The following is a 46,215-nucleotide window of genomic DNA, read 5'->3' on the forward strand; positions in this document are numbered from 1 at the left end:
AGCTGCACCTTCGATTGTTGAGATAGTGCGGCAAGGAAGCCGCTGAACTATATATCGTTTACAAAGTGATAAATTACGCGGTTTTTTATGAAAATAAACGGGAATACCGTTTCCTGCGCGGGGAACTTCGCACTCCGTGCTCGTTGCAAGTGGCGCGGGGAACTTCGCACTCCGTGCTCGTTGCAAGTGGCGCGGGGAACTTCGCGCTCCGCGCTCGTTGCAAGGTTGCGCGGGGGTGTCGCCCTGCCCCTACACTTGATTTTCCAGTATCGATGTAAAAATTCAGTAAAATTTCAATAAATCGTGTTGCCGAAAAACAGCTTCTTTGATATACTAAAAATTATGTCGGCGATAACGAATTTCGGTACGCTTCTCCGGTCGTATGCGAATAAACAAAATTCCGCATTTGTTAATCTGCGCGATTTTTGCGATTATATAAAAAAATATGCGGAACACTATATCGAAGAAGAGCCCGGCTTGTCCGTCTACCTCGGCAATACGGAAGATACGGTTATCGCGGAATTGCAAACGCTTGAAGCAAAACATCTCGTGTCCATGTTGGAGCGGGACGGCGACAAACAGATCGTCATCGTCATCATGTACTATACGGTCAGGTTTGCGCAGCGCTATAAAGAGCTTGCGTTTAATCCTGCCGTACCGTTTCCGACGCTGAGCGATTTGCCGAAACAGCTTTCGTCGGACGCGCTGGAAAAAAAGCCGGCGTCGGATTTGCTTGCCGCTCTGTTTGCAAAGCAGGATTTGAAATCGCCGAAGTTATACATCGTGCAGCTTCCCCGCAACGTGCCTTCCATTTTGTTTCCCGAATGCGTGCCCGTACAGATGCTCACCGATGCGGCACTGTCGAAGATCCGTGCGATGCTCAAAAAAGAAGAATATCACGATTATTTTTTTAAAAAACTGCGCAACGCAAATCCCGGAAAAGAGATTTCGATAAAGACGTTTTTTGAACAGTTTGTAACGAGACAGGACAGCGCGGCGCAGCTGCTGGAATCGTCTGCGAGTTCGTTTTATTCGTGGAGCCAATTGTGCTATTTTATCAGACAGGATTTTGAAAAAGTAAAGGATACGACGCTGGAAGATACGAATCTTCTGCAGGCGGTTTCCATCGCGGAATTGCACCTTTTGCTGCTGAAAAACAAAGTGCAGGAACAGCAGCAAAAAAACGAAGCGCTCGAATTGCTCGAAGCGGCTCTCGATAAACCGCCGTATTTTTATCCGATGAGCGCGATCGTCAAGATAACCGATACGAGGGGCGTGCCGCTCAGCAATCGCTATAGCGACGACGATTTGAAAAAATTTCTTGAGCGGCTTACGACCGAAAGCAAAGACGGAGATCTGCCGCGCCTGCTTGTATTTAAGGTCGATTCCGGTACGAGATACTTTGTCTATAAGTCGAAAGTGTTTCCGCTTATCATACGGCTGTGCAACGAAGCGCACAGCGTTATCAAACAGAATCTCACGAACAAATGGTATAAGGCGCTTAAAAATTTTGAAAAGCTTCCCGAAATGCACGACAAGCAGCGTTTCGAGTCGGTACTTAAAACGCAGGTTGAAAAAACGTCTCCCGTTTTGTATGCGTTGCTCAACACTAACTTTTTGACGCTGCTCGACGTCGAACTGCAAAACGGGAGCGGAGGCGGAAACTTCCGTCTCTTTTCAAACGGACGGCTTTTGCCGTACGCCGAATTGCTCATGATCGGCAATGCAACGGTGCTCGCAAACGCAAAGATATTGCTGCCGTTTTGGTATTCCATTCCGGTCGTTTCGCAGATTATCGGATTTTTTATGCGCGGTCCGAAAAAGAAAAAAAGCGAAGAAGCGGTTGAAGAAGTAAAAGATACGCATTCGACAAACAAAAACATTCGCCCCGCGACCAAGCGTGAAGCGATCATCCAGGCCGCAAAAACGGTCGAAAACGATCTCGTCCCCGAAGGCTCAACGGTTGACCGCGAACTCGATTCATACTGCAAACAGTGGAATAAACTGATATCGCCGGATGCGCACCGCCAGCTCACCGAAGACGTCAATTCCCTAATCCGCGGTTATATGCGCAGAGTTATCCATACGATTTCGGCTCAAACGTTTACGGTCGAGCGCGTGCGGAGCCTTGCGGAATCGCTGATTAAAACGCCGAATATGCAAAAGATCACGGAACAGGAATCACTGTTTATGTACGTGCAGTTGTATATTCTGCGCCTCATCAGCAACGGTTAGCCGATATCGCGGCGCGATCCGTCGGCAGCCGGCAATTCGTTTGTCATTGAACCGACGAATATATATTTCAAAAAGCGATTGCTTATCTATTTCTATTACAAAAACGAGCATAATAAAATAGTCATCCTCTTATGCGGCGGTGATAAATCGACGCAAAAAGACGACATCGTAAAAGCTCATAAAATAGCAAAGGGGATATAAATGAAAATTACAAAATGGGATATGGCCGAAAATATTATAACACCGGAAGACGTAACGGCATATTTATCTGCCGCTCTTGAAGCAGGAGAAGCCGCCGACGTTATCAACGTTATCGGCGCGATTGCCCGCGCGAAAGGTATGACAAAACTTGCCAGAGAAGCAGGCGTAACTCGTGAAGCACTGTATACTTCATTGTCTCCAAACGGCAATCCGTCTTTTATTACGGTTCTGAATATTCTGCGATCAATGGGGATCGTTCTGCAAGCGCAAAAAACACCCGCAGAAAAACTTCCGGTAATGGCTTAAATTCCAGATGGCGCAGGGAACTTCGCGTTGCATGTTTTCATAAGGTGATTGCACAGGTTCTATCTTTATCTTGTAATTTTTGGCAGTAAGAACGTTACCATTATTTATTACCAATGTATAAGAAATTGAAAGTCAAACCGATGTCGCCTTTCTTCGATTCAGAAAAAAGTGTTGCAGACTTTCCTCCTTCGCAGTCAAACGAAAAACTTGCAGTGTCCGCACCTTAAATTTCCTGTATAAAACCATTATACAAAAAAAGCGGTTGTGCAAGATTTCATTTTTGAAGTGCTGCGGGCGGACAGGGCGGATATGTTTACAAAAATTTATCGTTTTGCGCGTAAAAAACTCCGAAAATGAAAAAATTCCGCGATATATACTATGCACGCCTTGTGCAAAAAGCGTTTGCCGGCCGGCAGTATACGCTTGGGAACTTCTAAAAATCCGACCGAGTTTTTAGAGGAACCTGTTTGATTCTGACACGGGAGATACGGTTTAAAACCGGCAGTACAGGAGTTTTTATGAATCAATTAAATTCGATTATCCTCGAAGGGAACATCACACGCGATGTGTTATTTAAAGAGACGCCGCACGGCTGCAAAGTATGTACCATTCCGATCGCGGTAAACCGCTGGTACAAAAACGACGGCGGACGGGGCATCGAAGAAGTGTCGTACTTCGATGTGGAAGCGTTCGGCAAGATGGCCGAATACTGTGAAAAACGCGTTACAAAAGGAAGGGGCTTGCGCGTCGTCGGAAGATTGAAACAAAGCCGCTGGAAAGGAGCGGACGGAAAAAATGCAAGCCGCGTTACGATCATAGCGGAACACATCGAATTCAAACCGCAAGTCGGAAAGAGAGCCGATTCCGATGCGGAACTTGCAGGCATAGCGGAGGCGACGGCGGCATCCGCGGAAGAATTCGAAGATATGGAAGAAGCGGCGGTATTTTAAAAAAGACGAGACGGCCGTTCGGTAGGGTGCCGGACGGCATTCCCTCATTTTTTTATACGGGGACGGGTTCTCGTTCCCTGCGATTTTTGCTCCTCGACGCGTTTCGGCGAATTAGAGCCTCCGCACGAATAAAATCCCTCTTTCCAATTAAAGCGGTACGCGCCGTCGAGCGGGATTTTTTTAATAACCGAATTCATCACTTCACGCAATTCCGGCTTTGTCACCTTCGTTTTCGAAAAATCGAGCAAAATGCGTTTGATGCCGTCGCCGTAGAGGATGTCGCATTTATCCGTCACCGAAAACGCCGTTTCAGGCATGACGAACGAACCGTCCGGCGTCGAATTGACTTTAAATGCCGTGCCCTCTTTATCGGTAAAATACGTAAAGTCGTATGAGGGCGGCAGTTTAAAGCGCAGGCGAAAGAGCGCGGGATACGCGAACACGGACACGAGGATACGGGAACGGACGGACGGCGGAAAAGTTGCCAAAAGATTTTTCCGCGAATTTTCATACGGCATGACAAAGGCACCGATATTTTGATTTTCGAGCCACGAAACCGCCCAACGGTTGAAAGTGTAGAGGTAGGGGCCGGCTATAACGTTCGCGCCTTTTTTCCCTTTCAGCATCGCGATATGGGCGATATTGTTTGCGATAAACGTCGTAAAGCCGTCGCCGATGAGCGCGTCGAGCGTTTGCCGCAATGAGTTTTCGGTTTCGGGCGGACAAAAGGGATCGAGAGAAATGATGAGCTGCTTTTTGGAAAGCGGCAGCACGGTTTTGTGATTTACAAGATCGTACAACGTTTCGCCGTTCAGTTCGATGATGACGCGCACGGGATGAGAGGATTGGACGACGAACACGTCCGCTACGGATGACACTTGCACGTATAAACCTTCGGGAAAAAATTGCAGTTCGTTTTTGCCGACGCTCGTCAAATCGAGGACGGGAAGCTTTTCGTCTCTCGGCTGCCTCCGATACTGCGACACATCGCGCGCGAGGACGCGAGCGTAACGCTTCGATGCGGCTTTCATCTGCAAGAGGTATACGCTGTCGCCGACTTGAAAACCGCCGGGTACGTCTATCCATCGAGTCCCGTCTGCATCCGTTTCCGCACTGCGCACTTTACGGCTTACGCGGCCGGAATCGTCCCTGCGGTGCAGTCGGATCGAATCTCCGGGATCGGGATCGTAAGAGCCGCCTTTTAAGCGCGCCATCTGCACGCGAAGCTGTTCCGGCGGAGTGCCGGGCGCAGCGTTTTTCTTTTCCGCTTCGACGAGAGAGGCGGGAGCGGGTTTCAGCGCAACGATTTTTCCGAGGTAGATACCCGTACCGCCCGCCTGATCGGGGTTCAATATCTCCTCCCCCGCCTTTTCGATGCCCTCCGCCTGCGTTTTAAAATTATACCAATACGACGATTTCGAACGCGCAAAATCGGATGCGAGCATGCGTTTCGCCGTTATGATCGCGCCTTTTTTATCTTCCTTCCAGTGATCCATAACATAGCGGTAAGCGGCGACGACGGTGCCGACATATTCCGCGCTTTTCATGCGCCCTTCGATTTTAAATGAAGCGACGCCCGCCTCTTCGAGATCGGGAACCTCGGAGACGAGTTCGAGATCACAGGGTGAAAAATAATACCCTTCCGAAATGCCGCCGCGCTGTTCCGCCGCATAATAGCGGCGGCAGGCCTGCGTACACATGCCGCGGTTTGCCGACTTACCGCCGAGAAAACTCGAAAACAGGCACAGTCCCGATTCGCTCACGCACAGTGCACCGTGCACGAACACTTCGAGTTCCGCCGTCGTCGCAGCTTTTATCGATTTGATTTCTTCGAGGCCGAGTTCACGCGCAAGAACGACGCGCTTGACGCCTTCCCTGCTCAAAAGATTTACGCCCGCCGCGCTTTCGACGTTCATCTGGGTCGACGCATGCAGTTCCATCGACGGAAAAAATTCTTGTGCCATGCGGATGACGGCAAAATCCTGCACGATGAGCCCGTCGGGCTTTACCCTGTCGAGGTAGCACAAGAGCCGATACAGCTTTTCCGTCTCGTGCTCTTCGCACACCGTGTTGACCGTAACGTATATTTTTTTGCCGAGTCGATGAACGGCATCGACCGCCGCTTCGAATTGATTCCACGCAAAATTCGTCGTGCGAAGCCGCGCGTTAAAACTTTTGAGTCCGAGATATACCGCATCGGCACCTTCGCCGATAGCCGCATCGAGCGATTCGATATTACCCGCCGGCGCCAATAATTCTGCCATACGCGCAACTATAGCAGAAATCGAAACGAAGCGCCACAGGAGCTCCGGCACACGGAACGCCGGCGATCGGTCGAAACGCTTCCGTTATTCTATGGGATTGACCGCACCCTTTACGATTTTTTCGACGCGCCAATTTTCAGAAGTCTGCACGACGATATTGCCGAGCGTACCGTTTTCGGCCGCACGCCGGAGCGCGATACAGCCCGAACGTTTCAGCATCTTCGACGCGGTTAAACCGTCCGTGCTCGCCGCATCACCGGGTAAAGCGCTTTTCCAAAAACCTTGCGCCGCAATGTTTTCCGCCGCCTCTTTTACGTTTTCATTGCTCCACGCCGTACTCTCCGAAGGCGCATACACTACTGCGTCGAGCACGTCGCCGGTAAAAGAATTGACGAGCATGAGCGTATCCTCTTTGTCGCCCAAACACGCTTTCTCATTCGGCGACCAAATATCGCGAACAACGGAAGACGTATACCATCCCGATGAAAGCGCGATGTTGTCTCCCGTTTCGCTTACGCAACCCTCCCCTTTTGTACGCAGATGAACGACTATAACGTCCCCCGAACGCACTTCTGCGGCAGGAAGCGTAAACGCCCTGTCGCTCCCGTCCGCTGCACTTTGAATCGCGAGCCCCGCAGTATTTCCGTTCGTAAGCGCATACAGTTCGACGAATTCGCATTTTGCATATCCGCCGTTTGAAGCGGATGCGAACTGCGGGTGAACGCCGCTGACGATGATTTTCGGAATACGGCTGTTAAAACCGATAAAGGGTACGGAAAACGTAAGCGTGTTGCCGTTTTCATCTTTCGCTTCGCCGTACAGCGCGTAGCGCACGCCGGCTTCGAGCGATTCTGCCACCTCCGCAATCGCCGTCTTCCCGTCGCCGCTGTAAGAAACGGTGACGGAAATACCCCCCGATTCTCCCGACGCGGCTATCGGCGAAAAACCGTCCTGTTCGGCAGACACGGCACCGTTCGAAAAAGGCGCTGCCCGAGTGATGACCGCTCCCGTAATCGTTACGCGCTCGGAAAACGTAAGCGACACGCGGAGGGCGCTTTCGGCGGAATAGGATTCGAGTACCGGAGCTGCATAATCGCCGCGCAGCAGCTGTAAGCCCTCGTCCGTCGCTTTGCACGAAATCGGACAAAGCGCAAACGATACGACCGCACTCAAAAGCGCCGTCTGCAAAAACCATACGAATACCCGTATACGTTCTTTTTTCACGTTTCGACCTCCCGATCATAGAAGCGCCGCCGATCGGCCCGAATGCGGAACAATCGGCGACACCGAAAAATCCGTACGCACACCTCTAAAAATCCGATCGATTTTTTAGGGATGCCCTACACATATAGATCGAGAAAAAATAACAAAAAGAGGAAGTTTTTTGAAAAAAAATTACAGCGGGCGTCGATACGAACGCTATAGCACTTCAGTGATGGAATTAATGATATGCAACACTTTTGAAAAACCCGTCGCTTCGACGGCTTCGCGGACTTCTGCAGAAGGCGACAGCAAGTATAAAACGTATCCGCTGTCCTCTCCGTCGTTAAAGGCGGCCATAATCGTTCCCATACCGGAATAATCGATTTCGGAGACTTTCGATAAATCGAGTACGACGTTATCGCGTCCGATCGCGTCGTACAGTTTTTGCTGCAGCTCGGCAAGCGTATACGCGTTGATCGCGCCCGAGAGTTCATACAACACGTAATTCGCGCCGCTTTTTTCCGTAATCGTCAATTGATCCATAGCCAGTCCTATACGTATTTTATAACGAGGGCACTTACATCCGCCTCAATTTCTTTCGACATAAATTTAACGAGATTGTCATAGACGAACTGCGCCATGCGGGAAGCGGGAAACGTCAGATTCGAAAGCATAACCTGTTGTACGCGCTCTTTGCCGAAAACATCTCCGCGAAGCGAACGCGACGTGAGAACGCCGTTTGTACACGAAAGGACGATATCGCCTTTGGTAAGTTTGATTTGGCGCACCGAAATATACGGCGCAATATCGCGCACAAAGCCGAGCACGTGGCCGCGGCCTTGAATTTCGATAATATTATTGTACGACTGCGTATACACAAAAATCGCGGGAATGCCGCAGTTGATGTAATACATCACATCGGCGGAAAAATCGACGAGCGCAAAAGTGCCGTTGAATATACTGCCCTTCGGAAGATTTTCGCGGATAAATAAATTAACTCGTTGGACAAGCATTTTAAAATCGTGTGTTTCGTCAAGAAAGGTTCTGATAACCGATTTTAAAATGACCATGTTCATACTTGCGGCGATCCCCTGTCCGCTCAAGCTTCCGATAACGAACAGATGCGTGCGATCGTTGATCCTGATCAAATCGATAAATTCTCCGCCGATATTGTGCGCCGATTTCATGATATAACCGACATCGGCTTTCGGATTTTTAACGGCATCGACGTCTTCCTGAATGGACGCGATGATTTGAGACGACATACGAATTTCACGGTTAACCGTACCGATGATCTCTCTGTTCGAAATATTGCGCATATAGTAGCCGAACACGAAAAAGTACGAATACAGGCGCGTAAGGATGGAAATATCGTAAGCCGTATAGTGTTCGCCGCTCGTCTTTAAGCCGAGCGTAATGCAGCCGAGCAAATTGTGCCCTTCGCTCAACAGGATGAGCGCGTCCGAATGCGTATCCGCAAAGAGCGCGGCGAGTTCTTCCCGCGCCTCCGCAATATCGCTGCGCGCATCGATTTCCGAAAGCGCGATGACGTTGCGGCCTGCGTTCAACAGCGCATCGAACGCTGGGTTGTCGGCACGAACGGGGATATCGCGGGTAGCGGAAGAAAACGCGTTCTCAAGATACTCTTCGCCGCTATTGACGAATACGGACATGGACGAGCACTGTACGTTTCTCGTAAACATATTGTATACGCTCATGATGATTTCATCCATTTCGCCGCTGTAGTCGATCGACGCGAGATCGGTTCCGAACGCGGCTTCATAATCGGTCGGGCGAAGACGGCGCGTCGTCGTAAGGTATTTCGACATACCCCAAATAAATACGAGCGACAGCGTAGTACCGACAACCAAAATCGTATAAAACAGCATCGAGCGGCCGCCGACGATCGGGAACAACAACGTGAAAACGGCAACGAGAAAAACGCTCGGAATAATATATGCGAACAAAAGCCGGAGCATGTACACAAGCGCATCGCTTGCGGACGGCATCGCTCTAACCGATTCCGAGCGCAGCAGCATCAGCAAAAGGAATTCGTATGCGAGCGGATAGAACAGATAAAAACCGGCTATGTCCTGCGACAAAAAGTTGAGGAATATGAGCATAGCCCACATAAAGAGCACTGAAAACAATTCAAGATAACCGAGATATCTTTCGAGCCGCGTAGAACGGTATTCGTTGAGCAGCAGCATGATAAGAACGCAAGCACCCGGCAGCACAAAGCGATACAAAACAATAAAAACGGTAAGCCATGTCCACGTAAAAATATTACCCATGTCTCCGCGAAAAATATATTGCGAGACAATCTTTATGCCGGCGTCGGGAGAAATTACGATCAGCTGAAATTTCATAAATACGATATACAGGGCAAACACAAATAAAAGTATCATCATCACGATGATCAGAGAAATACCGCGTTTTACCTTTCGCAAGATAAAGTAAAATGAAATATTTGTTAAAAAGACAGCTTCCGTAAAAAAGAGCAGTTTGGCAACCAGCAGAAAAACTCCCTCGCTGAGCGGCAAATTGATTGCAGCTGTAAGCAACAGGGAAAGAATCGTCGCTAAAACAATATCAGAGACAATGCGATCGCTGTATATGCCTTTTGTACGATGTACATAGTTTGTATAAAATGAAAACCAAATAAAAAAAACGGAAAGCGCAAAATTGAGTATTACAAACGCCATATCAACCCACCTTTGCAACCATCATCGTGACATCGTCGTGCAGCCGCGCGCCGCCGTTGTATTCGGGAATCAAACGTACGATATCGTCGATAAATTCCTGCGGCGTTTTGTCGGCGCTTACACACAGCATTTCTTTAAAGACGTCGCTGCTGCCGAGCTGGATGCCGTCGCTGTTCATGATTTCCGATAAACCGTCGGAGGCAATGAGGATCACGTCTCCGCGATAGAGCTTTCGCTCTTCGACGGTGATGTCGCCCAAATCGATGATGCCGACAAGACTCGCAGTCGATGCGAGCGGCTTTATCTTATATCCGCTTGCCGCACGAGAGAGAACGAGCGGGTCGGATATGGACGCATTCACATAGCGCATCGTCATCGCATCGGTATCGACGAGACCGAGAAACAATACCGTATATTTATCCTGCAGTTTCATGTTTTTTATCGCTCTATCGATTTCACGGATAATGTTTTCGATGTCTTCTTTATCGTCGATGATCTTCAACGTATTTACGACGAGACCCATAATGAGTGCCGCCGCGAGTCCTTTGCCGGAAACGTCACCGAGCAAAAGCAGCGTTTTGTGTTTATTGATCGGCAAAACGGAATAATAATCACCCGAAACGTTGATAAGCGGTTTATAATAGGCGGCGAGCTGCAGCTTCGAAATGACAGGCATCTTCTGCGGAAGAAACGAGCGCTGCGTATCCGCAAGCAGCTGCCATTCTTTCGTCAAATCGGAAATTTCGGTGAGGTTTGAAATCGTACGGGAACGCGATTGAAAACGCGAAAATTCTTCATAGAGCTGCCGATACGCATCGGCATCAAACAGTTTTGTGTAGCGGCAAAAAATAAAAAGCTGCTGGTCGCCGCACACAAAGAAAAAGCCGCGCGCCGTTTTTGCCGATGAAACGATACCGAGCGAATCATCGAGCAAATACGTCCCTGTCGGCCACGAAAGCGGAAAGTTCCGCGCAAGTACATCGCGTACTTCCTGCGAGGATGCAAAGCGATCGGGACTGTTGTACAAAACGTAATTTTTTTTCCGATCGATAAAGAGAACGGAACAGCCCGCTTCGTTTTCGAGAATATCCGCAAATACTTTATACAGGTCGTCGAGCGAATAGCAAAAACGCAGACGGTTGGTAAAGTGCGTTAAATAGCGCGTTTCGCTTTTTTCGAAAATTCGTTGATGTATTCTGCTGCCGATCATATCGCGTACGGCATCGCCCCCGATCAGCAAGAGAACGAAAACGGTCGTAGGAATCGATATGCGCAAGAAAAACGAGTGTCCGGCAATTTCTTCCGGCACGAGCATCGATGACACGACGATAAACAGAATTAAGATTGCCGCGTTGACGGTAAGAAAAACGATTCGCTTCCGCGTTTTATACATAGATACCTCGACAACATTATGAAATATACGTAATTGGAATTGTAATAGTATAGCATATTATCGAGGATTTCGCATAGATGGCGCAAAGGCATCTCCGCAAAAATTTGCAGGAACGAGCCGTCAGCGGCTGAGCGATTCGAGCGGAATGAGAGCGGGAGACGTCGTCGGATTTTCGAGTGCGAGGTATTGTTCGAGGAGCGCCTTTTGCTGTGCGCTCAAACGCGAGGGCACTTGCACGACGATTTTGACGTAGAGGTCGCCTCTCCGGGAAGTACCCGTATACGGCACGCCTTCGCCCTTGATGCGTAAGAGTTTGCCGTTCGACGTCCCCGCAGGCACTTTGACGCTCACGCGCTTGTCGTCGAGGAGCTGTATCGTTATCTCCGCGCCGAGAGAAGCCTGTGCCATCGTGATCGGAACGGCACAGTAGAGATCCTGCCCCGAACGTTCGAAAAAGCGGTCGCCGGCAACATGGATAACGACGATCAAATCCCCTGCGGGTCCGCCGTTTTGTCCCGCGTCTCCTTGATGCGGGATGTCGATACGTTTGCCGTTGTCGACGCCTGCGGGAATCGTCAGCGTCATCATTTTATTTTTTTCCTGCACGCCCGTTCCGCGGCATACCGGACACGGATTATCGATGACCGTTCCCGTTCCGCGGCAGGTCGGGCAGGTTTGCTGCATCGCAAAAAATCCCGCGCTCCGCCGGATCTGTCCCGTTCCCTGACACGAAGGACAGGTTTTACTTTTCGCGCCTGCAGCGCCTCCGGTGCCGTGACAAGTATCGCAGACTTCGTTATGCGTAAAGCGGATTTCGGCTTTCGTGCCGAATACCGCGGCTTTAAATGATATTTCCAAATCGTAGCGGAGCGTCGCGCCCTGAGCATGCCCGTCGGAAGTTCTGTGCGAAGAAGAAAATCCGCCGCCGAAAATGTTTTCGAATATGTCGCCGAAGCCGCCGCCCATGCCGCCGAAGAGGTCGCTGAAATCGTGAAACGCGTGAGAATACTGTGCGCCGCCTGAGGCCGCGCCGTCGACGCCTGCAAAACCGTATTGATCGTAAAGGGGGCGCTTTTTGTCGTCGGAAAGCACTTCGTACGCTTCCGTCGCTTCTTTGAATTTTTCTTCGGCCGCCTTATCGCCGGGGTTTCTGTCGGGATGATATTTTATCGCAAGTTTGCGGTACGCCTTTTTAATATCGTCGAGAGAAGCGCTTTTTTCAACGCCGAGCACTTCGTAATAATCACGTTTTTCCGCCATATCTTCTGCCAAAAATCAATATTCGTAAATATAATACCATAAAAAACACCTCCGACGCAATCGGACGGAGGTGTTTTCGCGTCTTACGGGAGAGGCCGGACAAAGGTCTATGCACTCATATCCGTTTCGCATATAGGACTTCGCAAAATCGCCGAGGCCCTATATACGCTTTATTTGTCGTCGTGCACTTCGTATTCGGCGTCGTCGGCTTTGCCTTTGTCAAAACCGCCCGACTGCTGCGAGCCTTGCTCGCTTCCGGCGCCGCCGCTTTGGGCTTGGCCCCCCGCGCCCTGCTGCTGTGCGGCTTGCTGTTTGTACACTTCTTCGGCGATCTTGTAGGACGCCTGCTTGAGCGCTTCCGTTTTCGACTTGATCTCTTCGACGTTGTCGCCTTCGAGCGCTTTTTTCAGCGCCGCAACGGCATCGTCGATCGCCTGCTTATCCGCAGCGTTTACTTTGTCGCCCAAATCTTTCAGCGTCTTTTCCGTCGCGTAGATAAGGCTGTCCGCATCGTTTCGCGCATCGACGCTTTCGCGTTTGGCTTTATCGGCGGCGGCGTTCGCTTCCGCATCTTTTACCATGCGGTTGATTTCCTCTTCGCTCAAACCGCTCGATGAGGTGATTTGGATGTGCTGCTCTTTGCCCGTACCCAAATCCTTTGCGCTGACATGAACGATGCCGTTCGCATCGATGTCGAAAGTAACTTCGATCTGCGGTACTCCGCGAGGAGCCGCCGGGATACCGACGAGGTCGAAATTGCCGAGCGTGCGGTTTTGCGCCGCCATCTCGCGCTCTCCCTGCAGTACATGAATCGATACCGCCGTCTGTCCGTCGGCCGCCGTCGAAAAGATTTGGCTCTTTTTCGTCGGGATCGTCGTATTGCGCGGAATGAGCTTCGTAAAGACGCCGCCCATCGTTTCAATGCCGAGCGAAAGAGGCGTTACGTCGAGGAGGAGCACGTCTTTTACGTCTCCGCCCAAAACGCCGCCCTGGATCGCCGCCCCTACCGCAACCGCTTCATCGGGGTTTACCGAGCGATTGCCTTCTTTTCCGAAAATCGCTTTGACGACTTCCTGCACTTTAGGCATACGGCTCGAACCGCCGACGAGCAGCACTTCGTCGATTTTATCCGGCGTAATGCCCGCATCGCTCATCGCTTTTTTGCACGGCTCTTTCGTCGCGTCGAGCAAGTCCGCCGTCATCGCTTCAAACTGTGCCCGCGTCAGCGTCTTTTGCAAGTGCTTCGGACCGGACGCATCTGCAGTGATAAAGGGCAGATTGATGTCCGCCGTCGTCTGCGACGAAAGCTGAATCTTCGCGTTTTCCGCAGCTTCGCGCAAGCGCTGCATCGCCATAGCGTCGTTCGACAGATCGATGCCGCCGGTGTCTTTTTTAAACTCGTCGACAAGCCAGTTGATGATTCGCCTGTCCCAGTCGTCGCCGCCGAGCTGCGTATTGCCGTTCGTCGATTTGACTTCGAAGACGCCGTTGCCGAGCTCGAGGATGGAAATATCGAAAGTACCGCCGCCCAAATCGTAGACGGCGATCGTCTTTTCTTTGCTTGAATCTTTATTGAAACCGAAAGCGAGAGAAGCTGCGGTCGGTTCGTTGATAATCCGCTTGACGTCAAGACCTGCGATTTTGCCGGCATCCTTTGTCGCCTGGCGCTGCGCGTCGTTGAAATACGCGGGCACCGTGATAACCGCTTCCGTCACCGGCTGACCGAGGTAATCCTCCGCCGTCTTTTTCATCTTTTGCAAAATGAAAGCGCTGATCTCCTGCGGGCTGTACTGCTTTTTTTCGCCGTTTTGTTCGATTTCAACTCTTACGTCTTCACCGTGGTCGATAACCTTGTACGGCAGCTTCGTCGCTTCTCCCTTCAATTCGGAAAAACGGTGCCCGATGAGGCGCTTAATGGAATACACCGTATTTTTCGGGTTCGTCACCATTTGGTTTTTTGCCGGAAGCCCGACGATGCGGTCGCCCTTCGACGTAAAGCCGACGATGGACGGAGTGGTTCTCCCGCCCTCCGAATTCTGAATGACGACCGGTTCGCCGTTTTCCATAACGGCGACGCATGAATTCGTTGTTCCTAAATCAATACCGATAATTTTTCCCATGTCAATATCTCCTCAATTATTTCGAATCGGATTTCTGTCCGGCTTTTTCGTCCGATTGAACCGAACCGTCGGGCATTGTCACCATAACCTTTGCGTGTCTGATAATCCTGTCTTTTAACTTATATCCCTTTAAATATACTTCTTTCAAAACCGGTTCGGCAACAGCGCCCTCTACACTGCCGATCGCTTCGTGTTCGTCGGGATCGAAGACATCGCCGGGTACTCCGTAGCTCGACAGATTGTATTTGTCTTCGAGCATTTTGACGAGCGACGCGTTTATCATCTTTACGCCGTCGGCGATCGATTTTACGTCTTTTGCGCTCGACGCAGCGTCTACCGTACGGTCGAAATTGTCGAGACTTTCGAGCAGATCGTGCAAAAGATTTTCGTTCGCGTAGTCGAATACGTCCTGCTTTTCTTTCAGCATACGCTTGCGGTAATTGTCGAAATCGGCCGCACGGCGCAGCACTTGATCTTTCAAATCGGCGTTTTCTTTTTTGAGCGCGTCGATTTGTTTTTCAAGCTCTGAAAGCGTATCTTTACCCGAATCTTCCGTCGAAGGCGTTTCGTCCGATTTTTCGGAGGCGCAGGTATTTTCAGCAGATTTGCAGTCCGCAGCATTTTTTCCGCCGTTTGCCTTCTCTTCGCATTTCTGCGGCATCACCCCGGTGTGCGCTTCGCCTCTCGGCGTCGTGCCGTTCGGCGTTTCGTTTTTCGTTTTTTCTTTCTTTTCCGATTCACCCATGTACTGTCACCTGTAAAAGTATTTACTATAAATGTACTAAGCCTCTTGCCAAGCGTCAAGAAAATTATAGCTATTTAATTTTACCGGATGGCACCGAAATGATCGATACCGATTTTTTTTCTTGCGTTTTGAAAATCTCATGATATAATGAAAGCATTAATTCGGAACCGAAAGGGTATTCAATCATCGATATGTCGTCAATTCGGTCTCTTATGGAGGATTTTATGAAAAAGTTGGCAGGGGTACTCGTATTGTTTGCGCTGGTCTTCGTCGGATGTAAAAAAGCCGATAAAAAGGCAGCTGCAAGCGACGTCAGCGGCAAAATCGTCATCTATACGTCGATGTACGAAGACGTTATCGATGCGGTAAGCAAAAAACTCAAAGCGCAATTCCCGCATCTCGAAGCGGAATTCTTTTACGGCGGCACCGGAAAAATTCAAGCTAAAATCGCCGCGGAAAAAGACAGCGGCAAACTCGGCTGCGATATGATGATGGTCGCCGAACCCGCCTATTCGCTCGAATTGAAAGAAAACGGCATGCTGCACAATTATATGTCGCCGGAAGCGGCTTCCCTTTCGTTCGAATACGATAAAGAGGGCGCGTGGTATCCGGTACGCATCTGCACGATGGTTCTCGCCTACAATCCCGAAAAATATTCCACAAAAGAAATACCGACGACGCTCAAAGCTTTCGCAACCGATCCGCGTCTTACCGGCTACAGTTCCATGTCGAACCCGCTCACGTCGGGCACCGCTATGGCTTCGATCGTCGGTCTCCTCGACGCGTACGGTGAAGACTATTTTGTCGGACTCGGGAAGCAGCGCGTAGCAATCGAATCCGGCTCCGTCGCGCTCACCAAGCTTGAAACCGGCGAATGCAAAGAGATTATGATACTCGAAGAATCCGTATTGAAAAAACGGCAGGAAGAAGGTTCGAAGCTCGCGGTCATCTACCCCGAAGACGGAGTATTGTGCATTCCGTCGACGGTTATGACGGTCAACGAAAAATGGTGCGCAAACAACAACATCAAAGCGTGCGAAGCGGTAACCGACTGGCTGCTCGGCAAAGACGGACAGCAGTGCATGGTGGACGGCTGGATGCATTCGGTGAGAGGCGACGTCGATTACGTTCCCTACGATTCCATTCCGAACAGCGAAGTGTACGCAAAGACGATCCCGATCGATTGGGAAAAATGTTACAAAGAACGCGATTCGATCCGCACGGCATTCGAAGAGCACGTCACGATTAAAAAATAAATAGGTTGAATGTCGAGTGTTGAAAGCATGAGCTTGATAAAGCTGTGCTTTCAGCGAGAACTTCGTTCGGCTTCGCCTCACTGACGAGTTTGCTTCGCAAACTCGCGGTGTATGCGCCGCGGTCGAGCTTTTAGGGTAGGCTTCCGTAAGCTTAACGCTCGAAACGGCACGCAGCCGGAACCTCGCCGTAAGCATAATTTTATTTATTTTCAAACCTCGCCATTCATTTTGTGTGTGAAACGGATGGAAAACAAATTGGAAAGTCAAAAAAAACTGTATTTCGATTACAAATGGGTGATCATCTTTTTGATTGTCGGATTTTTGATCGTCTTTCAAGTGCTGCCGCTCGTCTACCTGCTCGTCCGCTCCATGTTTATCAACGGGCGTTTTTCGCTCGAAGGCTTTAAAAACATCTACTCATACGCCCTCAATTGGACGTGCTTAAAGACGACGCTCGTTGCGGCGACGCTCACGATGCTCTTCGGCGTACTGCTTTCGTTTCCGCTCGCGTGGCTTGTCGGACGCACGAATCTCTACGGCAAAAAAATATTCCGCACCGTCTTTGTCATGACCTATATGGTGCCGCCCTACGTCGGAGCGATGGCGTGGCTCAGGCTTTTGAATCCGACCGTCGGCACGATGAACGTCGTCCTCGCAAAAATTTTTCACCTGACGCAAAATCCGTTCAACATCTACACGGTCGGCGGCATGGTATGGGTGTTGACGACGTTTTATTATCCTTATGCATTTATCACGATTTCGCGCGCTATGGAAAAGATGGATCCCTCGCTCGAAGAAGCGTCCCGCATATCGGGAGCGTCTCCGCTGAAAACGCTTTTTACCGTCACGATTCCGCTCGCGCTTCCGAGCCTCATCGCCGCAGCTTTGCTCGTATTCGTCGCGGCCGCTTCGTGTTACGGCATTCCGTCGATCATCGGAGCGCCGGGGCAGATATACACGGTGACGACGCGCATCATCGACTACGTGCAGATCGGAAACGACGAAGGACTCACGCATGCGACCTGCCTCGCCGTCTTTCTCATGGCGGTCGCATTGATAATTTTGTACGTGTCGAATTTCATCGTCGGAAAAAAAGAGTACATCACCGTGTCGGGAAAATCGACGCATCCGTCCATCGTCGATTTGGGAAGATGGAGAATACCCGTTACGATCCTCGTCACACTCTTTGCGATTCTCGTCGTCGTCATTCCGTTTTGGACGGTCATTTCCACGTCGGTTACGATGAACATGGGCAAAGACGTATTCGCCCGAAACAATATCACGTGGCGTTATTGGAAAATCATCTTTTCACGCAAATCGATTTTAAACTCGTTTAAAAACAGCATCACTTACGCTTTCCTCGCAGCGACTTTCGGCATGATCGTCAGCGTCGTCATGGCGTGGCTTTTAAAACGCACCGAAGCTAAGGGTCGCGAAATCCCGGACTTTTTAATAACCGTCGGAAGCGGCACCCCGAGCGTCGTCATCGCCCTTGCGCTCATCATGACGATGACCGGAAAATTCCGTATCAACATCTACAATACGATCGGCATCATGGTTATCGCGTATATGATAAAATACATGATGATGGGTATGCGTACCGTCGTATCGGCTTTTACGCAGATAAGCCCGTCGCTCGAAAGCGCCGCTCAAATAGCGGGCGCGGGCTGGGTGCAGCGCTTAAAAGACGTCGTGCTGCCGCTTATAAGCCCTTCGGTCGTCGCCGGCTGGTTTCTCATCTTTATGCCGTGCTTTTACGAGCTGACGATGTCGACGCTTTTGTATTCGAACAGCACGAAAACGCTCGGCGTGGAATTGTTTACGTATCAAACCTTCCACAGCCAGCAGACGGCGTCGGCGCTTGCAACGGCGATCCTTGCGATCGTCATCATTATGAATACGATGCTGAATAAATTGACAAAGGGTAAATTTTCGATTTAGCTTCGGGCGCGCAAGACGCAGGTCGGCCGCAAGCCCTGCGAAATTTTTATTTATAAGTTAGGATAGTTTAGGAGAAATTATGTCAACGGTAAGTATTAAAAACGTAACGAAAGTATACGACGACGAAACGGTCATCGATACGTTCAACGCGGAAATAAAAGACGGAGAGTTCATAACGCTGCTCGGCCCTTCCGGCTGCGGAAAAACGACGCTTTTGCGTATGATAGCGGGTTTCAGAAAACCTTCGACCGGTTCGATTTCGATCGCAGGAAAAATCGTGTCGGACGATACGACCTTCGTGCCGCCTGAAAAACGCGGCATCGGTATGGTCTTTCAAACCTACGCGGTATGGCCGCACATGAACGTATTCGACAACGTCGCCTATCCGCTGAAAATTCAAAAGCTGAAAAAAGACGAAATCAAAAAGCGCGTCGGTGCGATCCTCGAAATCGTGCATTTGAGTCAATACGAAAAACGTATGCCGTCCCAGCTTTCAGGCGGTCAGCAGCAGCGCGTAGCGCTCGGAAGAGCCCTCGTCGCCGAGCCGAAGCTGCTCCTCCTCGACGAACCGCTTTCAAACCTCGACGCCAAGCTGCGAGAAAGCATGCGCTTCGAAATCAAAGATATTCAAAAAAAGCTCGGCATTACCGTCGTCTACGTCACGCACGATCAAGTCGAAGCGATGACGATGAGCGACCGCGTATTTTTAATAAACAACGGCGTCGTACAGCAAGTCGGCTCCCCTCTCGAAATTTACCGCAGCCCCGTCAATCAATTCGTCGCAAACTTTGTCGGAAAAGCGAACTTTCTCAAAGGGACGGCGGACGGCGGACGCATTTCGATAGCGGGAACGAATCAAAGCGTGCCGTATTCGGGAAAGCTTTCGGGGAAAGTCGTGCTGACGCTGCGACCCGAAAACGTAAAGATCGTTCCGTCGGGAGGAGATCTCACCGGTACGATTCAAAATATGTACTATCTCGGAGATGAAAACGACTGCCGCGTCGACTTGGGAGGCGTTTCGCTTCGCATCATCGCGGATCCGCACAGCTTCGATTCGCTTTCTACCGGACAAAAGGTCGATATGAAAATTCAAGACGAATTGGTATACGCCGACGACGGCAAAGACGATCAGTATAAAATTTTGACGTGATACAGGGACGGGAGCCGTATCGGAGCGCTTTACGGCTTCCGCACGAACCGTTCTTATTAAAACAAAAATTCATAAAAAAAATTACCCTTTTTTTTCATATCGTGCTATAATTGTACGTGTATACATTGAAAAAGTGCAACACGGAGATGCTGTGAAAATTTCGTACAATGAATTTCATGTAAGTAAAAAAGTCAGAGATCTCTGCCGATTTAACGAAACGCTGTTTGCGTCTGCAGGCAATGTCATCTTTTCCGATATGTATCAAGTGCGCGCGTTTGTCGAAAAACTGAATGCGTTCTTCGATAAACGAGTCGAACACGAAAAACGCGTGTCGGCAGGCGAACTCAACGCGATGGGGCTCATCGATGAAATATTTCACTACGTATGCATGATTTACCGGAGAGATGCGGACGCAGAATCGTTCAGCACCATCCTTGCAAAGCTCGACGATGAATTCGGCTCGAGCAGGATAGACGACCTCCTCTTGTCGTTTATCGCCGAGTTTCCGCCTGCGGCCGTCCGTCACGGTACCGTAAGTGCCGAAGACTATCTTTCCGAGACCGCATTCGACGACGGCGTAAATCGCGAGAGGACAAACCGCGAGCAGACGTTCGAAGAGCTCATACTTCTGCACCTCGCAAATGAAAACCCCGCATTTAAAAAATTCTCGATTTTATTCGACGACGCAAAGCTCGCGCGCAATGTGCTGTACGCAAAGTCATGGGAAATTATTAAAAGTCGTTTCGCCTTGCTTCCGCCGTTCGGGCCGTTCGGCCACGATCTCATTTCCATGCTGAAAGAACCCGTCGTCTACAGCCCCGAAAGCCTTAAAGGCCAGCTCGATTATATCCGCCTGTACTGGGCGGCGATGCTCGGAGATCGGATCAAGCGCCTGCTCGCCGGCATCGATACGATACAGGAAGAAGAAAAAGCGGCGTGGCAAGACGGAGGTGAGATCGAAGCGGTGCCGTACAGCTATGAAAATCTTGCAAAAGAATACGAGCGCTTCAGCGCGGACAGCGCATGGATGCCGTGTGTCGTGCTCATTGCAAAGATGGTGCTCGTGTGGCTCGATCAGCTTTCAAAAAAATATTCGCGTGCGATTACACGCCTCGACGAAATCCCCGACGAAGAGCTCGATATGCTTCGGGACGAAGGTTTTACGGGGCTCTGGCTTATCGGCTTGTGGGAGAGGAGCTATGCGAGTAAACGCATAAAGCAGATAAACGGAAATGCGGATGCGGCAGCGAGCGCATACAGTCTCTACGATTATGAAATCGCACACGATATCGGCGGTTGGGACGCGCTCGTAAATTTGCGTACGCGCTTATGGCAGCGCGGCATCCGCCTCGCATCCGACATGGTACCGAATCACACCGGCATGGATTCGAAATGGGTCATCGAAAAGCCCGACCTCTTCGTTCAGAGAAAAGACTGCCCCTTCCCACAGTACACGTTCAACGGCGAAAATCTTTCGCGCGACGGCAGGGTCGGCATCTACCTCGAAGACCACTATTATACGAAAACCGACTGCGCCGTCATCTTTAAGCGGGTCGACAACCGTACCGGAGACGTGCGCTATATCTACCACGGAAACGACGGCACCGGCATGCCGTGGAACGATACGGCGCAAATCGATTTTCTGAACCCCGCCGCACGTGAAGCAGTGATGCAGGATATCGTCAACGTCGCAAAAAATTTTCCGATCATCAGATTCGATGCGGCAATGGTGCTCGCAAAAAAACATATCAGACGGCTGTGGTATCCCGAGCCGGGACACGGCGGTGATATCGCAACGCGGAGCGAAAATGCAATTTCAGCAGAAGAATTCGACAAAGCGATTCCGAACGAATTTTGGAGGGAAGTCGTTGACAGGATCGCAGCCGAAGTTCCGGACACGCTGTTGCTTGCCGAAGCGTTTTGGATGATGGAAGGCTACTTTGTCCGTACGCTCGGCATGCACCGCGTCTACAACAGCGCGTTTATGAATATGCTCAAAAAAGAAGAAAATCAAAAATACCGCGACACGATAAAAAACACGCTGCGTTTCGATCCGCAAGTGCTCAAGCGCTTTGTCAACTTCGTCAACAATCCAGACGAAGAAACCGCCGTTGCGCAGTTCGGCAAGGGCGACAAATACTTCGGCGTATGCACGCTCATGGTTACGATGCCCGGTCTTCCGATGTTCGGGCACGGGCAGATCGAAGGCTTCGAAGAAAAATACGGCATGGAATATACGCGCGCATACCGAAATGAAAACCCCGACGAAGGTTTCGTCGCGCGTCACCGGCGCGATATTTTTCCGCTCATGAAAAAGCGCCGACTTTTTGCGGACGTCGAAAACTTTTTGTTTTACGATTTGTGGAACGAAGGCAGCGTAGATGAAAACGTATTCGCCTATTCCAACTGTGCGGACAGAGAATGTTCGATCGTCGTCTACAACAACAAGTACGAACACACTGCGGGCTGGATTAAAGAGTCCGTGCCGTATGCGATAAAAACGGGAAGCGGAGAAAACGATAAAATGTTCGTAACCCGGACAATAGCCGAAGGATTATGCCTCAGCGATGCCGGCGATACGTACTGTATTTTCCGCGAACAGCGGTCGGGACTCTACTACATCCGCAAAAACGACGACATACGCGAAAACGGTTTGTTCGTTTCGTTGAACGGATTCGAATCGCAAGTCTATACGGACATTCGTCAAGTCGCGGATACCGACACGTATAAATACAGCACTTTGTGCCAAACCCTCGCAGGCCGCGGCGCGGAAGATTTGGAAACGCTTTGGGAAGAGATCGAATACTGGGAACTGTACAAAGCGCTCGAAACTTTCGCAATTTTATTAATTTCAAAAGCGGAAGAGATGTTGCATCCTGCGGACAGAACGCAGTTAAAGAAAAAAGCGCTTACGGATGAAGTCAAAGAAAGCGCGCTCGCATTCTACGCTACGGCACAGCGGTTTGCGGACGGATGCGGATATAAAATCGCTCCGCCTGAAAAACAGTTTCGGCAATTTAATAAAATGTTTTCAGCCGTCATATCGTCCGCTGCGGATACCGTCCTCCGAAATCCGTCCGCAGAAGAAAATAAAAAATTATTAAAATCAAAATCCGGCGGCGATTTCATCGCGTTCGCAGCATCCATCGAAAAATCTCTCCCGATATTATTAATTTGCCTGGCATCGATTGAAGAACTTGCCGCTTGCGGATGCGCAAAAAGGTTTAATTTTGCACGGAAATTTGCCGAATATATAAGACGAACGGGATGTGCGAACGCGCCCGATCAGTATCAGCTGATGCGCGTCTTCGCTCTTGCACCGCTTGCAAAAAAAACAGTATTATTAAATAATATGAAGAAAGCAGCCTACGAGTTTGCCGCGCTTTTCGTTCAAAGCGAAGACGCGTTGCTGCTCTCGGGGAATAATTTCTTCGACGGCATACAGTGGTTTAACAAAGAATTGTCGGACAGCAGCTTGACATACTTTGCCGCTGTTGCAACTTTGTATGCACCGGAAGAGAAGAAGGACTTTGTGCGTGCATTGTATTTTCTTCTCAATGATGCTAAAATAAAAGCATCGTTTAAGAGCGAATTATTTATTAAACAATTCGCACCGAATAAAGGTTCTAAAGCTTTACATCCCGTCGGGAAGAGAGAAGCTTCAAAGATAACAACCGCCGGATTATCCGGCAAGAAGCACAAGGAGCTGACTATGGCAACGACCACAGTAAAAAAACCGGCCGCAAAAAAACCGGCTGCAAAAAAGACAACAGCGAAAAAACCTGTTGCGAGTAAGACAACGGCAAAAAAACCGACCGCGAAAACGGCAGCGAAAAAAAATGTTGCTAAAAAGACAACAGCGAAAAAGCCCGCTGCAAAAACGGCAGCCAAAAAGCCCGCGGTAAAGAAGCCCGCTGCAAAAAAAGTTGCGGCAAAGAAACCCGTTGCCAAAAAGACAACCGCAAAAAAAACAACCGTAAAAAAATAATCGAAAACAAGTAATTATTTATGATAAAAGCGGTGCTCCGACACCGCTTTTTGTTTTATAGGCGGGACGTGCGCCGCACCTATTCGATAATCAAATTAACAAAACGACGAATGATTATCCGGCGACGCCTGCGATTACAGATCGCAGTTCGGCTTCCGATGAAATCGCAGGCTTCCCAATGCGGATAGGTTTCAGCGCCGATGCGATTCGTTCGGGCATGGCAGGCGCTTCGCCCGTCGTTTGGCGAATATAGTCGGCCGACAAGGAAGGATGATCGCGCGCGACAATGATGACGGCACCTCCGTCTTCCGATGACATATCCGCTTTGAGTTTTGCCGCAGCGTAGGCGCGGCCGGTGTGCCGATCGGCAAAAACGCCGTATTTTACGAAAAGCTCTTTTACCGCATCGTCCGTCATGGCATCGGTGAGTTTTACCGGATAGACGAAATTGCGCATCATCAACGTATTTGCGGAAAACACTTCTTCGAGCCGCTCTATGTTCGACGGATCAGTCGGGTCGGCAGGCCTTCGGTCGGCATACGGGACGACGGAATCGAGAACGATGCAGTCGCCTGCCGCATCGACGGTGAGCGCATCCGTTGCAGGGATAAAAAAACCGTTTAAAGGCAGCGCAAAACGCCAGCTGTACAGGCCCGCGACGACATTGCTGTAATTGCCCGGCGCGAGCGCGTAGTACATATCGCCCGGCACCTCGTCTTTTAAGCGCGAAAACGCAAACGGGTAAAAAAACGCCTGCGGCAAAAGCCGCCCGATATTCGCTGTATTTGCGACCGTAAGCCGGTTCGTTTCGGAAAAGTCTCTGTCCGAAAAAATCGTGCGCACGAGATTTCGGCAGTCGTCTTCGGTTCCGTCGATTTCTACGGGATATATATTGCCGCCGTTCCAGCAATAGTCGCTTTCCAACATACCGTAAGCGCTCCCTTTCGGACAGACGACGACGGCCTTTATGCGCTTTTTGCCGCGCAGCTCGTACGCGAGGACGGCGCCGGTTTCACGGCGCGTTACCGCTAAAATCGTCGCGCTGCTGTCCCTCATCTGCAAAATCGTTTCAAGGCAGGCCGTAAGGTATGCGATGCCGAAATCGCGGTGGCAGCCGGAAGGCCCGTGAAAGAGTTCGAGCATAAAATGCGTATCGTCGAGACGGCGGACGGCAGGTTCAAACGGAAAAGCTGTTGTCGCGATCGTTTCGCAGATAATCGGACTGAATTCGTCTTTGATAAAAGCGGACGTGAGCGTACCCGCGATGGAAGCGAACGACGTCGTTTTATCCGTATAGAGAATCCAGCGGCGCAAGTCTTCCGTGTCACAAGGCACATAAAGCCCGCCGTCTTCCGGCATACAGTGTAAAACGGCTTCCGCAAATCCGACGGAGAGGGCTTTGTTTCGTGTACTCGTAAATCGCATAGCGTAATTATAGCTCGAATGCCGACTTTTGTCATTGCGCAATCGACGCGCCATCGATTGCAGAACGCGCGCGAAAATAATATGATACTGGAATGAACTACATCAAAAAAAATTCACAAGAAGAAAAAGAATTGCTCGAGCGTTTTTTGCGCTATGTAAAAACGTACTCCGAAAGCGATTCGAATAAAGCCGACGAAGGGATCATGCCCTCAACTCCGCAGCAAAGGGATTTTGCAAATATGATTGCCGAAGAGATGAAAGCTGCGGGTTTGGAAAACGTGCACGTCACCGAGTTTTGCTATGCGTACGGCGTTCTCCCCGCTTCCGAGGGTTTTGAAAACGTGCCGCCCTTTTGTCTCCTTTCGCACATGGACACGGTCGACGAAGTGAGCGGAAAAAACGTCAATCCCGTCGTGCATGAAAACTACGACGGCGCTCTCATCGAACTTGCGGAAACGAATCCGCTCGATGCCGCATCGGACGAAGCGCTCGCAGAGGCGGCACGCGAGCGCGATACGATTATCACGACGGATGGGCATACGCTCCTCGGTGCGGACGATAAGGCGGGCATCGCGGCGATTATGACGGCGATTTCGTACCTTAAAGCGCACGAAGAGATCAAGCACGGGAAAATCGAAGTAGTCTTTTCACCCGACGAAGAGACGGGGCACGGCATGGATAAAGTGCCGCTCGAATCGATTCAATCGAAGCGCGCGTACACTGTCGACGGCGGGCATATCGGCGAGCTTGAAACGGAATGCTTCAATGCGGTCGGAACGACGGTCGTCTTTACGGGCAAATCGACGCACACGGGAACGGCACGGAAAGCGGGCATGATAAACGCGATCGCTATGGCATCGCATTTTGTGTCCTCGCTCCCCATTACCGAGCGCCCCGAAACGTCGGACGGTATGGCAGGCTTTTACGCGCCGATCGAATTTACGGGAACGATCGAAAAATCGACGGTGTATCTTTTGCTGCGCGACTTTGACGGCGAAAATATGAAAATGCGGCAAAAAACCGTCGAAGCGCTCGCCGAAGCTGCCGCACTTTCTTTCGGCGGCAGTGCAAAAGTGACCCATAAAACGCAGTATTTCAATATGAAGCGAAAGCTTGACGAACATCCCGAAGTCGTGCGCGATTTGGAAGCGGCGTACCGAACGGCGGGCGTGGAACCCGTCTTTATGCCGATCAGAGGCGGCACCGACGGTTCGCGGCTCACCGAAATGGGCATCCCTACGCCGAACATTTTTACCGGCGGACACAATTATCATTCGCGTATGGAGTGGGCTTCGCTTAACCAAATGTGTAAAGCTGCCGATATTTTAATAAACCTTGCGGGCATTATCGGTACGGCAAATTAACCCCCGATGCGCCTGTGTGTGAAACGCACTATAAAGACGGGAGGCGGCAATGCACGAATACATAATCGACGGCGGATTTCCGATTCGGGGAAGCATCACCGCAGGCGGCAATAAAAACGCGGCGCTCCCGTGCATTGCGGCGGCTTTGCTCACGGAAGAAAGCGTTACGCTGCACAATATTCCGGACATAGAAGACACGCGCGTTATGCTCGACATCGCCCGATCCTTCGGCGCCGACGTCGAATGCGTAAAAAATCACAGCTGGAAAATCACCGCCAAGCGATTTGCAAACACGATGATCCCCCCGGAACTTTCAAAAAAGATACGCGCATCGATTTTATTTGCAGGTCCCTTGCTCGCTCGAACGGGAAGAGCGGAAATGCTGCCGCCGGGCGGAGACGTTATCGGCAGGAGAAGGCTCGACACGCACTTTCTCGCGCTCACCGAACTCGGCGCACGCGTAGACATAAACGGTAAATTCGTGTTTTATGCGGACGCGCTCAAAGGCGCCGATATCTTTCTCGACGAAATGTCGGTAACCGCGACGGAAAACGCCGTCATGGCGGCAGTGCTTGCAAAAGGCGAAACGATCATTTCAAATGCAGCGAGCGAACCCCACATACAGACCTTATGCGCCATGCTCGTGAGTATGGGCGCAAAAATCAGCGGCATCGGAAGCAATATTTTACGCATCGAAGGAGTCGAGTCCCTGCACGGCTGCGAATGTACGATAGGCCCGGATTACATGGAAATCGGTTCGTTTATCGGACTCGCGGCGGCCACCCGCGGTTCGCTCACGATCGAAGGCGTCAATCCTCAAGATATGCGGCCGCTCAGGCTCGGTTTCAGCAAACTCGGCATCGCATGGAATATCGACGGCACGACGCTCACCGTTCCCGAACGGCAGGAACTCAAAGTAAACGGCGATATCGGAAACTCGACGCCGAAAATCGACGACGCTCCGTGGCCGGGTTTTCCGCCCGATTTGACGAGCATTATGACGGTCGTCGCAACGCAAGTCGAAGGCACCGTGCTTATCTTCGAAAAGATGTTTGAATCGCGCATGTTTTTCGTCGATAAACTGATAAACATGGGTGCCTGCATCACGCTCTGCGATCCGCACCGCGCCGTCGTGTCGGGCCCGCGCATCCTCCACGGCGACCACCTCGTCTCTCCCGACGTGCGCGCGGGCATGGCAATGGTGATCGCGGCGATGACGGCGCACGGACAAAGCAGAATTTCAAATGTGTACCAGATCGAACGCGGCTACGAACACTTGGTCGAACGGCTTCAGTCGGTCGGAGCGCACATCACGACGGTCGACGTCGAGTAAAAGCAAGGGACTTCCGGTATGTAATAATTTACGGCAAGGTCAGCTGATATCCACCGACTGTACTGCGCATCCAAATACCGCGTACCATAATAGTATAAACCGGTTTCGACAAGTCGTTTATTTTACACAGTTGCCGTCTTTTTCACAAAAGGCAACGTTTCGAATGTTTTATTTTCCAGCATACTGATTAAACGGCAAGCCGTACCGGTTGGATGATTCGTTCCTTTTTCCCATGCCTCCACCGTTTTACTTGAAACACCCATATAATTTGCAAACAAAAGCTGTGTCATTCCAACGGAAGTCCGTATCTGTTTTATTTCAGTATTATCATATTTTTTTACAGGTTGAATTTCATAAACTGTTTTACGCCCTTTTAATTCTCCCTGCTCAATTGCAACCGCTTCATTCAAACTTGTCATCAGACTATCAAAAAATTTACTCATGTTCTTTTCTCCAATTTTTTGCGGTTTCCGTTTTTAAAACTTCGATAACCTGCTTTACTTCGTTTTTTTCTGCAGCAGTCAGATTCGACTTTTCATCCTTTGAAAATACCTGAAGCAGATAAATTTTTTCAAATGCTACAAAATCGACATAACAGACTCCGGCACTTCCGCTTTTTCCTTTATCCTCATATTGTCCCGTCCGTTTTAATAAAACGTCTGCACTCCCGTCACGACAAGGCCTACAGTACACGATAAAAGAGCGGCGAACATCGCAATATTTATCCCTTTTCGATGCGTAACGAAAAAACGTTGCATGGACGTTCCCGCAAAAAGCCATGCAAGATTTGCGACCGGCCCCGTAAACGGCAAAAAAAACGCAGTCAAAAGCAGCGGCGTAAATCCTTGTGAATACGGCAGTACGTACGAACTCAGCGCGGTAAAGCAGAAAATCATTACCTTCGCATTCGTCAGCTGTACAAAAAGACCGGAAAAAAAGCCCCGATAAACGACGCGTCGTTCGCCGCATTCATACGTGGTGCGCAAAATGCGGAACGAAAGATATGCAAGATATGCCGCGCCGGCAAACGCAAAGATGCCCGCATATTTTTTTACCATACTGCCGATACAATAGGTGAGAACGGCGGATGCGAGCGACACGATCGTAAAGCCTACGAACAATCCCGTCCACTGCTTCAGCGCTTTTTCTTTACCGTACTGCAAGGCGGTATACAGTGACAAAAGATTTGCAGGGCCTGGCGTAACGGCGCCAGCAAAACAAAACAATAAAAACGACGGGATAATTTTGATCGGCATGATGTAAGTATAAACATTTTTCGTCTGAAAAACTACTCGTATACTGCGACCCATCCTGTACTAGAGCAGATATTAACAATTTCGTTTCGAAATCAATTCAAAGTGCGAATCACAACGCCCGATATCGAGTAAAAAGCGGGAGCCGCTTCCGGCACGGGACACTTTTGTGCGGAAGGGACGGCAAAGCGTAGTTGTATGTTATTACGTTTTTAAATACTTTGCAATTATATTTTGCAATTTAAAAAGTGCCGATTTACGCAAACAGAGGACAGTCGATTTCCGATCCTTCATTTCATCCGTAAAAGCATCGATAAAGTATCCGTCATATATATGCGTCTTTTAAATACACCGAAAGAAAATTATCTCCGCCCTTATCGTTTTTATAACAAAAAACAATATCCGGACGATCGGAAACGCAAAGTTCTTTCGTTTAAAGCAAACGTACAGACAGCTTCTTTCCAAGAGCATAGGCAAAACGCTCGATTGTAGAAAGCGATGTATTGAATGAAGGATTCAATGCGTTATCAACGGCTGTACGAGTCGTATTCATCCGCTTTGCCACAGCCGATTTTGTAAGTTTTTGTTTTGCCATTTCAGCCTGTAATTGAGCAGCGATTACTTTTTTTGTTGCAAGCTCTTCCCTAATTCACAGCAAACGCGCGCCGCAACCGCCGGCGAACGTCTGCAATCGTAGGCGCTTGTCGCGTCCGCCCGCTCCCGCATCATCCCCTTAAAAATCGGGTTCGCATTCGAAAGCGACCCGCCCGCCCGTTACAGGATGAATAAACGACAGATACGAAGCGTGAAGCATGAGACGCTCTCCCGCCCCGCACGTTCCGTACAAAGAATCGCCGACGATCGGAAGACCGAAGCCGTGCATATCGCTTGACGCGACGCGGAGCTGGTGCGTACGCCCCGTGTACGGAATAAACAAAATGCGCGTCACCTTTCTGTTTTTTCCGTCGGTTCCGCGGTACCGGTTGTAGCCGAGTTTTTTCCATTCGGTGATGCCGAGTTTGCCGTTTGCTTCGTCGTAGATGCGTTTCGGGCGATTCGGCCAGTCGAGCGAAAACTTCAATTCCATGCGCCCTTCGCCGACGCTTGGAAGAGGTGCGCATCGGCCGGGCGCGTTTTCGAGAGATCCGTCAAGCAGTGCGATATAGCGCTTATGCACATCGCCTTTTTCGAATTGCATCGAAAGCGAGCGCTGCGCGTCCTGCGTAAAGGCTAGCACCATGAGCCCCGACGTTTCCATGTCGAGCCGGTGCACCGACGGATACGGAATCGTTTTCGGAAAGAGGCGCTTCATACGGTTTACGATGCAGTCCTGTTTTTCAGGTCCCCGACCCGGAACGGAAAGGAGGCCGCTCGGCTTATTGACAACGAGGATCGCGTCGTCGCGGTAGACGATTTCAAGACCGAGCATCGAAGGCAAAACGAGCGCGCAGCGTTCGTCGCACGGCGGATAGGATGTGCCGCTCTTTTTGCTTTGCGTCGCCTTACCCCAATACATTTCATCCATGCTCACGGGAAAAAGCGAGTGCGAAAACGCGTAGTCGAGCAGTTTCGGCGCACAGCAGTCGCCGGTACCTGTCGGCGGCAATTTCGTTTTGCAGATATCGCTAAGATGCCGAACGTTTCCGTCTATACAGTGAAATCGATAGAGTTCATGTACTTTTCGAAGCGACTCGGTCGTTAATATTTCGCGCTCTCGGGCAATACGGCGAAGATCGTTTTCGGGAGCGCTTTTCAACTCCGCAGTCAATTCGTGGATGCGTTTGTCGTTCGGTAAAAGCGCATCAGCAATAAGCTTTGCGCTCACGATCGGCGGTACCCATATCCCCTCCGATTCTCCCTCTGCGACGAGGCTGTTGCCCGAAACCGCGTTGAGAATTATTTTATTGCCTTCGGTATCGGCGCATACGAGGCATCCGATCATAACGCCGTGCCCGTCGCGCTCTGCACTCGGAAGCGACACCTGTTTTAAAACGAGGGAACCGTTTTGAAGCCGCTCGAAAATCTTTTTCAGATAGAGATGCGCGCGTTTTGTCGGAAGAGACGGAAACATCGGCTAACAAAGCCTCTCGCATTCGGCACCGTAATCGATTCCCGTAAAAATTTTAAACTGTTTATAGCCCTGATACTTGAGCATTTCCGCACCGTTGCACGTTTTGCAGCCCGCTTCCGAAGCACGCGCCATAATCGGTGTGACGGCAGGCACGTACACCAAATCGAATACCGTTTCCGCTCCGGTGAATTGATAAAAGTACAGCGGATCGCCGTCTTTCGACGCTTCTCCTTCGGAACTCATACCCTTCGACGTCGTCTGAACGATGATGTCGGCGTACTTTTCGATTTTTTTCGCAGCTTCGGGGCCGAGGGGCGCATAGTCGAAGCCGTATCGTTCGGCAAGCGCTTTCGCATGAGAAAGCGTTCTGTTGAAGACACACGCTTTTGCGCCGAGTGATTTTACGACGTATGCGACGGCTTTTGCAGCTCCTCCCGCACCGATGATCGCAACACGGCGGCGGCGAAGTTTTTTTACGCCGAGAAAACGCAAAAGCGCCGTTTGAAATCCGTACGCATCGGTATTGCAGCCCGTCCATCCCTCGTCGGTACGCACGACGGTATTGCATGCGCCGATCGCCTGCGCTTCCGAATCGAGCTTTATCAATTCGGAGATCACGGTTTCTTTATGCGGAACGGTTACCGCAAGCCCCCGCACACCGAGGGATGCCGCGCAGTCGAGGACGTCGGAAACGGACGGCGAGCGCAGCGGCAAAAGAAGCGCATCGATATTATTAATTTTATATCCTGAATTATGAAGCGCGGGACTCGATGTTTTTGCAAGCGGCCAGCCGGTCACCGCATAGAGCGTTGTTCGATCGCTTAAAGAGCGGAAACGGTATACGTCGTTCAACGATACGGGATCGATATGTCCGATGCCGGAAATATTGTTTTCCGTTTCTTCGGGCGACACGTAGGTGAGGTACGAATGAAGTTTATATGCCAAAATACGCGAAACCTGTCCGAGCGGGCCCATCGCGCACAGTATGTGCTCGTAATCGGTCATCGACTCCGCTTCACGGAACATATCGGAAACGTCGGCAAGCGTTTTCGGCATAAAGGCGATCTTCGGAATTTCATAGCCGGTCGTGCGCATCGCTTCGCATTTCGCTTTGAGATTTTTTATCGGCTTTTCCATGTCGTGGCAGCTTCTGATGATGCGGACGCCGAAAGCAAGTGAGGCATCTTGCAGACTCGGCACGCGGAAATCTTCTTCAAAATCGACGTACGCGAAATTCTTTTGCGGGTTTTGGTCGGCAAACGCGAGGGCGCGTCCGAAAAGCATCGTACGCGACATTTCATTGCTCGTAAATCTTCCACCGTCGGCCGTCCGGCGGATCGTCAATATGCACGGTACGTTGACCATCGCCGGAAAGCGGCGTACCGACAGCTGTTCGTCGGGAGCAAGGAAATCGACGCGGAGTTCTGCGACGTCGATATAGCGGTTATACTTCCGCACGAGAGCCGCGTTCTCTTCGAGCGTCGGGGATGTAAGCGTCAAACAGACCAGCGGCTTGCTCATCGACATATCCTCATCGATAATTATTAATTTATTTGACGGTAATGCGCTTGTGTTCTCGTTCTCCGGCCGATGACACGATCGAAAGCACAAGCTCCGTTCCTCTCGGAACGGCGTACGGAATCGTAACGGCGCCTCCCGGATGGGAAAACGTCACAACCGTATAGGCGTCTCCTTCTTCCGGTTCTGCCGTGAGTTTTATCGGTACGGGATACGGATAGTTCGTCAGCACGTCTTCAAATATGCCGTACACATTGCCGCCTTGTGCTTGCCGCGGAAATGCGAATTCGACCGCGACGTGCGTATAATTTGCAACGAGCTCTTCCGCAAAAGTCTGCTCGTGCACGACCGTTCCCGCTGCTTCGCCCGGCTCCGCTGTATGCGCCGTAAAATCGAAAACGAGGCGCGTACGTGACATCTGCTGGAGCACGTCGCTCACGGAATTGCCGATCAAATCGGGAACTCTCGTATTTTCGAAATTCGGCCCGCGGCTTACGACAAAATGCACCGTTACCGGATCGCTTATGCTTGTGCCTTCCGGCGGATCCTGTTCAAGAATCGTGCCCGCTTCGGCGGTGTCGGCTTTATACTGCGGAGAGGCGATGACGATGAGCGGCCGCGCCGATCCCGCAAAAAGCGTCTGCAGCTTCATGCGCACCGAGTCGATATTTTCTCCGATATAATTTTCCACGTGGTCGATGACGACGCCGCGGCTTACGACGAGCGAAATGTGGCTGAATCCTTTTCTGATCGCTCCTCCCGACGGATCCTGTTCGAGAATCGTTCCCTCGTCGCCCGGCGTTTCCGAATAGCGCAGTTGGATTTCAGAGTACAATTTTTTCGCCTGCATTTCGATAAGCGCCGTCGTCAGTTTTTTCCCCGTAACATCGGGAACGAGCACTTGTTCGGGGCCCTTTACGTTTACGGTAAAGACGGCGAGGCATGCAAGCGCCATCACGACAAAGGTGACGATGACAGTCGATAAAAGCAGTTTGCCGTTTGATTGGAGTTTTTCAAGCGCAGCGTGAAAATCGATTTGAAACGCTTTTTCTTTTAATTTTAATAATATATCTTTGAACTTCATATCAATCGTATCCTCGACGGTTTTTTATCGTATCATTTTCCGCGTACATAATCAATGTTGCAATTGCGGACGGAAGCCGAATATCGCCTGCAATACGGCATCTCGTTCGTCCTCATCGGCATAGCTTATGCGCCGCGTCCCTTTTCCGCTGACTTCCAATTCTACGATACACTCTCCCCGTATTTCTCCCGACGTGGAGGTTTTTCCCGCACGCGATATATCCTTAAACAAAATCACTTCTCCTTCCGTTACGACGCCGTTTTCATACACGCCCGACGAACGCAACGTCGAAGCTTCTCGGACGGCGATTTCCGTTGCGAGCAATGCGACGGCGCAGAGCATCCACTTAAAATAAAAGCGCAGATCGACGAAGGCGCTGAAAAGCATGATAAAGGGAGCGCACACGATGATCGCCGCCGAGAATTTTGCCGGACGCGGACGCGCCGAAAACACGCATTTTCCCGCGCGCTTTAAAATCGATTTTTTCCGCAAAAAAATTGTTAAAACGAGCAGCGCGTACAAAACCGCCGACGCGGCGTACACGGCTTTCGTTATCGTTGTGTCCATTTTTACCGCCGCCTCCTTTTGAGCCAGACGCCGAGCGCGCGGCGCGAATTTTCAAATGCGAGCGGAACGGCGGCAAGCTCCGCATCGTTCGTAATCCGCACCGCCGTAAAGCTTTCGACTTCGCTCTTTTGCGCACGAAGATTTTTTATCAACGCAGCGATCGTTTCGATGCCGTGCGGAAGAGATGCGCGGTAAAACACGTCGCAGGTTTTATACAAAATGCGTTTATACTCATACGTGTTCGGAAACGAGCACAGATATTGCACGCGCCGTATTTCCAAAGCGGCTTCTTCCCTGCATTCGCGAAGAGCCGCTTCGTCGGCGCTTTCGTCCGGATCGATAAAACCGCCGGGCAGCGCGAAAAATCCCTTGCGCGGCTCTTTTGCCCTTTTTTCAAGCAGTACATTTCCTTCTCTGTCGGCGACGATAACGCACACGGCGGCGGCGACATTGTGATACAGCGTAAAAGCGCAGTCGGAGCAAAACCATTTTTTGTTATCGACAAAGCAGATATTCTTTCCGCCGCACATGGGGCACGAATTAAAATTATTATTGCAGTTCATGAAAAACACCTTTCGGTCAGCGCATCCGCAAGCGCTTCCGACCTCCGTATCGTCTGCATGACAAGCGGTACAAAAAGCGGAATGAGCGAGCGCACGCGACCGAAAAATCCTTTCGCATCCCTGAGCCCGCCGCGGATGAGCTGCGTTTTAATAATTTCCGACGCTTCATCCAAAAGCAGGGGCATAAAGCGAAAAACGATTTCCGTTATTATGATAACGTATCGCACGGGAATATGAAATACGGCAAGCGGTTTTAACAAAACCGAAAGACCGTCGACGATATCGTATTCCGGCGTCGTGTATGAAAACGAAAGTATACAGGCGATCGCCCCTTCGGTGCGGATGAGCGTCGTAAGGCAGAGCAAAAGCTTCGACGGCGTAACGGTAAAATATCGATAAGCGAGGAAGATCCGTTCGCCTTCAAGCGGCGGATAAAAAATCATCTGAAAGATGCAAAAAAACAGCAGGAGCGGAACCGTCTTTACGAGCGATAAAAAAAGGCGCCGTTTCGGGTACTTTGCCGAAAACGCGTAGATGAGCGAAAGCAAAAACATACACGCGCACAGCGAGAGGGGACGAACGGCAAGAGAGGCGGCAAAGAGCGCGATAAAAACGATGAATTTAACTGCCGGCGGAAGTTTCGCTGCGATACCGCCGTTTTTTTTGACGTTCCCCGTATTCGCCGAAGCCGCGCGGATCGAATTTAATAATTTCGCGCCTTCAAGCGGCATCTGCACCGTATCGGGAAGCGCATACCGTTTCATCTGCGCGTCGAAGCCTGCGGCACCGTCCGCATCGGATTTTCCCTTATTAATAATTTTTCCGCCGTTCGATGAAGCCGTGTTACTTCGAACGAGAAAAAGATTGCCGTCCCGAACGGATATCTCTTCGTCGGCAAAATCCGCTTCGTCCGGGCGGTGCGTGCTGAACAGCACCGTATGTCCCGAAGCGGCGAGCGAACGGAGGAGCGCCATCGTCTTTGCGCGGGAAGGGCCGTCGAGCCCCGCAGTCGGTTCGTCGAAGAGCAGCACCGGAGCGTCGAGCGCGATGATACCGGCAACGGCAAGCCGCCGTTTTTCGCCGCCCGAAAGTTCGGCTGTCTGGCGCTCGGCGTATTCGGCGTACGGGATGCCCGCTTCATCCATCGAGCGCTTTACGAGCGAAACGAGCGCTTTTCCCCGAACACCGCGGTTTCTAGGCCCGAAAGCGACGTCGTCTGCGGCAAAACGTTCGAAAAGGGCGGCGTCGCTGTTTTGCCTGCACAAAGCGGGACGCGAATCGCAGCGGATTTCACCGTAAGACGGAGCGAGCAAACCCGCCGCCATTTCCAGCAGCGTCGATTTGCCGCTGCCCGAAACGCCGGTGAGGGAGGTGAGTGTCCCTTTTGCAAGCGAAAAATTAATATTGTTAAAGATGACGTTTTCACCGTAGGAAAATCCGACATTGCAAAAGGCGAGAGAGGCTTCGGATTTTTTTACGGCATGTGCCGCATACGCTTCCGCTGCATCATCGCACACAATCGTCCGACGAGCGACTTCTTTTAGCGCTGATGTATTTATCGCTTCGGTATCGGGCATATTCGACACGGCGGACAAGTTTATCGCTTTTTTATTATTTTTTTTAAAAACGGAGTCTACGATTTTTTTTCCCGTAATACGTTCGCACAATTCGGTATCGGTAAAAAAATCATCCGTCGTTCCCGAATATACGACCTTCCCCTTTTCCATCGCGATGACATCCTTCGCTTTTCGGATCGCATCTATATCATGCGTGATGTGGACGACCGTACGCCCCCTTCGAACCCAATACGAAAGAAACGCAAATATATCGTTTTTCGAATCGGGGTCAAGCATGGAAAGCGCTTCGTCCAGTATGATCACATCGGGATCGATCGCGATGATGCCGGCAAGCGCTTCTTTTTGCGTTTGCCCGAGAGACAGCGTTACGGACGGCGAAGAGGCTTTATGCAGCAGACCGACGACGGTAAGCGATTCGATCGTGCGGAGTTCGACTTCATCGGGCGGAAGGGCGAGATTTTGCGGGCCGAAAGCCGTATCGCGGAAAACGACGCTGCAGATAATTTGATCTTTCGGCGATTGAAATACGAGAGCCGAACGGACGCCGCTCGCATACGAAACTTCGCCGCACTCGGCATCGAGAAGCCCGCACAAAATCCGCGCGAGCGTACTCTTTCCGCTTCCGTTCAATCCGACGACAGCCGTGTACGAACCGCGTTCGAGCGAAAAATCGACGTCGTTGACGGCCGGTATATTTTGCTGCGGATAAGTGTAGCTTACGTGATCGACGGAAAGAACGCGCATCGCACTCATCATATCCGAAACGGCGGAAAAAGCCAATTCGCGTGTTCAGAGTGCGCGGCATTTTTTCGTACGTTTACCGATTTGCGCATACGGCGGTTCGTATTTTGCCGAACACACATTCGGCGCGGCATTTGACCGGCAAGCGAATTCGCGGTATTGTTATCGGTATGGAAGATACGGTAATCATATATTATTCGCTCGACGGAAATACCGACCATGTCGCCCGGTGCATTGCGGAAAAAACGGGCGCAAAGCTCGTACGGCTTGAAACGAAAAGGACGTACCCGCGTAAAGGGTTCAAAAAATTTTTTATCGGAGGACGCGATGCTCTCTTCGGCGCACAGCCCGAATTGAAAGCTTCTTTTCCCGATCTTTCGCCTTTCCGTAACATCGTCATCGGCACTCCCGTTTGGGCAAGCCGTCCCGCTCCGGCAATCAATACCTTTTTGCGGCGCGCAAAGCTTGACGGAAAACGCATCGCGCTCTTTGCATGTTCGGGCGGAGGACAAGCGGAAACCTGTCTTAACAAAATGGAGTCACTCCTCGCCGGCAATGAAATTCTCTGCCGGGCATCCTTTATAAGTCCCGCGTTCAAAAGCGGAAAAGCGGTCGACGACGCGATCGACGGAATCCTCTCCGCTCTGTCAGAGTGAAAGCGTGTACCGTATGTCAAAACAATATGATGGAAACCTCATGTATAAAAGCAAGGGAATGTCACGATTTTCGAAGCCGTTCTAAAAAAAAAATCAACGCAAAACATGCATACTTTTTTCGTATTATCCGACGAATTTCTTTTTTAAAAACGCGAGGTCGAGTTCGGGATAGAGCACATGCTTTGCGAGAAGCGACCGTACGCGCTGTTTCGCTTTTTCCTGCACGGCGGGATCGAGAACGATTTTACCTTTTGCCGGTTTCCCGTCTTTTGTCGTGCCGGGCTTCGTGCCTTTCAACACAGAATCGATGATCGAAGCGACTTCTTTCATGTCAGCTTCCGTCATACCGAGCGTCGTAATGCCCGGAGTGCCCACGCGTATGCCGCTCGTCCACCACGGGCCGTTTTTGTCGAAGGGGAGCGAATTGGCATTGAGCGTAACGCCGCATTGAAACATCGCCGCTTCCGCCTGCCGTCCGGTCAGTCCGTAGGTCGTCACGTCTATGAGTATGAGGTGATTGTCCGTGCCTCCCGTCTGCAGCTTCATGCCGAGTGAAGCGCATGCTTGTGCAAGGGCAGCGGCATTTTTAACAACGTTTTGAGCGTATTCGCGGTATTCGCTCGTAAGCGCTTCTTTGAACGCGACCGCTTTTGCCGCGATGATGTTCCCGAGCGGGCCGCCTAAAACCATCGGGCAGCCTTTATTCACGTCGTCGATGAATTCTTTTTTGCACAGTACGAGCGCTCCCCGCGGGCCGCGCAACGTTTTGTGCGTCGTCGACGTAACGATATCCGCAAAGGCTACCGGATCGTAATCTCCGGTAAACACTTTGCCTGCAACGAGACCTGCGAAGTGCGCCATATCGACCATGAGTACGGCGCCGCACTTGTCCGCGATTTGGCGGAACCGTTTGAAATCGATTTTGCGAGGATAAGCGGAAAAGCCTGCAAGCAAAATGAGCGGCTTTACTTCCATCGCCTGTTTTTCAATCGCGTCGTAGTCGAGCAATCCGCTTTCTTTATCGACCGTGTACGGAATGCTTTCGAACATCTTTGCCGAAACGTTCATGCGGTAACCGTGCGTGAGGTGTCCGCCCGAATAATAATCGAGTCCCATGAGACGCTGCCGCCCGAATCGTTTGCGAAGACCTTCCCACTGCGCTTCGGTCAAATCGGACACGCTTTTTACGTCGAGGGATTCAAGCGTCGGCATTTCAATTTTGTGATTGAGAATCGCCCAATAGGCGACGAGGTTCGCATCGCAGCCCGAATGCGGCTGCACGTACGCGTAATCCGCGCCGAAAAGTTTTTCGGCTTCCCTCGCCGCGCAGGATTCGACCGTGTCTATATTTTCGCAGCCGCCGTAATAGCGGTGTTCGGGATAGCCTTCGGCGTATTTATCGGTAAGGAGATTTCCCATCGCGGCCTGCACGGCAAGCGAACAGTAATTTTCGCTTGCGACGAGTTTTAAGTGCGCGCGCTGCGTTTCAAGTTCGTTTACGATACTCGCGGCTATTTCGGGCGCGAAGGCCGCCGTTTGCTGCAGGTTTGCAACGTAAGAGGTCATCGCGGCGTTCGGTTTTCCGCTGCACGATGCAAGATAATTTTCCAAAGGACTTGCCATAAATTCTCCCATATCTCCCTTAAGGTAATTTGTTCGTGCGGAGAGTTTAATACCCCGACGCTCCGTGTCGGGATTGTTGATTAAAAATAATTAAAACGCGTCCGTCCGCAGAATCGGCGCCGGATACGCGAATCATAATCGAATCGGAGAAAAAATGCAATGGACTATCGCTCTATCGCATGGAATGCCGTATCCGTTGCACTGCGGCTATTGTATCTTCCGGTACGAAGCTCTCATAGTGCACAGGTACACGACCCCTTGCAGACTATCGCCTTTTCGAAAGTATCGCCCGCGCGATAAAGTCGCTTGCCGAAACGAAGGGATTGGCTTTTCCGATCGAGCGGTCTGCGACGAGGGGGATCGCTTCGAGCGTTTTGCCGTCGAGCACGTATTCGATACTGCCGTATTCGCTTCCGGCGCGGACGCCGCCTTCTATCGAACGCGGCAGGTTTACGAGGACGCGCACGGATCGGGCGGCGTCTTCGGGTGAGGTGCCCAGTATAAACGGAACGGTGAGCGCGGTAAAATCGTAGGCGGGCGTGAGGTATGTCCACTGCGCTTTTGCGCCGGTGACGGGGATAAAATAGCGGTGCACGGCGTCGGTTTTTTTGCAGTCGGCAAAGCGCGCAAACGCCCATTCCATAAGCGTCGTTCCGTCCTGCACGCGGTACGCATCTCCCTCTCTTCTGTTTCGTCCCGGTCCGTTCATCGTTACCGATAAAAAGCGCGTCTCGCCTCGGTGCGCAGTGAGCGCGAGGTTGTAACCGCTTTCGTCGATGTAGCCCGTCTTTAAGCCGTCGCATCCGGCGAGCTTTCCGAGGAGGGCGTTCGTATTTTGCTGGGTAATACCCATCGTAATCTTTTCGGGCAAGCCCTTTGAAAAATCCTGCGCGGTCGGTTTGCTTCGGTCTTCGATCGGGAGATTGTGAATTTGGGGATAGGTAAACGAAAGGCGCGAGTGGAATTTGACGAGCGTATCCGGAAAACGCGTAATATACATGCGCGCGAGCATCGCCATTTCCCGAGCCGTCGTTTCGTTGTCGGCGCTGTAACCGGACGCTTCGGCAAAATGCGTTTTCGTCAATCCCAAAAGCCTCATTTCGCGGTTCATGCGTTCGACAAAAGCTTCCATGTTCCCCGCGATATAATAGGCAAGCGCGTATGCCGCGTCGTTTCCCGAACACACGTCGAGTCCGGTTAATAATTCTTCGACGGTGACGATTTGCCCCTTGCCTAAAAACATGAGCGACGAATGCGGCATCATATTGCACGCCCACGTTTCCGGCGGCAACGGCACGATATCGCCGTAGGAAATATGCCCGCACTCGATTTCCTGCATGACGACGTACATGACCGCGATTTTCGTCATCGATGCCGGCGGGATTATTCTGTCCGCTTTTTTTTCGTAGAGGACGCTGCCGCTTACGACGTCGATGAGGATGGCCGATCCCGCTTCGACGGAAAGTTTTGCCGGAACGACGGGATAAGGAAGCGGTTTTAAAATATCGTTTCGAGCGGGATACGCTTTGTCGAGCGCGTCGTCGAGCAGTTTTCGCTCATCTTCGGTGAGCTCTCTCGGAGGAGCCGCCTGTTTGAATCGATAGAGGCGGATTCCCGCCGTTCCGACAAACGAAAAAGCGAACACCGCAGCGAAAATAATGATTATTAATCGTATGCGCCGGATGATGCCTCCGCTCTGCGCGGGGGATTCCCGCCGTGCCGCATTCCGTCCGCTGTCTTTTTGGCGTTCGCCTTTTGCCTTATCGCCTTTTCGTTCGCTCATCTTTTAACTTCGGTATTCAAATCCGTGCGCTCCGGTTTCGAAGGAGCATATCGGCGAGGACGATGGCTGTCATCGCTTCAATGACGGGGACAATCCTCGGACACAGGCACGCGTCGTGCCGCCCTTCGATCGATATGTCGCTGTCGAAATAAGCGCCGCCGTCTTCGCGTACCGTTTCCTGTGTGCGGAAAATGCTCGGCACGGGCTTTATCGCTGCGCGGAAGACGATATCGTTTCCGTTCGACATGCCCCCGAGTATGCCGCCCGCGTTATTCGAAAGAAATTCGATTTTGCCGTCTTTGCTTTTCATCGCGTCGTTGTTTTCGCTTCCCGTAAGGAGCGCCGCACCGAATCCTGCGCCGAATTCGATACCCTTTACGCTTCCGATCGACAAAACCGCTTTGGCAAGTTCGGCGTCGAGCTTATCGAAAACCGTTTCGCCGAATCCCGCAGGAACGCCGCTCGCCGTACATTCGACGATGCCGCCCGCGCTTTCGCCTTTTGCGCGGAGTTCTGCGACACGCGAAGCCATGAGGTTTGCAGCCTCTTCATCGCATGCGCGAAAGGATGTGCGTTCGACCGCATCCATGTCGCGCGCTTTGCACGAAATTCCTGCTGCCGAAATCGTGTACGCTTTGACACGTATGCCCGCCGTTTTCAGAACAGCGCTCGCGACGGCACCCGCGGCGACGCGCGAAGCCGTTTCGCGTCCGGACGAGCGCCCGCCGCCCCGCCAGTCGCGCACGCCGTATTTTTTAAAATACGTCCAGTCGGCGTGCCCCGGACGGAACGTATGCGCAATGTTCGCATAGTCTTCCGACTTTTGAGTGCGGTTTCGTATTTCGATCGCGATCGGCGTTCCCTCCGATACGCCTTCGAAGACGCCCGAAAGGATTTCCGCTTTATCGCTTTCATTTCTCGATGTGACGGCGGGATTTTGTTTTCCGTCGACCGCCCCCGGCTTTCGCCTGTCGAGCGCACGCTGTATGTCGTCCGTATCGATATGTATGCCTGCGGGACAGCCGTCTATGACCGCACCGACGGCGCTTCCGTGGCTTTCGCCGAATGTCGTAACGCGGAAGATTGTCCCGAATGTATTGCCTGCCATAATTCGAGTATAGCATAAAAGCGGAAGGCGGGGAACATGTTTCTGATTTGTATGTGCCGATTTTCGATTTTAGACCGGTTTTTCGATTTCCGCTTCCGAAAACCGTTTAAAAACGTCGTTACTTTTTCAAATACGGGAGCAGCTCTTCGTAATAAAATCGATCGTCTATCTTTTTGCCGTCGGCGGTGTGGCCGAGTTTTCGATCGGCGCGGATTTTTTCGCCGTGAAAATCGCTTCCTGCCGTGACGAATATGCCGTGCTCACGTGCAAGCGCTTCGAGACGTTTGCAGTCGTGACCGCTCGCCCCAGGATGATAAGCTTCAAGCCCTTCGACGCCGCGCGAGTGAATGTCTTCCAAAATCGTATCGAGATGCCCCCACGACACGTAAAGCGACAGCGGGTGTGCGATGACCGGCACTCCTCCCGAATCGACGATGGCCTGTATCGCTTCGTCGAGATTCGCGCCCGTGCGCTCGGCATAAAAGGGCTTACCTTTTCCGAGATATTTTTCAAACGCTTCCCGATTATCCTTTACGATATTTTTGTACTTGAGGTATTCGGCAAAATGCGGCCGGCCAATGGAGCTGTCAGGAAAAAGGGCGCAAAGCTCATCGTACGACGCGTCGATATCGGCTTCGCGCATCTCTTCGATTATCCGCAAATTTCGTTCGGTACGCTTTTTTTGCAAAAAAGCGACCAGTTCCGACAATGACGGGGAAATATGCGTAAAACCGAGTCCGAGCAAGTGAAATTCGCCGGTCGGCCATCCGACGAAAATCTCGATTCCCTGCACAAGAATAATCCGCCGTTTTTCGGCTGCGGCAACAGCTTCCGGAAGCCCCGCTATCGTATCGTGATCCGTTATCGCAAGAACGGAAATACCGCTTTCACAAGCCTTTTCGACAAGCTCGGCAGGGCGGTATTGACCGTCGGATGCGTTAGTATGAATATGTAAATCAATCATCGTAAAGAGCATAGCACAAATAGATGATTTATGATATAATAGTGTAATGTACCAGGGGATCTTGTATGCCTAAAGCGATGCAATATACAAAAGGATCGATCGTTTACTTTGAAGGGGATAAAGACGAGCGAATTTTTATCCTGCAAAAAGGTATTCTCGTCCTTACGACGACAGATGTGGAAACTCATCAACCTGTTACCGAACAGGTAAAAAACGGCGAGTTTTTCGGCGTCAAATCCGCACTCGGTCGTTTTCCGCGCGAAGAGACGGCCACCGCGCTTACCGACTGCGTTACGATCGCTCTGACTATTCAAGAATTCGAACAGATATTCAGCAGCAACAAGCAGATCATCATGAAGATGCTCCGCGTCTTTTCAAACCAGCTGCGGCTCATACATAAAAAAACAGAAGCGATTCTTAACAATGTTCCCGAAGATCAGCAGACGGGTATGATCGCCGTCGCAAAAAGTTTTTACAACGACGAAGAGTATCTTTCGTGCTGCGATATCTGCGTCAAATTTTTATCGCTCTATCCGAATACGTCGAAAAAAGACGAAGTCGCAAAATTATACGCCGATGCAAAACTGCGCAATACGAAGATAAAAGAAAAAACGAAAAGCACCGATACATCCGAAGAAGACGAAGAAGCTTCCGGCGCGCTGAAACAGTTTGCGCTTCCCGCTTTTAAGCGCTTTGCAAAGCAGTATAAACCGGGTAACGTCATCATCAGCGAGTTCGAACCGGGCAACAGTTTTTATCTCATTCAGTCCGGACGCGTGCAGCTCGTCAAATGCGTAAACGGCGCGAAAAAAAATCTCGACATCATGAAACCGGGAGAATTTTTCGGCGAGATGGCCATCCTCGATAATTCTCCGCGCTCGGCAACCTGCGTCGCAATCGGCAACGTCGAATGCCTCGAATTTAATAAAGAGAATTTCGAACTGCTCATCATGGGCAATCCCCAAATCGCGATTATCCTCTTGAAGCTTTTCTGCAAGCGCATCTACGACCAACGTCGCCGCCTGCGCACGCTTGCGATCAAAGACGTGCAGGCACGCATCGCAGACGTATTTCTCATGTTCGACGAAATGAATCCTTCCGCAAATACGAACGACCGGCAGCGAAAGTTCAACGTATCGGCGGGCGACGTGGCGCACTGGGCGGGATTGACACCGGAAGCTACGCGCGATGAAATTAATAAATTCGTCGAAAAGCGGAAAATCGAAGTGTATGATAACTACATCATCGTAGACAATATTGCCGACATGAAGCGCATCGTCGATACGCGAAGCGGCCTTTCGGAACAAAAATAATTAATAAATTGAAAAAAGGGCTGTCCCGGAAGTTGTAAAAAACTTCACAAAGGACAACCCTTTTTATTTACGGATCCTGATCTTACTTACCGCAAGCTTTTTTATGTTCGTTACCGCGCGTCCGCGACAACCGTATCGCCTGCGAGTTTACCGAACACAACGACTTCCGTGATCGCGTTACCGCCGACTCTGTTGCCGCCGTGGATACCGCCTACGACTTCTCCTGCTGCATACAAACCGGGGATTGCTTTTCCGTTCGTACCGATGACGCGGCAGTTCGTGTCGATCGTAACGCCGCCCATCGTGTGGTGGATGCAGGCTTGTCTCGGAGTTGCGACCCAAGGCCCCTTTGTGAACTGCACCGAGTAGATCGTTCTGCCAAACTCTTTGTCCACGCCTGTCACCACGTCCGCGTTGAACGTGTCAACCGTTGCCTGAAGCGTTGCTGCATCCATACCGAGCTTTCCCGCGAGGCCTGCAAGCGTATCGTCCCAAATCATATAGCCGTTATCGGTAAGGTAGTCAAAAGTAAAGCCGTCCGCGCTCCTCCAGTTCGGGTCATGAATATCCTTATATCCGGTACCGTCGGCAGACTCGAGCATGTAATACATTCTATCGGTTTGAGCAAGGATCGCAAGACAGATTTCATCGCGCCTCCCTCCTTCGTTCACAAAACGCTTGCCTTCTTTGTTGACAAAGATCATCTGGTCAAGTTCGCGGGCGGCGCGCGGCGGCCACTTCGTAAGTTGCCCGTCCTTAGTGTTGCCGAGAAAGAGAAGTTGAATCTGCTCCATATCGCGAAGCCCGGCGCCTGCGTTTGTCGCCATTATGATGCCGTCTCCCTGTGAGCACGAAAAACGATTCGTCGTCCCTGTCTGTGAGAGATCGGGCCATTTGCCGGTCGTGTTGTACCGCTGCACCATTTGTGAGTTCGCGCCGAAACCGCCGGTCGCGAGGATGACGCCGTCCTTTGCCGAAAGGGTAAATTGATTGCCGTTTCTGTCGGCGCACACGACGCCCGTAACTCTGTCGCCGTCTTTGACGAGCGATTTACCCGTCGTTTCAACCATGATGGTGACGTTGTTCATTTTGGCAAGATTTTGCACGTAAGTGGAGATAAAGCCCGTGCCCATCAACATGGTACTCTCGTGCGTTCTTTGCCAAAGTCCGCCTGCAGCTTGTAAAATTACATCGTTGAAGCCCATGCCCAAAGCTTTTATCCATACAAGACCATCGTAGGCATTATCCGCAAGTTCTTTGACAAGATTGAGGTCAGCAACTTTGTCGCCGCCGTTCCACGTCTGCAACGCAAACCAGTCTTTCGAATCGAAGAGGTCGGTTCTGCCGCTCGCCTTATACGCGTTCCACTGAGAACGCACTCGCGCTTGGAGCGCGGCATGCTCGCCGCTTTTCGGTGCTTCGGCGAGGGCCGCTTCGATCGTGCGTTTTACAGGTTCGGACATAACGACTCGACGCTGCATAGCATCGGCGGGTGCGTTGTAACTGGCGCCGCACACAAGCGTGTCGCCGCCCACTTCACCGTTCTTTTCTACAA

33 protein-coding genes are annotated in these 46,215 nt (G+C 51.0%); 11 read left to right on the forward strand and 22 right to left on the reverse strand.

Features of this window, described 5'->3' with window-relative positions:
• Positions 1-342 precede the first annotated feature (342 nt).
• The 3 genes from HMPREF0860_RS12035 to HMPREF0860_RS12045 all read left to right on the forward strand — a co-directional run bounded on the left by HMPREF0860_RS12035 (position 343) and on the right by HMPREF0860_RS12045 (position 3,692).
• A complete protein-coding gene (locus HMPREF0860_RS12035; RefSeq protein ID WP_021330580.1) occupies positions 343-2,235 on the forward strand; it encodes a hypothetical protein in 1,893 nt (630 codons plus the stop codon).
• 201 nt (positions 2,236-2,436) lie between these two features.
• Entirely contained in the window at positions 2,437-2,742 is a 306-nt protein-coding gene (locus HMPREF0860_RS12040) for an addiction module antidote protein (protein WP_021330529.1), read from the forward strand.
• 518 nt (positions 2,743-3,260) lie between these two features.
• Positions 3,261-3,692 carry a single-stranded DNA-binding protein gene (locus HMPREF0860_RS12045; RefSeq protein ID WP_021330545.1) on the forward strand — a complete coding sequence of 144 codons (432 nt, stop codon included), beginning with the start codon at positions 3,261-3,263 and terminating at the stop codon, positions 3,690-3,692.
• A 44-nt stretch (positions 3,693-3,736) separates the two neighbouring features.
• Here HMPREF0860_RS12045 and HMPREF0860_RS12050 read toward each other — a convergent pair whose 3' ends face one another.
• The 8 genes from HMPREF0860_RS12050 to HMPREF0860_RS12085 all read right to left on the reverse strand — a co-directional run bounded on the left by HMPREF0860_RS12050 (position 3,737) and on the right by HMPREF0860_RS12085 (position 15,382).
• A complete protein-coding gene (locus HMPREF0860_RS12050) occupies positions 3,737-5,956 on the reverse strand; it encodes a peptidase U32 family protein (protein WP_038081242.1) in 2,220 nt (739 codons plus the stop codon).
• Between the two features lie 84 nt (positions 5,957-6,040).
• Positions 6,041-7,180, reverse strand: a complete 1,140-nt coding sequence (locus HMPREF0860_RS12055) for a lipoprotein TP_1001-related protein (RefSeq protein WP_021330509.1) — start codon at positions 7,178-7,180, stop codon at positions 6,041-6,043.
• Positions 7,181-7,375: 195 nt separating this feature from the next.
• On the reverse strand, positions 7,376-7,702 hold the full coding sequence (locus HMPREF0860_RS12060) for an STAS domain-containing protein (RefSeq protein ID WP_021330528.1): 327 nt from the start codon (positions 7,700-7,702) through the stop codon (positions 7,376-7,378).
• 8 nt (positions 7,703-7,710) lie between these two features.
• Complete coding sequence (locus tag HMPREF0860_RS13435) at positions 7,711-9,453, reverse strand: PP2C family protein-serine/threonine phosphatase (protein ID WP_162147023.1); 1,743 nt, start codon at positions 9,451-9,453, stop codon at positions 7,711-7,713.
• A 412-nt stretch (positions 9,454-9,865) separates the two neighbouring features.
• Positions 9,866-11,257: a PP2C family protein-serine/threonine phosphatase gene (locus tag HMPREF0860_RS12070; protein ID WP_021330541.1), complete on the reverse strand. Its 1,392-nt coding sequence runs from the start codon at positions 11,255-11,257 to the stop codon at positions 9,866-9,868.
• A 120-nt stretch (positions 11,258-11,377) separates the two neighbouring features.
• Positions 11,378-12,517 (reverse strand): molecular chaperone DnaJ, encoded by a 1,140-nt coding sequence (dnaJ, locus tag HMPREF0860_RS12075; protein ID WP_021495831.1) that lies wholly within the window; start codon positions 12,515-12,517, stop codon positions 11,378-11,380.
• A 170-nt stretch (positions 12,518-12,687) separates the two neighbouring features.
• Positions 12,688-14,637 carry a molecular chaperone DnaK gene (gene dnaK / locus HMPREF0860_RS12080; RefSeq protein ID WP_021330559.1) on the reverse strand — a complete coding sequence of 650 codons (1,950 nt, stop codon included), beginning with the start codon at positions 14,635-14,637 and terminating at the stop codon, positions 12,688-12,690.
• A 16-nt stretch (positions 14,638-14,653) separates the two neighbouring features.
• A complete protein-coding gene (locus tag HMPREF0860_RS12085; protein ID WP_021330561.1) occupies positions 14,654-15,382 on the reverse strand; it encodes a nucleotide exchange factor GrpE in 729 nt (242 codons plus the stop codon).
• A gap of 224 nt (positions 15,383-15,606) precedes the next feature.
• Between HMPREF0860_RS12085 and HMPREF0860_RS12090 the strand changes: the two genes are divergently transcribed.
• The 4 genes from HMPREF0860_RS12090 (at position 15,607) to HMPREF0860_RS12105 (ending at position 23,717) form a co-directional block, all read left to right on the forward strand.
• A complete protein-coding gene (locus tag HMPREF0860_RS12090) occupies positions 15,607-16,638 on the forward strand; it encodes an ABC transporter substrate-binding protein (RefSeq protein WP_021495828.1) in 1,032 nt (343 codons plus the stop codon).
• Between the two features lie 243 nt (positions 16,639-16,881).
• Positions 16,882-18,579, forward strand: coding sequence for an ABC transporter permease (locus HMPREF0860_RS12095; protein ID WP_021495830.1), 1,698 nt, complete (start codon positions 16,882-16,884; stop codon positions 18,577-18,579).
• 79 nt (positions 18,580-18,658) lie between these two features.
• Positions 18,659-19,729: an ABC transporter ATP-binding protein gene (locus HMPREF0860_RS12100; protein WP_021330531.1), complete on the forward strand. Its 1,071-nt coding sequence runs from the start codon at positions 18,659-18,661 to the stop codon at positions 19,727-19,729.
• Positions 19,730-19,880: 151 nt separating this feature from the next.
• A complete protein-coding gene (locus HMPREF0860_RS12105; RefSeq protein ID WP_021495825.1) occupies positions 19,881-23,717 on the forward strand; it encodes an alpha-amylase family glycosyl hydrolase in 3,837 nt (1,278 codons plus the stop codon).
• A 114-nt stretch (positions 23,718-23,831) separates the two neighbouring features.
• On the opposite strand, the gene HMPREF0860_RS12110 is transcribed toward HMPREF0860_RS12105, so the two are convergent.
• The gene (locus HMPREF0860_RS12110; RefSeq protein WP_021330556.1) at positions 23,832-25,142 is read right to left on the reverse strand and encodes a PALP domain-containing protein; all 1,311 of its coding nucleotides are present in this window, start codon (positions 25,140-25,142) and stop codon (positions 23,832-23,834) included.
• Between the two features lie 92 nt (positions 25,143-25,234).
• Here HMPREF0860_RS12110 and pepT point away from each other — a divergent pair, with 92 nt between their 5' ends.
• Positions 25,235-26,506: a peptidase T gene (gene pepT, locus HMPREF0860_RS12115; RefSeq protein WP_021330540.1), complete on the forward strand. Its 1,272-nt coding sequence runs from the start codon at positions 25,235-25,237 to the stop codon at positions 26,504-26,506.
• A 49-nt stretch (positions 26,507-26,555) separates the two neighbouring features.
• Complete coding sequence (gene murA, locus HMPREF0860_RS12120) at positions 26,556-27,839, forward strand: UDP-N-acetylglucosamine 1-carboxyvinyltransferase (protein ID WP_021330582.1); 1,284 nt, start codon at positions 26,556-26,558, stop codon at positions 27,837-27,839.
• Between the two features lie 122 nt (positions 27,840-27,961).
• On the opposite strand, the gene HMPREF0860_RS12125 is transcribed toward murA, so the two are convergent.
• The 8 genes from HMPREF0860_RS12125 to HMPREF0860_RS12165 form a co-directional block, all read right to left on the reverse strand.
• Positions 27,962-28,282: a helix-turn-helix domain-containing protein gene (locus HMPREF0860_RS12125; RefSeq protein ID WP_021330521.1), complete on the reverse strand. Its 321-nt coding sequence runs from the start codon at positions 28,280-28,282 to the stop codon at positions 27,962-27,964.
• A 204-nt stretch (positions 28,283-28,486) separates the two neighbouring features.
• On the reverse strand, positions 28,487-29,095 hold the full coding sequence (locus HMPREF0860_RS12135) for a LysE family transporter (protein WP_021330563.1): 609 nt from the start codon (positions 29,093-29,095) through the stop codon (positions 28,487-28,489).
• A 730-nt stretch (positions 29,096-29,825) separates the two neighbouring features.
• A complete protein-coding gene (locus HMPREF0860_RS12140; protein WP_021330576.1) occupies positions 29,826-31,163 on the reverse strand; it encodes an RluA family pseudouridine synthase in 1,338 nt (445 codons plus the stop codon).
• Between the two features lie 3 nt (positions 31,164-31,166).
• Positions 31,167-32,684 carry a type I 3-dehydroquinate dehydratase gene (locus HMPREF0860_RS12145; RefSeq protein ID WP_038081219.1) on the reverse strand — a complete coding sequence of 506 codons (1,518 nt, stop codon included), beginning with the start codon at positions 32,682-32,684 and terminating at the stop codon, positions 31,167-31,169.
• A 28-nt stretch (positions 32,685-32,712) separates the two neighbouring features.
• Positions 32,713-33,765 (reverse strand): PASTA domain-containing protein, encoded by a 1,053-nt coding sequence (locus HMPREF0860_RS12150; RefSeq protein ID WP_021330503.1) that lies wholly within the window; start codon positions 33,763-33,765, stop codon positions 32,713-32,715.
• 51 nt (positions 33,766-33,816) lie between these two features.
• Positions 33,817-34,332, reverse strand: coding sequence for an RNA-binding protein (locus HMPREF0860_RS12155; protein ID WP_038081216.1), 516 nt, complete (start codon positions 34,330-34,332; stop codon positions 33,817-33,819).
• 2 nt (positions 34,333-34,334) lie between these two features.
• Positions 34,335-34,895: an NUDIX hydrolase gene (locus tag HMPREF0860_RS12160; RefSeq protein ID WP_021330566.1), complete on the reverse strand. Its 561-nt coding sequence runs from the start codon at positions 34,893-34,895 to the stop codon at positions 34,335-34,337.
• Positions 34,892-37,216, reverse strand: a complete 2,325-nt coding sequence (locus HMPREF0860_RS12165; RefSeq protein ID WP_162147024.1) for an ATP-binding cassette domain-containing protein — start codon at positions 37,214-37,216, stop codon at positions 34,892-34,894. Before HMPREF0860_RS12165 ends, HMPREF0860_RS12160 begins: the two co-directional genes overlap by 4 nt.
• Before the next feature lie 167 nt (positions 37,217-37,383).
• Between HMPREF0860_RS12165 and HMPREF0860_RS13440 the strand changes: the two genes are divergently transcribed.
• Positions 37,384-37,869 (forward strand): flavodoxin family protein, encoded by a 486-nt coding sequence (locus tag HMPREF0860_RS13440; RefSeq protein ID WP_156002099.1) that lies wholly within the window; start codon positions 37,384-37,386, stop codon positions 37,867-37,869.
• 123 nt (positions 37,870-37,992) lie between these two features.
• Here the strand turns inward: HMPREF0860_RS13440 and HMPREF0860_RS12175 are convergent, their stop codons facing one another.
• The 4 genes from HMPREF0860_RS12175 to HMPREF0860_RS12190 all read right to left on the reverse strand — a co-directional run bounded on the left by HMPREF0860_RS12175 (position 37,993) and on the right by HMPREF0860_RS12190 (position 43,347).
• Positions 37,993-39,492, reverse strand: coding sequence for a glycine hydroxymethyltransferase (locus HMPREF0860_RS12175; protein ID WP_021495827.1), 1,500 nt, complete (start codon positions 39,490-39,492; stop codon positions 37,993-37,995).
• A gap of 265 nt (positions 39,493-39,757) precedes the next feature.
• Positions 39,758-41,275 carry a D-alanyl-D-alanine carboxypeptidase family protein gene (locus HMPREF0860_RS12180; protein ID WP_021330573.1) on the reverse strand — a complete coding sequence of 506 codons (1,518 nt, stop codon included), beginning with the start codon at positions 41,273-41,275 and terminating at the stop codon, positions 39,758-39,760.
• Between the two features lie 16 nt (positions 41,276-41,291).
• Entirely contained in the window at positions 41,292-42,383 is a 1,092-nt protein-coding gene (gene aroC / locus HMPREF0860_RS12185; protein ID WP_021330568.1) for a chorismate synthase, read from the reverse strand.
• Between the two features lie 118 nt (positions 42,384-42,501).
• Complete coding sequence (locus HMPREF0860_RS12190) at positions 42,502-43,347, reverse strand: PHP domain-containing protein (protein ID WP_038081214.1); 846 nt, start codon at positions 43,345-43,347, stop codon at positions 42,502-42,504.
• 65 nt (positions 43,348-43,412) lie between these two features.
• Here HMPREF0860_RS12190 and HMPREF0860_RS13660 point away from each other — a divergent pair, with 65 nt between their 5' ends.
• A complete protein-coding gene (locus HMPREF0860_RS13660; RefSeq protein ID WP_021330579.1) occupies positions 43,413-44,660 on the forward strand; it encodes a Crp/Fnr family transcriptional regulator in 1,248 nt (415 codons plus the stop codon).
• 110 nt (positions 44,661-44,770) lie between these two features.
• Here the strand turns inward: HMPREF0860_RS13660 and HMPREF0860_RS12200 are convergent.
• On the reverse strand, positions 44,771-46,215 hold a 1,445-nt coding region (locus HMPREF0860_RS12200; RefSeq protein ID WP_021495829.1), incomplete at its 5' end, for an FAD-dependent oxidoreductase.

Origin of the sequence: Treponema socranskii subsp. socranskii VPI DR56BR1116 = ATCC 35536 (assembly GCF_000468115.1) — a bacterium.
Classification (GTDB): domain Bacteria; phylum Spirochaetota; class Spirochaetia; order Treponematales; family Treponemataceae; genus Treponema_D; species Treponema_D socranskii.

What these genes read in the sequence shown, in the direction of transcription:
- HMPREF0860_RS12035 (WP_021330580.1), top strand. Translation starts at nt 343, where the DNA reads ATGTCGGCGATAACGAATTTCGGTACGCTTCTCCGGTCGTATGCGAAT.
- HMPREF0860_RS12040 (WP_021330529.1), top strand. Translation starts at nt 2,437, where the DNA reads ATGAAAATTACAAAATGGGATATGGCCGAAAATATTATAACACCGGAA.
- HMPREF0860_RS12045 (WP_021330545.1), top strand. Translation starts at nt 3,261, where the DNA reads ATGAATCAATTAAATTCGATTATCCTCGAAGGGAACATCACACGCGAT.
- HMPREF0860_RS12050 (WP_038081242.1), bottom strand. Translation starts at nt 5,956, where the DNA reads ATGGCAGAATTATTGGCGCCGGCGGGTAATATCGAATCGCTCGATGCG.
- HMPREF0860_RS12060 (WP_021330528.1), bottom strand. Translation starts at nt 7,702, where the DNA reads ATGGATCAATTGACGATTACGGAAAAAAGCGGCGCGAATTACGTGTTG.
- HMPREF0860_RS13435 (WP_162147023.1), bottom strand. Translation starts at nt 9,453, where the DNA reads ATGGGTAATATTTTTACGTGGACATGGCTTACCGTTTTTATTGTTTTG.
- HMPREF0860_RS12070 (WP_021330541.1), bottom strand. Translation starts at nt 11,257, where the DNA reads ATGTATAAAACGCGGAAGCGAATCGTTTTTCTTACCGTCAACGCGGCA.
- dnaJ (WP_021495831.1), bottom strand. Translation starts at nt 12,517, where the DNA reads ATGGCGGAAAAACGTGATTATTACGAAGTGCTCGGCGTTGAAAAAAGC.
- dnaK (WP_021330559.1), bottom strand. Translation starts at nt 14,637, where the DNA reads ATGGGAAAAATTATCGGTATTGATTTAGGAACAACGAATTCATGCGTC.
- HMPREF0860_RS12085 (WP_021330561.1), bottom strand. Translation starts at nt 15,382, where the DNA reads ATGGGTGAATCGGAAAAGAAAGAAAAAACGAAAAACGAAACGCCGAAC.
- HMPREF0860_RS12090 (WP_021495828.1), top strand. Translation starts at nt 15,607, where the DNA reads ATGAAAAAGTTGGCAGGGGTACTCGTATTGTTTGCGCTGGTCTTCGTC.
- HMPREF0860_RS12095 (WP_021495830.1), top strand. Translation starts at nt 16,882, where the DNA reads ATGGAAAACAAATTGGAAAGTCAAAAAAAACTGTATTTCGATTACAAA.
- HMPREF0860_RS12100 (WP_021330531.1), top strand. Translation starts at nt 18,659, where the DNA reads ATGTCAACGGTAAGTATTAAAAACGTAACGAAAGTATACGACGACGAA.
- HMPREF0860_RS12110 (WP_021330556.1), bottom strand. Translation starts at nt 25,142, where the DNA reads ATGCGATTTACGAGTACACGAAACAAAGCCCTCTCCGTCGGATTTGCG.
- pepT (WP_021330540.1), top strand. Translation starts at nt 25,235, where the DNA reads ATGAACTACATCAAAAAAAATTCACAAGAAGAAAAAGAATTGCTCGAG.
- murA (WP_021330582.1), top strand. Translation starts at nt 26,556, where the DNA reads ATGCACGAATACATAATCGACGGCGGATTTCCGATTCGGGGAAGCATC.
- HMPREF0860_RS12125 (WP_021330521.1), bottom strand. Translation starts at nt 28,282, where the DNA reads ATGAGTAAATTTTTTGATAGTCTGATGACAAGTTTGAATGAAGCGGTT.
- HMPREF0860_RS12135 (WP_021330563.1), bottom strand. Translation starts at nt 29,095, where the DNA reads ATGCCGATCAAAATTATCCCGTCGTTTTTATTGTTTTGTTTTGCTGGC.
- HMPREF0860_RS12140 (WP_021330576.1), bottom strand. Translation starts at nt 31,163, where the DNA reads ATGTTTCCGTCTCTTCCGACAAAACGCGCGCATCTCTATCTGAAAAAG.
- HMPREF0860_RS12145 (WP_038081219.1), bottom strand. Translation starts at nt 32,684, where the DNA reads ATGAGCAAGCCGCTGGTCTGTTTGACGCTTACATCCCCGACGCTCGAA.
- HMPREF0860_RS12150 (WP_021330503.1), bottom strand. Translation starts at nt 33,765, where the DNA reads ATGAAGTTCAAAGATATATTATTAAAATTAAAAGAAAAAGCGTTTCAA.
- HMPREF0860_RS12155 (WP_038081216.1), bottom strand. Translation starts at nt 34,332, where the DNA reads ATGGACACAACGATAACGAAAGCCGTGTACGCCGCGTCGGCGGTTTTG.
- HMPREF0860_RS12160 (WP_021330566.1), bottom strand. Translation starts at nt 34,895, where the DNA reads ATGAACTGCAATAATAATTTTAATTCGTGCCCCATGTGCGGCGGAAAG.
- HMPREF0860_RS12165 (WP_162147024.1), bottom strand. Translation starts at nt 37,216, where the DNA reads ATGCGCGTTCTTTCCGTCGATCACGTAAGCTACACTTATCCGCAGCAA.
- HMPREF0860_RS13440 (WP_156002099.1), top strand. Translation starts at nt 37,384, where the DNA reads ATGGAAGATACGGTAATCATATATTATTCGCTCGACGGAAATACCGAC.
- HMPREF0860_RS12175 (WP_021495827.1), bottom strand. Translation starts at nt 39,492, where the DNA reads ATGGCAAGTCCTTTGGAAAATTATCTTGCATCGTGCAGCGGAAAACCG.
- HMPREF0860_RS12180 (WP_021330573.1), bottom strand. Translation starts at nt 41,275, where the DNA reads ATGAGCGAACGAAAAGGCGATAAGGCAAAAGGCGAACGCCAAAAAGAC.
- aroC (WP_021330568.1), bottom strand. Translation starts at nt 42,383, where the DNA reads ATGGCAGGCAATACATTCGGGACAATCTTCCGCGTTACGACATTCGGC.
- HMPREF0860_RS12190 (WP_038081214.1), bottom strand. Translation starts at nt 43,347, where the DNA reads ATGATTGATTTACATATTCATACTAACGCATCCGACGGTCAATACCGC.
- HMPREF0860_RS13660 (WP_021330579.1), top strand. Translation starts at nt 43,413, where the DNA reads ATGCCTAAAGCGATGCAATATACAAAAGGATCGATCGTTTACTTTGAA.